Raw genomic sequence first — 51436 nt, forward strand, 5'->3', positions numbered from 1 at the left:
GGCTGAAGTCGTACAGGTTCATGGACGAGATGATGGCGTAACGCTCGGTGACGTAGCACTTGGCGTGAAGATGCTGGCAGAAGCTGGTGCGGACGAAGTTGAGGGACCGCAGCCAGTTGATCTCGCTCGGCGACAGCTCGCTCTTGCCGTAGACGATGCGCACGTCGATCTTCATGCGGTCCTTGTCTTCCAGCAGTTCGCGGATGCGGTCGTTGAACTTGAGGAAGGGGCTGATGATGATCAGCCTTTCGCGCGCGGCCTTGATGAGCTCTTCGAGGTAGTAGTTGGTCGCGCTGGTGTTCAGGAACTTCGCCATCGGTGCTTTTCCGCGTTGATCGGTCAGGTAACGACTGGGTACCTTTTGATTCCGCAGCGTAGCCAAGCCGTGGCCCCGGGGCAAGCACAGAACGCAGTCGGGACGGCGGCACGGACGAGGCCGGGCGCGCCGCTGTGCGTCGCGCGGAGCCCGGGTGCATCGGCCCACGGCGGGATCAGCTGCCGGGACTCAAATTCCGGGGACAGTGTTTTCATCCCGCAAGAAACCGGGAGTAGCTCCGGGCAGACATCGCGGTGCGGCGGCGCGGGTGCCGTTGGGGATGCCGAGAGCTTGCTCTCAGCAATGCATGGTGAAGCGGCCAGGCGTACACGACTGGATGACAGCGGCTATACTCAAGCGTCGCAGCCGAGAGCCGAGCCGGAGGCCGAGATGACAGACGAGGAAACAGCCACCAACCCACCCAGCGATCACGACAGCCCCTGGAAGGAAGCCCTGGAGGGCTGGTTTCCGGAGTTCCTGGCGCTGCTGTTCCCCGCCGTCCATACCGGCATCGACTGGTCCCGCGGGCATCGCTTCCTGGACAAGGAGCTCCAGCAGATCGTGCGCGATGCGGAGACCGGCCGCCGCTATGCCGACAAGCTGGTGGGTGTGCACCGCCTGGACGGTCAGCCCGCCTAGGTCAGCCCATTGGCGTGCTGGTGCACGTGGAGGTGCAGGGGGAGGCGGCGGCGGGCTTCCCGGCGCGCATGTTCGTCTACAACCACCGCATCCGCGATGCCCATGCCGTGCCGGTGGCGAGCCTCGCCGTGCTCGCCGACGCCGATGCCGGCTTCCGCCCCGGGCGCTTCAGCGATGCGCTGTGGGGTTGTGTCATCGACTTCCGCTTCCCCGTCGCCAAGCTGCTGGACTGGAGCACGCCGGAGCGCTGGGCGGCGCTGGAGGCGAGCGACAATGTCTTCGCGCTGGTCGTCATGGCGCAGATCCGGGCCAAGGCGAGCAAGGATGCCGAGACACTCAGGGCCTGGAAGTTCCGCCTGATCCGTCTGATGTACGATAGAGGCTATGCGCGCAAGACCATCCTGGAGCTGTTCCGAATCATCGACTGGATGATCCGGCTGCCGGCGGCGGCGGAAGCGGCCTTTCGCGAGGACCTCTACACCTTCGAGGAGAGCAAGCAGATGCCATACATGACGAGTGTCGAACGGGCCGGAATCGAGAAGGGTCTGGAGCAGGGCAAGCAGATCGGCTATCGCGACGGGGAAGCCGACCTGCTGCTGTGGCTCATCGAGAAGAAGTTCGGCGCCGACGCGGTGGAGCGCGTGCGACAGCGCATCGACGCGGCCGACAGCGACACCTTGCGCCGCTGGTCCGAGCGCATCCTGAGCGCTGACAGCCTGGAGGCGCTCTTCGGCTGAAGGGTAGGGACGCCGGCCGGACTGCCCCTGCAAGCTGGCGTTTCAGGGAGTTCGGTCGACAGTGTACTCATCGACGGGCTCCGGTCTGTTTTCTCGAAATCCCGGCGTCCCCGTCCACGCTGGAAACAACCAAGGCCCAAACACCCGGAACCGATAGCCACCGCAGACGGCTCCTGGTCTTCCCCAGCATACGCCGCGGGACGCGCGCGGGTGTTGTGCCTGAGAAGCGGCACTGCCCCGCGCCAGGAACTGGAGTAGTTTTTCGCTGTGACCGCCCCCTGGGCCTCGAGCTCCAAGAGCTTGCCGAGCTCGTCGAGCTCGATCAGTAGGCCGCCTCCGCCGGTGTTTGCCCAGGCGCTCCGGCTTTGGCTGATGAGGGCGATGACGCGGTCCATGCGGGTGCCGGGCCGTGCCGCGGCCTGGATGCGCTTGACCAAGGTTTGCGGCAGCGCCGCCTGCTCCGCGGCGCGGGCCAGCGCGAGCATCAGTTGGCGGATCAGCGAGTCCGGTGTGCCGTTGACCTGCACACGCAATAGGCCCCGGGTGCCGCGGTTTGCGCGGTCCAGGCGCTTTGCCAGGCCCGGCGCGGCATCGCGGAGCTTCGCGTCGGCGCTGGCTTTGCCGGCGGCATCAGGCGCGCCGAACAGCGCGGCGGCAAACAATGCGAAGGTTGATGCTCTCCGTGGCGCTGCCGGTGAAGATGATCTCGGCGGCGGCGCAGTGCAGTTCTGCGGCGACATCGGCACGGGCGCGCTCGACGGTGTCTGCAGCCCGCAGCCCGGGCTCGTGCTGGCCGGAACATGGGTTGGCGAAGCCCGCGGTCCCGTCGAGTTGCGCCAGCATCGCGGCGCAGACCTCCGGGGCAACGCGGGTGGTCGCCGCGCTGTCGAGGTAGATCGGGCTGTCGGTTCTTGGCATTGCTGCGTCGTGCACGTTCAGCATACTCCGCCTCTGGTTGCAGACTGTACCAACATCACAGGCTCATCGGGTGAGCCTGTCCCGCGGACACGAGACCTGCAAGCCCTCGCGTTCTGTCCCGCTTGTCGAGCTCGGCTTCCTGCAGTCGCTGAGCGGTGGCGCCTGGCCGTCTTCGGCGATGCGGTCCCAAAGCTCTTCGACCAGGCGCAGCTTGTCTTCCAGCCGGCTGAAGCCGGCGCACCTGGGGGTCAGCGGCCGGCGAAGAAGCCGCGGACGGCCTGCTCGGCGGCGTCGGCGAGCAGGGCCCCGGCGTTGCGCTGGGCTTCGTCCAAGGTCATCGGGCCGCGGCAGAGGCTGAAGACAACGTCGATCCCGCTGACGTGGAGCGCGCCGATACCCTCGCTGATGCCGCCGGCGATGGCGAGGTAGGGGATGCCGTGGGCCTTGGCACGGGCGGCGGTGGAATGTGTGGTCAACGCCGAACAGCGGCGCTGACGGGCTTTCGGGGCGGCGCCGGCGCGGGCGCTGTGGGTGCGGAGCCTCGCCTCTGCTGTACAGCGTGCCACCGGGATACGAGTGGAGCTTCACCGTCTCCCGAGAGAGAGACGGCGGCTACCACGCAATGCGCTTCAGCCAGCCACGACTCAGGCCGAGGATCACATCGTGTCTTCAAGCGCCCCGGTGAGCGCGCCCAGCTCAACTTCCAAGATCGCAACGGCTACATGCCGCCCTACCAAGGGCGACAGCTCGTCGCTATGATTCTGCGCTAAACAATGCACTCATCGGGCCGACGACGGCACGATACCTCGCCACGTCCAACTCATCGGAGACACACATCATGTCCCAGATCAGCATTTCCCTACCGGACGACCTTGAGGAATTCGTCCGCGAGCAGGTCGCCGCGTCCAGCTATACCAGTACCAGCGAATATCTACGCCAGCTGATCCGCGAACACCGCGAGGTTGTCCGGTTCCGCAATCTCATCGACGAGGGTGCCAGCTCGACGATCGAAGGCACTTTCGACAAGCCCTATTTCGACGACCTCCGTGCGCGCGCAAGGTCGAGAACGCCACGGAAGTGACGGGCAAGGCTATCATCCGACGCAAGCTGGCACGCAGAGATCTGGAAGACGCTAGCGACTACTACTACGGCGAAGGCGGCGAGGCACTGGAGCTGAGGTTCATCGATGCCATGGAGCAAACGCTCGGCCTGATTGCCGAAATGCCCGGAATCGGATCGCCCCGCTACCCCGAGATACTCCAGCGCAGCGGTCTGCGTTGCTTCGGAGTAAAACGCTTTCCCTACCTGGTCTTCTATATCGAGCATCCGGATCGAATCGACGTGCTCCGCATCCTGCACCGACGCCGGGACATTCCCGCGATCTTCCAAGACGATAACGGCGAGGATGGCTGACACGTCGGTCGCTTGCCCAAAACTACAGCGCAAGCTGGCTGAGCAACGGGCGCTGGTGCATTCGAACGCGGCGTAGCGACGCGAACTGCCGCAGCCCAGTGGACAGTCCACCCGAGTCGGAGCAGTCTGGCTCTGGGAAGTCGCAGCATCGGGCGACAGCGGTCAGATTCCGAGTGGTGGTCTAATAGATCCCGGATCGGACGATACCGCGCTGGATTCGCCCGCAACTCCGTCGTCAAGATAAATACACTGTCCACGGAACGTCGGTCATTTCGTCGCCTATGCGATGCGCGACCCTGAATCACCCTGAGTCTAAGGCAAGTGGTGCGATGCCGGTAACCGATTCGAGTTCCGGTGACAGTGTACTCATCTCGCAAGACCATGCGGGTGCCGGGCCGTCCCGCGGCCTGGATGCGCTTGACCAGTGGTTGCGGCAGCGCCGCCTGCTCCGCGGCGCGGGCCAGCGCGAGCATCAGTTGGCGGATCAGCGAGTCCGATATGCCGTTGACCTGCACGCGCAATCGGCCCCCGGTGCCGTGATTTGCGCGGCTCGGGCGCTTTGCCAAGCCCGGCGCGGCATCGCGGAGCTTGGCGTCGGCGCTGGCTTTGCCGGCGGCATCAGGCGCACCGAACAGCGCGCCGGCAAACAATGCGAAGGTTGATGCTCTCCGTGGCGCCGCCGGTGAAGATGATCTCGGCGGTGGCGCAGCGCAGTGCTGCGGCGACATCGGCGTGGGCGCGCTCGACCGCGTCTGCGGCCTGCAGCCCGGGCTCGTGCGGGCCGGAAGATGGGTTGGCGAAGCCCGCGGTCCCGTCGAGATGCGCCAGCATCGCGGCGCAGACCTCAGGGGCAACGCGGGTGGTCGCCGCGCTGTCGAGGTAGATCGGGCTCGCAGTCGGACTCGGGCTGTTGGGGGAGGTCCCAGTCCGGCATCGGCTCGGGCGCATGGTCCCAGACCGACCGAAACCCTCGAGCCATACTGGCACGTGTTGAGCCATGCTGGTAGGTTCGGGGTGTCCGCGTGTTCCGCAGCGATCAGGCGTGACTTTGAGCCGTCCTCCCTCGCTTGCACGCGAGCCGAAGTCCCCGCGCACGGCCGCCAGCGTGACTGCGGCGGTGACACAACAGCAGTGGTGACGCGATGAGCCAAGAAGCCCAAGCCCCTGCATCGGCGGTGATGGACACACGGGCCGCGATCCGCGCACGCTATGGCGTCGACGAAGCCGAGGTGGTGCAGGAGCTGGCCGCCGGGCTGGGACTGGCGCCGGAGCGGCGCGAGGCGATCACGGCGGAGGCGGCGACGCTGATCCGGCGTGTGCGCGGCGACACCAATCCCACCATGATGGAGGCCTTCCTGGATGAGTACGGCCTCTCCACGGAAGAGGGCGTCGGCCTCATGTGCCTGGCCGAGGCCCTGCTGCGCGTGCCCGATGCCGAGACCATCGACGACCTGATCGAGGACAAGATCGCGCCCTCGGACTGGAGCGCGCACCTCGGGCAGTCCTTCTCGCCGCTGGTCAATGCATCCACCTGGGCCCTGATGCTGACCGGGCGCATCCTCGACGATGACCCCTCCAAGCCGGCCTCCGGGGCGCGCCGGCTCATGAAGCGCCTCGGCGAGCCGGTGGTGCGCACCGCGGTCGCCCGGGCCATGCGCATCATGGGTCAGCAGTTCGTGCTCGGCCAGACCATCGAGGAGGGCATCAAGCGCGGCGCGGCGCTCCGCAAACAGGGCTACACCTACTCCTACGACATGCTCGGCGAGGGGGCCCGCACCGAGGCCGATGCACAGGCCTTCTTCGACAGCTACGCCCACGCCATCGCGGAGATCGCCAAGGTCGCCGACAGCGATATCCGCGACAACCCGGGCATCTCGGTCAAGCTCTCGGCCCTGTCGCCCCGCTATCTGACCACGCAGCGCAAGGCGGTGGAGGGGCAGGTGATCCCGCGCTGTCTGGAGCTGGCGCGCATGGCGGCCAAGGCCGGGGTCGGCTTCAACATCGACGCCGAGGAGCAGGACCGGCTGGATGTCTCCCTCGACGTCATCGACGCCGTGCTGTCGGATGAGGGCCTCGCGGGCTGGGACGGCTTCGGCGTCGTCGTGCAGGCCTATGGCAAGCGGGCGCCCGAGGTGCTGCGGCATCTCTACGCCCTGGCCGAGCGGCTCGACCGCCGGATCATGGTGCGCCTGGTCAAGGGCGCCTACTGGGATACCGAGATCAAGCTGGCGCAGGAGCTCGGCGCGGCCGCCTTCCCGGTGTTTACGCGCAAGGTGAACACCGACCTGTGCTACATGGCCTGCGCGCGCATGCTGCTCGACATGCGTGATCGCATCTATGCCCAGTTCGCCACCCACAACGCCCACACCTGCGCGGCGGTGCTGGAGATGGCGGGCGGCGCGCGCGACACCTTCGAGCTCCAGCGCCTGCACGGCATGGGCGAGTCCCTGCACGAGATCGTCCGCTCCCGGGCCGGCACGCGCTGCCGCATCTACGCCCCCTGCGGCCCGCACAAGGACCTGTTGGCCTACCTGGTGCGGCGTCTGTTGGAGAACGGCGCCAACTCGAGCTTCGTCAATCAGATCGTCAACGAGGACATCCCGCCGGAGGTCATCGCCGCGGACCCGGTGGAGCGGGCGCTGGCCAACGCGCCCATCCAGAACCCGGACATTCGCCTGCCGCGCGACCTGTTCCAGCCGGGGCGCCGGAACTCCAAGGGCTATCGCCTGGAAGAGCCGGCCAGCGCGGCTCCGCTCATCGAGGCACGCAACCGCTTCGCCGAGACGCTCTGGACCGCGCGGCCGGTGCTGGCCGACGACGCGGCCCCCGAGGGACCGGCCCGGGAGGTCCGCTCGCCGGCCGACGGTCGTCCGGTCGGGCAGGTGCACGAGGCCACCCATGCCGAGGTTGCACGCGCCCTCGACGCCGCGCAGGACGGGGTCGCGCGATGGTCCGCCACGCCGGTGGCGGAGCGCGCGGCGGTGCTGCGCCGCATCAGCGACCTCTACGAGGCGCACGCGGCCGAGCTCTGCGCCATCGCCGCGCGTGAGGCCGGCAAGATCCTACTCGATGGCGTGGCCGAGGTGCGCGAGGCCGTGGATTTCCTGCGCTTCTATGCCGATGAGGCCGAGCGCCTGGAGGCGGAGGCGCCCGGCGAGGCGCGGGGCGTCTTCGTCTGCATCAGCCCCTGGAACTTTCCGCTGGCCATCTACACCGGCCAGATCGCCGCCGCGCTGGCCGCCGGCAATGCGGTGCTGGCGAAGCCGGCGGAACAGACCCCGATCATCGCCGCGCGCGCAGCGGAACTCTTCCGCGAGGCCGGCGTGCCCAAGGCGGCCTTCCAACTGCTGCCCGGGGACGGCCCGACCGTGGGCGGGCCGCTGACCTCGGACCCGCGCATCGCCGGTGTCTGCTTCACCGGGTCCACCGAGACGGCACAGCGCATCCACAGGGCGCTGGCCGCGAACGCCCCCGCCGACGCGGTGCTGATCGCCGAGACGGGCGGGCTGAACGCCATGATCGTCGACTCCACCGCGCTGCCGGAGCAGGCGGTGGACGACATCGTCGCCTCGTCCTTCCAGTCGGCGGGCCAGCGCTGCTCGGCCCTGCGCATGCTCTATGTGCAGGCGGAGGCCAAGGACCGGATGATCGAGATGCTCAAAGGCGCCATGGATGCCCTGGTGACCGGCGATCCCTGGTCGCTGGACACCGACGTCGCGCCGGTCATCGATGCCGAGGCCCAGGCCGACATCTGCGCCTATGTCGACGCCCGGGCCGAGCAAGGGCGCCTGCTCAAGCGCTTGGGCGCGCCGGGGGAGGGCACCTTCGTCGGCGCCGCGCTGGTGGAGGTGGACGGCATCGAGGACCTGGAGCGCGAGGTCTTCGGACCGGTGCTGCATGTGGCCAGCTTCAAGGCGCAGGACATCGACAAGACCATCGACGCCATTAACGCCCGCGGCTTCGGCCTCACCTTCGCGCTGCACACCCGCATCGACGACCGCGTGCAGCAGGTCGTGGACCGCCTCCACGTCGGCAACATCTACGTCAACCGCAACCAGATCGGCGCCATCGTCGGCAGCCAGCCCTTCGGCGGCGAGGGGCTGTCCGGCACCGGGCCCAAGGCGGGCGGGCCGAACTACGTCGACCGCTTCCGCCGGACCGAGCCGCCGACGGAACACCCGGTGCAACAGGGGGCGGACGATGCGCCTCAAGGTGGCGAAGTCGTCCCGGCGGAGCGCGTTGGTGCCGCGCTGGCCGCCATCGATGCGACCGCCTGGGCGGCCCGCCATGATCGGGTCCAGGTCCTGCGGCGGGCGCTCGGCGGCGCGGGGGCCCTGGTGCGGCGCGCGGTCAATGCCGCGGCCGCCTTCGACAACGGTCAGTTCGAGCTGCCCGGGCCGACCGGCGAGTCGAACCGCCTGTCCATGCCGCCCAAGGGGCCGATCCTGTGCCTCGGGCCGGAGCTCGACACGGCCTTGGCGCAGGCGGCCCAGGCGCTCGCGGCGGGTTGTCCGGCGCTCATCGTCGCGAGCGGCGCCGAGGCGGCATCGGCGCCGCTCGCGCGTGCCGGCGCGCCGGTGGCGGCGATCGACGGCCGCCTGGCGCCCGAGGCGCTGGCCGAGGTCCCCGGGCTTGTCGCGGTCGCGGCCGCCGGGGGCTCCGATTGGACCCGAGCGCTCCGGCGCGCCCTCGCGGGCCGCGACGGGCGCATCGTCCTGCTCGAGACCGAGGTGATCTGTCCGGCGCGCTTCTACGCGGAGCGGCATATCTGCATCGACACCACTGCGGCCGGCGGCAACGCCAGCCTGCTGGCCGCGGCCGCCTGATTCGCCACCCCAACCCCCACCTCAACTCAAGATAAGGAGACGCGCGATGCAGACGGGCATCTGGATCAGCCTGATCATCTATTTCGCCGCCATGCTCGGCATCGGCTTCTATGCCTGGCGGAAGGCGACCGCCAATTCCGAGCAGTACATGCTCGGCGGGCGCGACCTGCCGCCGGCCGTCGCCGCCCTGTCGGCCGGCGCATCGGACATGTCGGGCTGGCTGCTGCTCGGCCTGCCCGGCGCCCTCTACGCGGCCGGACTGGTGGAGGCCTGGATCGGGGTCGGCCTGTTCATCGGCGCCCTGATCAACTGGATCGTCGTCGCACCCCGGCTGCGTGAGCAGACCGAGCGCTACGACAACGCGCTGACTATTCCGGAATTCCTCGGCAACCGCTTTCCGAGCCAGGCGACGTCGCTGCGCATGGTCTCCGCGATCATCATCGTGCTCTTCTTCGCCGTCTACACCGCCTCCGGCCTGGTGGCGGGCGGCAAGCTCTTCTCGTCGGCCTTCGCCGGTGACTACCAGGTCGGTGTCTGGCTGACCCTGGGCATCGTGCTCGCCTACACCGTGGTCGGCGGCTTCCTCGCCGTCTGCCTGACGGACTTCGTGCAGGGCTTCATCATGATGCTGGCGCTGATCATCATGCCGGCCGTCGTGCTCTTTGCCGGCGATGGCGGCGGCTTCGTGCAGGCGGGGCAGACGCTGTCGAACGTCGAGGGCTTCACGCTCTCCTGGTGGACGCCCGACATGACCTTCATCGGCTGGCTGTCGCTGATGGCCTGGGGCCTGGGCTATTTCGGCCAGCCGCACATCATCGTGCGCTTCATGGCCGTCAGAAGCGTCAAAGAGGTGCCGACCGCGCGCAACATCGCCATGGCCTGGATGGGCATTTCGCTCATCGGGGCCATCGGCGTCGGCATCCTCGGCCGTGCCTATGTCGAGCGCAGCGGCATCGTGCTGGAGGACGCGGAGACCATCTTCATCCTGCTCGCCGAGACCCTGTTCCCGGCCATCATCACCGGCTTCCTGTTCGCCGCGCTGCTGGCGGCTATCATGTCCACCGTCTCGAGCCAGTTATTGGTGTCCTCGTCGTCCCTGGCCGAAGACTTCTACCGGCTGCTGGTCAACAAAAAGGCCAGCGACAAGGCCATCGTCACCGTCGGGCGCATCGCCGTCGTGGCCGTGGGCGCCGTGGCCGCGTTCATCGCGGGCGACCCCGACAGCCAGGTGCTCGGCCTCGTCGCCAACGCCTGGGCCGGGTTCGGCGCCGCCTTCGGGCCGCTGATGATCCTGTCCCTGACCTGGAGCCGGATGACCGGCGCCGGCGCGGTCGCTGGGCTGGTGGTCGGCGCCGCGACCGTAATCGCCTGGATCAGCCTCGGCTGGAACGCCAGTTTCCTCGGCGGCCCGGGCATCTACGAGATCATCCCCGGCTTCCTCTTCGCCATGGCCGCCATCGTCATGGTCAGCCTGGTCACCGAGGCCAAGGGCGAGTTCCGCGCGCTCGTTGCCGACTGAAATCCCGCGGCTTGGTCGTCAGCGGGACCAGTAGGGTGGACGAGCGACAGCGAAGTCCACCCCGGGGCCACCCGTAAGCCGGTGGACTGCGCTTCGCTTGTCCACCCTACGCCCTGCGACTGCCCGCGTGGTTGGAGTTGTGATCGAGGGGCAGGATGCGCAGATCCGCTTCGCCTTCCTCAACATCGCAGAACGGCACTGGCTTGGTGCGTTTCATACGGCCACGCGCACTTCCTCGAAATCTCCCTGCACCTCACGTAATGCTGCCTCCCGCCGGAGAGCGATGATGTCGCGGGCAGCTTCCTGAAGGCTTACCAACTCAAGCCGCCAGCTTCCGCAGCACGTAATGCAGAATTCCGCCGTGCTGGTAGTACTCCACCTCGTTGGGGGTGTCGATGCGCACGCGGGCGTCGAACTGTTTGGTGCCGCCGTCCGTGGCCGTTGCGGTGACCTTGACCTCTTTGGCGCGGCCATCGTCGAGCCCTTCGATGGTGAACGACTCATAGCCCGTGAGGCCCAGGGACTCGGCGCTGTCGCCGGGCTGGAACTGGAGCGGCAGCACGCCCATGCACACCAGGTTGGTGCGGTGGATGCGCTCGTAGCTCTCGGCAATCACCGCCCGCACACCCAGGAGCCGCGGGCCCTTGGCGGCCCAGTCGCGGGACGAGCCGGAGCCGTATTCCTTGCCGGCGATGACGATGGCCGGCACGCCGTCGGCCTGGTAGCGCATGGCGGCATCGAAGATGGACAGCTGCTCGCCGTCGGGCTGGTGCAGGGTCACGCCGCCCTCGGTGCCCGGCGCCATCTTGTTGCGCAGGCGAATGTTGGCGAAGGTGCCGCGCATCATGACCTCGTGGTTGCCGCGGCGGGAGCCGTAGGAGTTGAAGTCGCCGGGCGCCACGCCGTGCTCGATGAGATAGCGCCCGGCGGGGCTGTCCGCCTTGATGTTGCCGGCGGGTGAGATGTGGTCCGTGGTGACGGAGTCGCCGAGCAGCGCCAGGCAGCGGGCACCCTCGATGGCCGCCACGGGCTCGGGCGCCATGGTGATGCCCTGGAAGTAGGGCGGCTCCTGCACATAGGTGCTGCCGGCATCCCAGGCGAAGGTCTTGCCGGCGGGTGCCGACAGGCCCTGCCAGCGGGCATCGCCCTTGAAGACCTCGGCGTAGCTCTGGGTGAAGTCGTCGGCGCCGACGAAGCTTGCCACGGCGTCCGCTACCTCGCCCTGGGTGGGCCAGATGTCGCGCATGTACACCGGGTTGCCGTCTTTGTCGGTCGCCAGCGGGTCCTTGTAGGGGGCGAAGCCCATGCGCCCGGCGATGGCGTAGACCACCACCAGCGGCGGCGAGGCGAGGTAGTTCATCCGCACCTCGGCGTGCACCCGGCCCTCGAAGTTGCGGTTGCCGGAGAGCACCGAGGCCACCGTGAGATCGCCGTCGGCGATGGCCTGGGAGACCTCCGGGCGCAGCGGGCCGGAGTTGCCGATGCAGGTGGTGCAGCCATAGCCCACCACGTGGAAGCCGAGCGCTTTGAGCGGCTCCATCAGACCCGCTTCTTCCAGGTACTTGGTGACCACCATGGAGCCCGGGCCCAGCGAGGTCTTGACCCAGGGCGGTACGCTCAGGCCGCGCTCCACGGCCTTCTTCGCCACCAGGCCGGCGCCGAGCATGACGCTCGGGTTGGAGGTGTTGGTGCAGGAGGTGATGGCGGCGATCACCACTGCGCCGTCGCCCACCTCCACGTCTTGGCCGTCCATGCTGGTCTTGACCGGCGGTTTGGTCGCGACGCCGCGCTCGGCGTTGACCTTCTTCAGCGCCGCTTCGAAGCCCGCCTTCACGTCCGTGAGTGCCACCCGGTCCTGCGGGCGCTTGGGTCCGGCGAGGCTCGGGACGACGGTGCTGATATCCAGCTCCAGGGTTTCGCTGTAGTCCGCCTCCAGGCTGCCGTCGGCGTCGAACATGCCCTGGGCCTTGGCGTAGGCCTCCACCAGCGCGACCTGCTCGTCGCTGCGGCCGGTCAGGCGCAGGAAGTCCAGCGTCTCCTCGTCGATGGGGAAGAGCCCGCAGGTGGCGCCGTACTCCGGGCCCATGTTGGCGATGGTGGTGCGATCGCCCATGGGCAGGGTCTTCACCGCCGGGCCGTAGAACTCGACGAACTTGCCGACGACGCCGTGCTTGCGCAGCATCTCGACGATGGTCAGCACCAGGTCCGTGGCCGTGGCGCCCTCCGGCAGCTTGCCCGTCAGCTTCACGCCGACCACCTTCGGGATCAGCATAGACACCGGCTGGCCCAGCATGGACGCCTCGGCCTCGATGCCGCCCACGCCCCAGCCCAGCACCCCGACGCCGTTGATCATGGTGGTGTGGCTGTCGGTGCCCACCAGGGTGTCCGGATAGGCCTGGAGCACGCCGTCGACCTCGCGGCCGAAGACCACGCGGGCGAGGTACTCGACATTCACCTGGTGCACGATGCCCGTATCCGGCGGCACGACGGCGAAGTTGTCAAACGCCTGCTGGCCCCACTTCAGGAACTGGTAGCGCTCCTTGTTGCGGGAGAACTCCAGCTCCGCGTTCAGACCAAGCGCCGCGTCGGAGCCGTATTTGTCCACCTGCACTGAATGGTCGATGACCAGCTCCGCCGGCTGCAGCGGGTTGATCTTGTCCGGGTCGCCGCCGAGCGCGCTCATGGCATCGCGCATGGCGGCCAGGTCCACCACCGCCGGCACGCCGGTGAAGTCCTGCATCAGCACGCGGGCGGGGCGGTACTGGATCTCGGTGCTCGGCTCCGCCTGCGGGTTCCAGTTGGCCACGGCCTCGATGTCCGCGCGCTTCACGGTGACGCCGTCCTCGTGGCGCAGCAGGTTCTCCAGCAGGATCTTCATGCTGAAGGGCAGCCGGGCGCTGTTGGCGACGGCATCCAAGCGGAAGATCTCGTAGCGCTTGCCGGCGACGTCGAGGTGGGCCTTGGCCTTGAAGCTGTCGTGCATCTGGGGGCTCCGGTCTGGGCGTGTTGCGGTGCGGAATTCGCCCGATTCTAGCGATGCGCGGCCCGCGGCGCACCATGCCCGCCGCAATTGTTGCCATTGCATGGCTGGTGCATGTCTGGGCGCGCGTGCGCGGAGCCGGGCCGCGGCGGGACGGCCCGCAAGTGGCCGGTTGCCGTGCATGCCGGTCCGCTTTCACGGCGAGCTCTTCGCCGGCGACCTCATCGCTGCCCACACTTGCGGCCTCCGGTCAGCCCGGCTACTGTTGTTGAAGTCATCAACAACATAACGGGAGAGACCGATGGCCACAGTCAACTTCAGCGTGCCCGACGAGGTTAAAGCAGAATTCAACGCCCTGTTTGCGGGGGAGAACAAGAGCGCTTTGCTGACCGCCCTGATGCGGCAGGCGATCAAAGATAGACGGCGCCAGCAGCGCCGTGCAGCCGCGATCGATGCCCTGCTGGAGCTGCGCGCGGAACAACAACCGAAGTCGGATCAGCAAATCCGCAGTGCGCGGGAGGACGGGCGCCCGTGAGGGCGGTGATCGATGCCAGTGTGGCAGTAAAGTGGGTCTTTCCGGACCCGCTGGTCGAGCCGCATGCCGACCGGGCCGTCGAGGTACTGGAGGCGATCCGCCAAGGCCGCCTCGACGTGATCCAGCCAGTGCATTGGCTGCTGGAGACCACCGCTGTCGTGGTGCGCTTGCGCCCGGATATCTTGGAGCGGGCGACCGGGCTACTCGATGCGCTGGAGCTTCCGGTCTGCGATGAGCATGCAGTGCTGCTGCGCGCAGCGCGGCTCGCTGCGGACCTCGACCATCACCTGTTCGATACCCTCTATCACGCCGTCGCGCTTGAACGCGAGGCCACGCTGATTACCGCCGACGAGCGCTATGTACGCAAGGCCAATGCCCGGGGCGGGCTCGCATGCCTCGGGGACTTCGTCCTGCAGCCCCGAAGCGCTTGACCTTCTTCAGCGCCAGGCCTGTGCCCGAGTTGGTTCCGAACGGTACCGAGGCAGACAACTTGCAGGCCATCTGCCATCGCGCCTGCCGCGTTGTCGCTGCGAAGTTAGGCCCAAGGCGCCTGGTCCGCACCTTTCGGCTGCTCGGGTGCGGGCGCATCCAACCGGTCGGCACGCCGGCTCATGGCGCGAGCGGGCGGTGTGGCGACCCTGCGGTCAGACGCTCTCGGTATCGCGCAGATAGGCCCGCGCCGCGTCGAGCATCTTGCGCCGGCCCAGCAGCACCTGCCAGCGGCTGCCGCCGCACTGGCGCCAGAGCAGAGCGGCGCGGATGCCGGCGAGCAGCAGTGCGCGGATGCGGTCCTGGTTGTCGGGGTTCTGAAGATACAGCGGATTGCCGCGCACGATGATGCGCGGGGTGAGCTTGCTGATGGTGTCCTGGTAGATGCCCGCGAGTCCCGCCAGCACCTCGCGGTCCAGCAGCGGCAGGTCGCCGCGGGCGTCGGCGGCGCCCTGGATGCGCCGGGCAATCTCCTGCGCCATCTTGCGCCGCCCGGCGAGGTTGCGCTCATGGCGCATCAGGGCGACGACGTAGCGGGTGAGCTCCATCTCCCGCTGGGGCTCGCCGGTGAGCTGGGCCACCACCTGGCGCGCGCCGGTGGCGACGGCGCCCGGCTCGCCGTAGACGGACGCGACGTCCTCGGCGTCGATTTGGAACAGGCTGTAGATGCAGGGCTCCATCTGCGCCGAGTCCACGCTGCCGCGGTTGGCGATGCGCTGCACGCAGTAGGCCGCTTGATGTAAGCCGGCGAGCGCAATGAGGCGGTCTTGGTCTGAGTGTTCCATTGTGCGTGGCGAGTTGCGAGTTACGAGGAGCGAGTGTGGGGCCGCGTCTGTGGATGATGCGCCACCCCAGTCTGATATGGGGGCAGGGCGGGGGCAATCCGCAACGGCGGCCCTCGATGTCGACTCGAGCGCTCGGCGTAGGCGGCGCCTAAGCGGCAGCGGCGATCACCGCGCCGCCGAGGCATTCGTCCCGCAGGTAGAAGACCACCGACTGCCCCGGCGTGACGGCACGCTGCGGCTCGGCGAAGCGGACCCGGCAAACCTCGTTATCGTACGCGACCAGGGTGCAGGGCTGCAGCGGCTGACGATGGCGCAGCCGACACAGGCACGCGAACGGCAGCCGATCTGCCGTCACCGGCGGCCGGCCCGCGATCCAGTGCAGCTGCTCGGCCCGCAGCCCGGCGGCGTAGAGCAGCGGATGCTCGGCGCCCTGGACCACCACCAGCGTGTTGCGCGCGGCATCCTTGGCGGCGACGAACCAGGGCGCCTCGCCGGCGTCGCGCACGCCGCCTATTCGCAAGCCCGAGCGCTGGCCGATGGTGTACCAAGCGAGCCCGCGGTGCTCGCCGACCACCTGGCCCGCCGGCGTCTCGATGGGCCCGGGGTCCGCGGGCAGCCAGCGCGCCAGGAAGTCCGCGAAGCGCCGCTCGCCGATGAAGCAGATGCCGGTGCTGTCCTTCTTGTCGGCATTCGCGAGCCCGAGCCGCCGGGCGATCCCACGAACATTCGCCTTGCTCAGGTCTGCCAGCGGAAACAGCGCGCGGCCGAGCTGGGGCTGCGTCAGCCGATGTAGGAAATAGGTCTGGTCTTTGCCCGCATCCCGGGCGAGCTGGAGTCGGCTGCCTGCACCGCCGTGCGACACCCGCGCATAGTGGCCGGTGGCGATCCAGTTGGCGCCCAAGTCCAGGGCATGGTCCAGGAAGGCGCGGAACTTGATCTCGCTGTTGCAGAGCACGTCCGGGTTCGGTGTACGCAGCGCGCGGTACTCGGCGAGGAAGGCCTCGAACACCCGATCCCAATATTCCGTCGCGAAATTGACGGCTCTGAGCGGGATACCGAGCCGATCCGCGGCCGCCTGCGCATCGGCCAGGTCCTCGGCGGCCGAGCAATAGCCGGGGGCATCGTCCTCCTCCCAGTTCTTCATGAACAGGCCTTCCACGGCATAGCCCTGCTGCATCAGCAGGTGCGCCGCGACGGCGGAGTCGACGCCGCCGGAGAGGCCGACGATGACGCGGGGGGCAGAGATAACGGACAAGGGGGCCTTTGGGATTCGGGTACCGTCGTTGGGCGCGGGTAAGAGCTGAGCGATGGGCGGTGTACAACCCGGCAATATCGGCGCGGCCGTCACGGCGTTGTCGGGCCCTAGATCCGGTATTTGAACCACGAAGAGCACGAAGAACACGAAGCAGCCCAGCAGGATAAGCACGCTCGCGCGGCCACCTGCCGGGTGAGCGACATCGCGGCGATGTCGACCTTAAAGCGCCTGTCTCTTTTCGCGTTCTCCTTCGTGCTCTTCGTGTGCTTCGTGGTGAACAGCTCCTCTTAGGGGCAAAGCTCCCGTCCACGGCAGCCGAAGTTTAGCCGATCGGTCAGGGGCTGCCGAGCAGGTCTTGGGGCTGTGGGCGCAGGCTTGACCGAGCGACAGGCCGGCGCCGGGCCCGGCGCGCCCTGTCGCTCGGCAACGGCGTTGCTCAATGCCGCTGTGCGGTGCCCACTCGCGCCGAGACGCTTGCCTAGGATGCAGACAGCACCCGCGCAGCGCGCATGCGCAGCCGCCCGTAGGTGAGCAGGGCACCGATCAGCAGCGCCGCCTCGCCGGCGAAGGCCGCGCCATAGGCCAACAGCGGGGCATCAACGGTGACCAGGTTCATCAAGTCCACGATGCCTGCGCCGATCACGCTGGCCAGCGCGCGCCCGAGCTGGAAGCCGAGCCCCCAGACCCCCAGCAGCAGCCCGGCACTGGGGGCGCTGGTGAGCTCCACCGCCTGCGCCAGCAGGCTCGCCGCCGCAAGCCCGCTGCTCAGCCCCAGCCCCAGCAGCCCGGCACCGACCACCAGCCCGAGGATCTTCACCACCTCGTAGAGATTGGCCGCCCGCGCCCGCGGCACGCCGGCGGCGAAGCGGTCGGTCAGCAAGGCCTGGACGGTGTTGCCGGTGAGATTGCGGCCGACCCCGTAGAGCAGGAGCCCGAGCACAATCAGCGCGCCACCGGCGCTCGCCGGCGCCGGCGTCTGCACCACCAGCACCACGGCCAGCGCGGCACCGCCGCCGGAGAGCAGGGCGCCGAGGACCAGGTAGGGCTCCCGCCGCCGTCCCCATAGCGGGTAGGCGTCCGACAGATGCCCGAGCCAAATGCGCACCGGCGAGATCAGCAACGGAACGGCGATGAACAGCCCCGCCAGGATCACCGGCAGGCCCACCTCCACCACCATGACCCGGTTGATGACACTGCCCGCCAGGATCGACAGCAGCGTCAGGCTGAGCGGCAGGTCGGCGAGGCGGATCAGCGAGGCAGGGCGGTTTTGCATGGTAGGGCTGCTTCGCCACGAGGTCGGTGCAGGGCGCAAAGGCGCCGTCTCGTCTGGGTCCTTCAGCGTCAGTACGAGCAGCGGGGGTAGACAAGCCAGACAAGGTCCGCCGAGCGGCGCTCGGCGTCCCCGGGGGTTGGGGAGGCAGCGGGAGTGCGCACCCCTTGTGCTTGCCGACTTGCAGCCGGGCCGTTGTGCAGCCCGGGTCCTGCCGGCGGGGCCGGCGGCGTTGCGCCGCCGGCCCGGGCTCGGCCCTCAGCTCACCTTGATCTCGATGGACTCGCCGGTCTCCGGGTCGGCCACGTGCACCGCGCAGGCGATGCAGGGGTCGAAGGAGTGGATGGTCCGCAGGATTTCGATGGGCTGCTTGGGGTCGTGCAGCTGGGTGTTGTCCTGGAGCGCGGCCTCGTAGGCGCCGGGGACGCCCTGGGGGTCACGGGGGCCGGCGTTCCAGGTGGAGGGGACCACCGCCTGGTAGTTGGCGATCTTCTCGTTCTCGATGACGATCCAATGCCCGAGTGCGCCGCGCGGGGCCTCCATGAAGCCGGCGCCCTGGGCCTTTTTGGGCCAGCTGGAGGGCTGCCACAGGGCCTCGGCGAAGGTCTTGGTGTCCCCGCCTTTGACGTTGGCGATGAGCTGGTCGTACCAGCCCTGCATGGCGTCGGCGACGATCTGGGACTCCAGCGTGCGTGCGGCGGTGCGCCCGAGGGTGGAGAACAGGGCGTCCACCGGCAGGCCGAGCTGCGCGAGGGTGGAGTCCACCAGCTCCTTGGCCTGTGGATGGGCCTGGGCGCTGGTGTCCGCATAGAGCAGCAGCATGCGCGCCAGCGGGCCGACCTCCACGGATTCGCTGTTCCAGCGCGGCGACTTGAGCCAGGAGTAGCCGTCCTGCACGTCCAGTTGTTTGTAGGGCGGCTTCACGCCGCCGCGCTTGTCGTACTCCAGGTTGGTCTCGCCGGCGTAGGGGTGCAGGCCGGCCTCGTTGCCGGCGTCGTACTCGTACCAGGAGTGGGAGATGAACTCCTGGATCTCGCTGTCGGCGTGCAGGTCCACCGGCTGGATGTTGCCGAGGTCCCGATTCAGGATGGCCCCGCGCGGGAACAGGAAGTCGTCCGTATTGCTCAAGCTGCCGCCGGACATGGGCAGGTCGCCGTAGCAGAGGAAATTGCCGAGACCCTCGCCGCGCTCGGCCCAGTCCTTGTAGAAGCCGGCGATGGCGACGGTGTCCGGCACATAGACCTGCGCCACGAACTGCTGCATCTGCTTGATCAGGTCCTGCACCTGAGACAGCTTCTTGGAGTTGATGGCGGAGTCCGAATTCAGGTCGATGGGGGAGGTGAGTCCGCCGACCACGAAGTTCGGATGCGGGTTCTTGCCGCCGAAGATGGCATGCAGCTTGGCCACTTCCCGCTGCCAGCCGAGCGCCTCCAGATAATGCGCCACGGCCATCAGGTTGGCCTCCGGCGGCAGCTTGTAGGCCGGGTGGCCCCAGTAGCCGTTGGCGAAGATGCCGAGCTGGCCGGTTTCCACGAACTGCTTGATGCGCTTTTGCACGTCCGCGAAATACCCCGGCGAGGACTTGGGCCAGCCGCTCAGGCTTTGCGCCAGCTGGGACGTTGCCTTGGGGTCCGCGCTCAAGCTGGAGACTACATCCACCCAGTCCAGCGCATGCAGGTGATAGAAGTGCATCACGTGGTCATGGATGAACTGGGCGCCCACCATCATGTTGCGGATGAGCTGGGCGTTCGGCGGTACATCCACGTTGAGGGCATCCTCCACCGAGCGGACCGAGGCCATGCCGTGCACCAGGGTGCAGACGCCGCAGATGCGCTGGGCATAGGCCCAGGCATCCCGCGGGTCGCGGCCCTTCAGGATGGTCTCGATGCCGCGCACCATGGTGCCGGAGGAATAGGCTTGGGCGATGTTCTGCCCGTCCATTTCCGCCTCGATGCGCAGGTGGCCTTCGATGCGGGTGATGGGGTCGACGACGACACGTTCGTTCATTATTGAGTACCGAGGTTCGAGGAGTGACTTTCGAGTTTCGAGGGGCGAGTTTCGACGGGCGAGCTACAAGCTTCGAGCAACGAGCTTCGAGTGCGGAGGGCTGAGCAGAGCCTGCAGGGGGCACTTCAACAAGCGCCTGCGCCCTTGGTCTGCCGCCCCTCGCTGCTCGCTACTCGTAACTCGTCACTCCCTACTCCTTACTCGTCACTCGCTCGTCGTCACTCTCAACCAAGTGGTCCGCGATGAGCTCCGTCAGCCCCACCACCGGAATGTCCATGGTGTACTCCTCCAGCCCTTCCTCCAGCTGGGTGCGGCAGGTGGCGCACATGGTCACCATGCGATCGGGCTCCACCTCTTCGATCTGCGCCTTCTTCTTCTTGAAGGCGGCGAGCTTCAGCTCCTCGGCGCGCTCGTTGGAGGACACGCCGCCGCCGGCACCGCAGCACCACTGCATCTTGCCGTGCTCCTTCAGGTCCACGAACTCGTCCGCCACCAGGTCCATCAGGTTGCGCTGCTGCTGGATGACGCCGCTCTTGCGCGCCAGGTTGCAGGGGTCGTGCATGGAGAGCCGGTCGTCCTCCTTGCCCTCGGTCTTGATGCGGCCCTCGGCGCGCAGCTGCTCCAGCACCTCGATGATGTGGAAGACCTTGAACGGGTAGGCCCGCTTGATGGCGTTGGGGCCCTCCCAGCGGATGGCCGTGTAGGCATGGCCGCATTCGGGGCTGATGACGTTCTTCACGCCCAGCGCCTCGGCGGCGTCCACCACCCGCTGTACCAGGGTCGCGGCGATGTCTTTGGAGCCGATCTGAATACCCGCGTTGGTGGCCTCGAAGCACTGCTGGCTCAGCGTCCAGGAGACGCCGGCGTGGGCGAAGATCTTGGTCAGGGCTTCCAGGTATTCCGGGAAGTTGATGATCTCCATGGAAGACAGCAGCACCAGATAGTCGGCGCCCTGCTTGTCGATGGGCACTTCCAAGCCGGTGGATTGCTCCACGTGCTTGATCTGCACATCCAGTGTCTTCCACTTGAGCCCCATCGGACTGCCGGTGTTGACGGCGCGCACCGAGGCGGCGATGAGCCCCTCCGGCGAATGGCCGCTGGCCACCTGACCCTCACGGGCCTTGCGGATCATGTAGTGGATGTCGTTGCCGACGGGGCAGACCATGGAGCAGCGCCCGCACATGGTGCAGGAGTCGTACAGCAGCGGCTCCCATTCGGCGAGCATCGCGTCGGTGACCTGCTTGCCGCCGACGAGCTTGTCCAATCCGAGCTTGTCCAGGCCCCACTTCTCCAGCGGCAGCTTCTCGCGGAGCGTGCTCTTGAGCTTGCCCCAGAAGGTGAACTCCTGCTCCCAGAGGATGCGCATGGGCTCCAGCTTGTGGATGGGGGTGTACTTCGGATCCCCGGTTTCCACATAGAACGGGCAGGCGGTGGCGCAGAGCCCGCAGTGGACGCAGCTGGAGAAGAAGGACGCCACCGGGGCGTCCATTTCCTCGCGTAGGGCATTCAGGCCGCGCGCCAGCGAAAAGCTGCCGGCGGATTGCTCGGTGCCGCGCTCGGGGAGGTCGGCGCCGGGTGTGAGAACGGCTTCGGTCATGACTGCACCCCCTTACGGCCGAAGATGGCGCCGTTGTAGTAGCGCGCGACGAAGGCCGTGAAGATGTGTGAAAGCTTGGTGAACGGCAGGACGACCAGGAAGATCTCCGCCGCCAGGATGTGAATGCCGAGCGCCAGCGGATAGGGATTGATCATCCGATGGTAGGCGAGCCAGCCCGTCAGCATTACCAGGAAGGTGACGCCCCAGATCAAATAGTCTTCGGGCGTGGACAGGAAGCGCTTCACCGGCTGCGCCAGCCGGTGCACCAGCGCCGCGATCAGGCCGAGCAGGGTGATGGCGGTGACGGCATCCACCACCGGGTTCGGCAACGCCGGCCAGGCGATGCCGAAGGTGGACTTGATCAGCTCCACATGCGGGATGAACAGGAGCAGGGCGATGATGAAGCCAATGTGCCATACCATCCCGACGACAACATCGAACGGCGCGGCCTTGAAGGTGCCGGGATTCGGCTCGAAGCGCTTGTACATGGTGCGCAGACCGCCGGCGACGGCGCTGCCGCGGGGCGCGGCATAGTTGTGCGCGCGGCCGAGGGCGAAGATCTCCACCAGCCGCACCAGCACACCGAGCGCGAACACGGCCAGGGCCGCCTGGAACAGCGGACCCTTGGTCAGCATGAGGAATTCCATCGCGGTCATAGCTTCTCCTCCAGCTGCTCGGCGGTGACGGTTTCGTGTTGCTTCTCGGCAGTCCTGGCCTTGCTGCGCGCCAGCAGCCCGGCGCCGGTGCCCACGGCCACGCCGGCGGCACCGGCGGCGAGCAGCATGTCGCCGGATCTGCCCGGCGGCACCGACAGCGCATCGTAGAAGCCGCCGGCGTCCCAGAAGTCCGGCTCGGAGCAGCCCAGGCAGGGCGCCCCGGACTCCACCGGCCAGCTGACGCCGCCGTTCCATTTCATGGTGGCGCAGGCGTTGTAGGTCATGGGGCCCTTGCAGCCGAGGCGATACAGGCACCAGCCCTTTTTCGCGCCCTCGTCGTCGAAGGTCTCGGCGAACAGGCCCTTGTCATAGAACGGGCGCCGATAGCAGCGATCGTGGATGGACTGGCCGAAGAAGGCGAGCGGGCGGTTGTACTGGTCCAGCTCCGGGAGCTTGCCAAAGGTGAGGTACTGCGCCAGCACGCCGGTGATGACCATGGGCACCGGCGGACAGCCGGAGACGTTGATGACGGGCTTGTCCTTGATCAGGTCCTGCACCGATACGGCGCCGGAGGGATTCGGGTCCGCCTTGGGCAGGCCGCCGAAGGCCGCACAGCTGCCCACGGCAATGACCGCGGCGGCGTCGGCGACGGTCTCCATCAGCATGTCGTAGTTGCTGATGCCGGCGATGGTGCTGTAGCCGGGGTTGGCCTTGGGGCCGGGCAGGGAGCCGTCCACCACCACCAGGTACTCACCGGCGTTGGCGTGCATGGCCTCCTCGCGGGCGTGCTCGGCGGCGTCGCCGGCGGCGGCCTGGAGCGTGTGGTGGTAGTCCAGGCTGATGGTGTCCAGGATCAGGTTCTCCACCGTCGGCGAGAAGCTGCGGGTCAGGGACTCGGTGCAGCCGGTGCACTCCTGGAAGGAGAGCCAGATCACCGACGGGCGCCGGGCGCTCTCCAGCGCCGCGGCAATGGCCGGGGCCATGCTCGGCGGCAGCGCCATCAGGCTGGCCGTGGCGGCACAGAATTGCATGAAGCCTCGGCGGGAGACGCCGTTGCGGCGCAGGCTCTCGCCGAGTGTGGGCTGGGGGGTTGGCGCGGGCCGCCCATCGGTGCGTTGCGGGCTTGCTGTGGCCATCGTTCCTCCTGTTGTTTGAGGTACAGGCAATCCGTTGCCGGATGTCGGAAAGCTTGCGGGCGAAATGCCGTGAGCGCCCTGTATCCAGCGTTGGACGCCCAGTGGATACGCAGGCGGCTGCTTCAGCGGCCGCCGCGCTCAGGTCGCATCCGGGGCGCCCGCGAGCTGCGTATTGAGGGCGGCCAGCGCGGCGCCGAGGTCCTCCGGCTGGCTGCGCAGCAATTGCGGCACATGGTCGACCTCCAGGTGTAGGGCGACGCGTTGGCCGTCGGTGTTGAGGTACTCCACGATCCAGACGCCGCTGAAGGCGGTCTCCTGAATATGCGTAAGCCCCAGCGCGTCGACGGTGGCCGTGACCTCACCGGTGCCGAGCAGGGCCATCAGCCGCTCCTCGTCACCCGGCCCGAAGGGCATGGCGCCGAGGTCGATCTGCGTGGGCTCGCCACCCTGGACCAGCTGCGCCAGCGCGTGGCGGACCTGGCTCAGCACCGGCAGTGCATTGCCGTACTCCGCCGGCGGCGCCGGCTCGCCTTCGATCTTGATCGGGATGTCACCGATGGGCGCCATCTCTCGCTCCCGTATCGCTACTTGATAATTTTAGTTGGATCTAATGAACTGGGGTTTGACCCAAGGCAGGTTTCGCAGAGGCGGTGCGAATTCGCAGCCCGCTCGCCGATACCTTTGTCGTCACAGGGAAAACAACGTTCGCCGGCGGAGCCGGAAGATGCGGCTTCCCGGCTCCGTTATGTTCAGCAATTTGCGTCACTGAGCATGGCGGGCATTCTGCTCCGCAGGGAAAACGCCAATCAATGGGCGCCTCCCTGGCGGCTCAATCACCGCCGCGCCAGCGCGCGAGCAAGCCTGCGACCTCGGCCACCGCCATCGGCACAGCGGCGGCCACGGCCGGGCTCAGCTCGCTGCCCCAGTCCACCGCGGCCGGCTCGACGCCGACAAGGGCGCGCCGGGCGGGCAGGCTATCGGTCAGCCGGGCGATGTCGAAGAGATCCGACAGACTCACCTCGTGCACATTGTTGGCGTGCTGGGAGAGCTGCGCGTCCATGGCGTCGCCCTCCAGCACCCGCACGGTGCCCGGCGCCTGCCCCATGCGCGCGGCGTCCACGACAATGAGCCAGGCCGCCTCGCCGATGGGCCCGGCGAGGGTGAAGCTGAGCGTGCCGCCGTCCATCAGCTCGATGCTCGGATCGGCGTCGGCGACTGGCTTCAGCGCCGCCAGCACGGCAGCGCCGACGGCCTCGTCCGTCATCAGGACATTGCCGAGGCCGAGGATCAGGGTCGCGGCCGCGGCGTCGGATGTCGGAGGGGTTTGCTCGGTCATGGGCATGGCGTGGGTCGGTGCGGCCGCTGGCCGGTCGCCGGTGGACAGGGGTGGGGAGCGCGCTCGGGTAGACGAAATGATGCCGAATCCGCAGCCCGAGCGGATTGATCGGGCACAGGAAGAGGGCGGTTGCCGCTTGCCGGACCGCCCGGGCGGCCTTAGGCTCCTCGGCAATACTCACCGATACGGGCCGCCACCATGTGCATGGGCATCCCGATGCAGATCCAAGCCATCGACGGCCTCGTGGCCCGCTGCGAGGCCAAGGGCGTCGAGCGCGAGGCGACGCTGCTGATGCTGGGGCCGGACGAGGTCGCGGTTGGCGACTACGTGGTCGTGCATCTCGGTCATGTCATCGAGCGCATCGACGCCGAGCGTGCCGCCGAAGCCTGGGCCATCTACGACGAAATACTGGCGGCACAGGAGCTTGATGTCCGAGCCGCAGACGGCGGGCAGGGCGGCTGAGCGAGGACCCGGGCGGGGACGGCGCGCCGGGGCGGGTGCCGATCGCCACCGCTGCGCGACGCCCGGCACGAGGGCTCACTCCCGGCGGCCGCCATTCGCTCAGCCCACGGCGTTCAGGAATTCGTCGCCGATGGCGTACTGGCGCTGCACCGCGTCGCCGGGGATCTCGTCGTCGCCCTCCACCAGCTCGCAGTTGTTGGCCATGCGGGCCTGCATCGCCGCCTTCCAGGCGCGGTTGGTCTTCTCGGGCACGAGGTTGTCCGGCGTCAGCGCAGCGGCCGCAGCGGCGGCGACGAAGTGATCCGCCTGCGCCAGCCAATCGGTATCCTTGCCGCAGTCGGTGTAGGTCTTGGTGGCATACGCCTTGGCGGCGCGGTAGGCGTCCTCCAGCTCGCCGGCGGTGGCGTCGGTGCGCAGCGCCGTGTCGATGGCACGGTTGACGCGCTCGTCCCGGCTCAGGTGCTTGACACTGTCGGCGAAGCGGGCGCCGATGATGCGCTGCTGGTCCGCCGGCAGCTTGTTGAGCAGGCTGCGCAGGTCTTGGTCGGTGCTGATGGTGGGCATGGCTCGGGCCTCTGTCGCGGTGTCGGTCTCTGCGGCGCAATGGCTGCGGCGCTGTTTCACCATCCGCTAATATGCTCCCGAGGCGCCCCACCCGCATTGATATGAGTCAGAGCCCATGAAGCGCACTGCCTACTTTGTCTCCGAGAGCACCGGCATCACCGCCGAGACCATGGGCCACAGCCTGTTGTCCCAGTTCGACACCGTGGACTTCGAGCAGGTCTACATGCCCTACATCAACACGGAGGCGCGGGCGCGTGCGCTGTGCCAGCGCATGGACGAGGCCCATGCCCGCGACGGCGTGCGGCCGGTGGTCTTCGCCACCATGCTGGACCAGGAAATCGCCGGCATCCTCAAGGCGGGCGATTGCTTCTACCTGGAGCTTTTCGAGCACTTCGTGGAGCCCCTGAGCGTGGAGCTGGGCGTGGCGCCGAGCCGCAAGTCCGGCCAAAGCCACGCCATCACCAAGCCGAGCCACTACACCAAGCGCATCGAGGCCATCAACTTCGCCATGGCCAACGACGACGGCATGCGCCCGGACAACTACCGCCACGCGGACGTGGTGCTGGTGGGGGTCTCGCGCAGCGGCAAGACGCCCACCTGCCTGTATCTGGCCATGCACTACGGCTTGCGCGCCGCCAATCATCCGATCACCGAAGAGGACTTCGAGCACGGTGACTTCCCGAAAGAAATAATCGACGCCCGCCAGCACGTCTACGGCCTGACCATCGACGCTCAACGCCTGCAGGCCATCCGCGAGGAGCGCCGCCCCGGCAGCACTTACGCCTCCGCCGAGCGCTGCCGCCGCGACATCCGCGAGGCGCAGACCATGTTCAAGCGCCACAGCATCCCCGTGCTCAACACCACCAACCAATCTATCGAGGAGATCGCCGCACAGATCCTGCGGGCGGTGAAGTCGCCGAACGGTGCGAGCGCTTAGGGAAACCCGAATCGTTGCCGCGTCCTACTTGCTCCCGCCGTCCAGCGGGGACGACGCCTTGATCTGGCGATGGCGCAGCTCGACCTCGCGGCGCAGCTCGCGCCTGAGCTCGGCGCTTTGCCAGCGGCGGCGCTCGATGGGCGTCTCGATGTGCAGCGGCGGCACCGGCACCGGCCGGCCCTCCTCGTCCACCGCCACCATGGTGAAGTAGCAGGTCATCACGTGCCGGCTGGTGTTCTCGATGATGTTCTCGGCGAGCACCCGAATGCCCACCTCCATGGAGGTGTTGCCCGTATAGTTCACCGCCGCGAGAAAGCTCAGCAGCTCGCCGACATGGATAGGCTCGCGGAAGAAGACCTGGTCCACGGACAGGGTCACCACGTACCGGCTCGCGTAACGCGCCGCGCAGGCATAGGCGGCCTGGTCCAGCAGCTTGAGCAGCGTGCCGCCGTGCACATGGCCGGAGAAATTGGCCATGTCGGGCGTCGCCAGATGGGTAATGCACAAGGTTTTGTGCTGCTGTTCCATGGTCGTGCCCTGGTTATGCCGGGGAAGGTGAGTCCGGTGCCGAGGCTCGGGGCGCCCGGCTCGCGTTTCCAGCCCTGCGCAGAGGGCTTGCCCTCTACCGTCATGGCAACAGCTACGCAGCCACATCATGCCAGACTTTCCAGAATGGCCGGTCGTCACCGTGACGACGAGCGCCGACGCTCGGCCTGCGCCTGGGCATGTTCTATGCGCAAGTCGCCCATGCCAGCGGCTGTTGTCTGCGACTTGCGTCTTTTCAGCGACTTGGATCGCTCAAAATGCCGGAGCATCCGCCCGCCATGGGGGACGCCAATGAATCGGCGTTTCCCCAGCGGGTTTGCATGGGTGCGCCGGCCCGCTTAGGATCGCGGGCAAACTGCCCTCAGGAGCCGAATCCATGCCCGAAAGCCATGAACTGCCCGTTACCCTCGGCAACCCGGGCCCCGATGCCGTTGCACCCGCCGACGACTCTATCCGCAACCGTGTCCGCACGGCGTATGCCCAGGTGGCGCAGGCCAGCGACGCCGGGGACTGTTGCGGCGAGGCGAGCAGCTGCTGCGGCGTGTCCGAGGACGAGCAGATCAACCGGCTGCTGTCGCAGCGCCTCGGCTACACCAGCGCCGATCTCGCCGCGGTGCCCGAGGGCGCGGACATGGGCCTTGGCTGCGGCAACCCACGGGCGATTGCTTCGCTGAAGCCCGGCGAGACGGTGCTGGATCTGGGTGCCGGCGGCGGCTTCGACTGTTTTCTGGCGGCGGCGGAAGTGGGGCCCGAGGGGCATGTGATCGGCGTCGACATGACGCCGGACATGCTCAGCAAGGCGCGGGGGAACGCCGCCCGCGGCGGCTTTGGCAATGTCGAGCTCCGGCTCGGCGAGATCGAGCACCTGCCGGTGGCGGATGGGACCGTGGACGTGATCATCTCCAACTGCGTGATCAATCTGTCGCCGAACAAGCCGCAGGTGTTCCGCGAAGCCTTCCGGGTGCTGAAGCCGGGCGGGCGGCTAGCCATTGCCGACGTCGTGGCGAGCGCGGAGCTGCCGGCGGAGATGCGCGATGATCCTTATCTGCACTCGGCCTGTGTCGCCGGCGCCTCGCTGATCGACGAGCTGGACGCGATGCTGACGGCGGCGGGGTTCGTCGATGTGGTCATCGCACCGAAGGATGCTTCCAAGGACTTCATCCGGGACTGGGCACCCGGGCGCGGCGTGGAAGACTATGTCGTGTCCGCGACCATCGAGGGCCGGAAGCCGAGCGGTCTGTAGGCCGGACCGGGCGGCAGCGAGCCCGCGGGCCGGGGAGCTCAAGCATGCGCGTTGTCCTGGTCCACGGCATTTTCGACACCGGCAGCAAGTTCAAGACGCTCAAGCCCTACCTCGAAGACCGCGGCCACGTCTGCCTGGCGCCGTCGCTGACGCCCAACGACGGCCGCGACGGGCTGCCGGCGCTCGCTGAGCAGCTGGGGCAGCGCATCGACGCCGCCTTCGGAGCCGAGGCGCCCTTCGCGCTGGTGGGCTTTAGCATGGGCGGGCTGATTTCGCGCTGGTATCTGCAGGAGCTGGGCGGCCATGCGCGGGTGGACAGGTTCGCGGCCATTGCGGCACCCATGCAAGGCACGCTCTGGGCCTATGGCTATCCCGGCAAGGGGGCGAAGCAGATGCGCCCGGGCAGTGATTTTCTGGCGCGGCTCGGGGAGTCGGTGCAGACGCTGGACCGGACGGAGCTCTTCGCCTACTGGACGCTCTTCGATGCGGTGATCTTGCCCCAGGACAGCGCAGACTGGCAGCTTGCCGACAGCACGCGCATCCCGGCGCTGTGTCATCCCTGCATGCTGTGGCATCCCACATTGATGTCGCACCTGGCGGCGCAGCTGGCCGAGGATTGACCCCGGCGCAGCCGGGCCAGCGCCGCGCCGCGGCCGGGCCTTCCTTGAGATCGCCGGGTGCAGGGCCGATAATGCGCCGCCGCGCGCGATGGCCGCGCCGATGATTTGGCTTGGCTTGACCAAAATCGGCGCGGCGCTCGAAACCGGAGTTACTGAGCGCCTTCATTTACAGCGGCTTGCGAGCCGCTGAAAATGGCGGGCCGGCCTGGCCCGCACGGCCAACGCCAATAAATTGGCATTAGCCGCTTGCGTAGGCCGACAACAGACCATTAAAAAGACCAGCATCCGCACCACCAGAGCCCGGACACCACGCCATGAAGCTCGGAATCCCGAAAGAGTCCCTCGCCGGCGAGACCCGTGTCGCCACCACGCCGGAGGTTGCCCAGAAGCTCGTCAAGCAGGGCTTCGAGGTACTGCTGGAGGCCGGCGCCGGCGCCGGCGCCCACTACACCGATGCCGCCTTCGAGGCGGCCGGCGTGCAGATCTCGGAGCGCAGTGCCTGCTTCGAGGCCGACATCGTGCTGAAGGTGCGCCGCCCCAGCGACGACGAGGCCGCCGCCGTGCGCTCCGGCGCCGTCTACATCGGCCTGCTCGAGAGCTGTGGCGACGACCCGACCATCGGCCGGATGGTAGAGAACGGGGTCACGGTGCTCGGCATGGAGCGCATGCCGCGCATCTCCCGCGCCCAATCCATGGATGCCCTGTCCTCGCAGAGCAACATCGCCGGCTACCGCGCCGTCATCGAGGCCGCCGCTCGTTACGGGCGCTTCTTCCCGATGATGATGACCTCCGCCGGCTCCGCCAAGCCGGCGCGGTTGGTGGTGCTCGGCGCCGGGGTCGCCGGGCTCCAGGCCATCGCCACGGCGCGGCGCCTCGGCGCCGACGTGCACGCCTACGACGTGCGCCCGGAGACCAAGGAGCAGATCGAGTCCCTGGGCGCCAAGGCCATCGAGCTGGATCTCGGCGAGAGCGGCGCGGGGGAGGGCGGCTATGCGAAGGAGCTCTCGGACGAGGCCAAGGCGAAGCAGCAGCAGCTGCTGGCCGACGAGCTGGCCAAGGCCCACGTCATCATCACCACGGCCCTCATCCCCTGCCGACCCGCCCCGGAGCTGATCACCGAGGACGTGGTGCAGCGCATGCGCGAAGGCTCCGTCATCGTCGACCTCGCGGCGGCCAATGGCGGCAACTGCAAGCTCACTGAAGCCGACGAAATCGTCTCGCGCCACGGCGTGACCATGGTCGGCCACACCAACTACCCGGCCATGGTGCCGGCGGACGCGAGTGCCTTCTATGCCAAGAACCTCGCCAATCTGCTGGAGATCATGGTGGACAAGACCGACTCGGGCCCGGTGCTCAAGGACCTCACCGAGGACGAGGTCACCAAGGCCATGATCGTGGAGGCTTGAGCCGAAATGGCGAGCGCCGCCTGTCGCTGACATCCCAGCCCCGAATCCTCAGCCCCGGAGGTTCCATGTCCGAATCCCTGACCGCGCTATACGTCTTCGTCCTCGCCTGCTTCATCGGCTACTACGTCGTCTGGGGCGTGACGCCGTCCCTGCATACGCCGCTGGTGGCGCTGACCAACGCCATTTCCGGCATCGTGCTCGTGGGCGCGCTGCTGGTCACCGGGCTGGACGAGGCCGGCTGGCTCGCCTCCGGCATGGGCTTTCTCGCGGTGCTGCTGGCCAGCATCAATGTCTTCGGCGGCTTTCTGGTGACACACCGGATGCTGTCGATGTTCAAGAAGAAGAAATAAGGGGACGCAGGGATGGAGCTGACCATGAATCAACTGGCCGTGGCCTATCTGGTCTCGGCCGTGCTCTTCATCTTCGCGCTGAAGGGGCTCACCCACCCGGCGACGGCCCGGCGGGGCAACCTCTTCGGCATGCTCGGCATGGCCATCGCGCTGATCGCGACCCTGCTCGGCGCCGAGGTGCAGGACTACCTGCTCATTATCATCGCCGGCGTCATCGGTGCCGTCATCGGCATTAGGGTCGCGCTGCGCATCCAGATGACGGCCATGCCCCAGCTGGTGGCGGCTCTACACAGCTTTGTCGGCATGGCGGCGGTGCTGGTGGCCATCGGCACCTTCATCAACCGCGCCCAGGCGGGCACGTTGAACACCGTGCTCATGGGCGAGCTGTCCGCCGGCGTGGTCATCGGCGCCATCACCTTCACGGGCTCCGTCATCGCCTTCACCAAGCTCCAGGGCATCATGTCCGGGGCGCCCATCAAGTTCATGGGCCAGCACCTGCTCAATGCCGCCATCGCCATCGCGACCGTGCTGCTGGCGGTGAACTTCGCAATGACGGGCAACGTATTCTCGCTGCTGCTGATGACGCTGCTCGCCTTCGTGCTCGGCGGCACGCTCATCATCCCCATCGGCGGCGCCGACATGCCGGTGATCATCTCCATGCTGAACAGCTACTCCGGCTGGGCGGCGGCGGCGACGGGCTTCACGCTGCACAACAACCTGCTCATCATCGTCGGCGCCTTGGTGGGATTCTCGGGCGCGATCTTGAGCTACATCATGTGCCGTGCCATGAACCGCAGCATCATCAACGTGGTGTTCGGCGGCTTCGGCACGGATTCCAGCGGCGACAGCGCCGGGGCCGTGGCGGCGGAGAAGGGCGTCAAGTCTGCATCGGTGGAGGACGCGGTCTATTGGATGGAAGACGCCAACAAGGTCATCATCGTGCCCGGCTACGGCATGGCCGTGGCGCAGGCGCAGCATGCGCTCAAAGAGATGATGGAGCTGCTGGAGGCGCGCGATGTCGAGGTCAAGTTCGCCATCCACCCGGTGGCCGGGCGCATGCCGGGGCACATGAACGTGCTGCTGGCCGAGGCCGACATACCCTATGACCATGTGCTGGAGATGGACGAGATCAACCCGGAGTTCCAGGGCGCCGCCGTGGCCCTGGTGGTGGGCGCCAACGACGTGGTGAACCCCGCCGCCAAGGAAGACCCCACCAGCCCCATCTACGGCATGCCCATCCTCGAGGCGGGCCGCGCCAATCAGTGCTATTTCCTCAAGCGCTCCATGCGCCCCGGCTACTCGGGCGTGGACAACCTGCTCTTCTACCAGGACAACACGTCGCTCATCTTCGGCGACGCCAAGGACACCATCGAAGGGATCGTCTCCTCGCTGAAGGGCGGCGGTCACTGAGGCAACGCTCGGCGTGGCGTCGGCGCCGCGCTCGGGCGAGGTTGCGACATGACGGCGTCTGCCCCCCGCCGGCGCCTCCAATAATTCAGTATACCGTCCCCATTTCGCGTCAGTGGTCTGTGGGCGGCAGCCCGAGTGCGCGGCGGATGCAGGCGAGGTAGTTGCGGGGATCGTCCTCGCGGCCCTCGCGCTGCATACGCCACATGGACTCCGCCAGGCAGTCCAAAAGCTGGTGCTCCACGGCGTGGGCATCGCCGCTGTGGATGCGCAGCCCGCTCTCGTAGAGGGCGCGGATGCCTGGGGGATGATCGGCGCCGATCTGCTCCAGCAGCGCCAGGTGCAGGGCCATGTGCAGGAAGGGGTTGGTCTCGCCGCCTTCCGGCAGCCAGTCCTTGTCGAGCGCCTGGTCTGCGGCCGCGAGCATCCGGTGATATTCCGGGTGCTTGGCCACCACCTCGGCGATGCGCTGCTCCAAGGGGTCCAGCGGTTCGCCGGACTGCGCCTTCTGCCAAGCCTCGATGAAGCGGCGGCGGTAGGGGTCGCGCTGGGCGCCGAACATGGACCTTGCTCCTGAGCGTTCGCGGGCTTCAGGAGGTGGCGTCGAGCGGCGGCTTTTCACCACCCGTGGGAGCGGCGTCCCCGCCGCGATCCGCGTTCACCGCCTCCGCATCACCCCGCACAATCGCAGCCGTCTTGTGCTTGTACTCGCACAAGTCCGCGATGCTGCATTCGGGGCAGCGCGGCTTGCGCGCGGTGCAGACATAGCGCCCGTGCAGGATCAGCCAGTGATGGGCGTCCTGCAGGAACTCCTTCGGCACCAGCCGCAGCAGACGCTGCTCCACCGCCAGCGGCGTCTTGCCCTCGGCGAGGCGGGTGCGGTTGGCCACGCGAAAGATGTGGGTGTCCACGGCCATGGCCGGCTCGCCGAAGGCGGTGTTCAGGATCACGTTGGCCGTTTTCCGACCCACACCGGGCAGGGCCTCCAGCGCCTTGCGCTCCCGCGGCACCTCACCGCCGTGCGCGTCCACCAGGATGCGGCAGGCGGCCATGATGTTCTTGGCCTTGCTGTTGAAGAGGCCGATGGTGCGGATGCGCTCCTTGAGCCCCTCTTCGCCGAGCTCCAGGATCGCCTGCGGCGTGCTCGCCACCGGAAACAGCCGTGCAGTCGCCTTGTTCACGCCCTTGTCCGTGGCCTGCGCGGACAGGATCACGGCCACCAGCAGCTCGAAGGTGCTGGCGTAGTGGAGCTCGGTGGTGGGGCTCGGGTTGGACTCCCGCAGACGGCGGAAGATCTCGGTGCGTTTGGCGCGGTTCATGGCGGCGGCAAGGATAGCGGCGGCGAACGCCCTTGTCGCGCCCACGAAAAACGGTGACGGTATACTGATTGCGCTTCAGAAACGGGGACGGTATATGGATCTCTGCCGCTGATCCGCTTTGCCGGGCGAACAGAAACTGTCTAAAATGACAGTATCCAGTCCCGGCAAGGAGCGCACCCATGTCCGCGCAGCTCACCGCCCGCCAACGCCAGATCCTGGAGCTGATCCGCCGCCACGTGCGCGAGACGGGTTATCCGCCGACGCGCGCCGAGATCGCGCAGGCCTTCGGCTTCAGGTCCGTCACCGCCGCCGTGGACCACCTCAAGGCCCTGGCCCGCCACGGCGTCATCGAGATGCAGCAGGGCGCCTCCCGCGGCATCCGGCTGCTGGTGCCGGCGGAGGACGAGCTGCAATTGCCGGTGGTGGGGCGGGTGGCCGCCGGCAGCCCCATCCTCGCCGCCGAGCACATCGAAGAGCACCACCACCTGGACCCGGCGCTGTTCCACCCGCGGGCGGATTATCTCCTGCGGGTACGCGGCGTCAGCATGCGCGACGCCGGCATTCTGGACGGCGACCTGCTGGCGGTGCATCGCACACCGGCGGCCGAGAACGGCCAGATCGTCGTCGTCCGGCTGGATGATGAGGTCACCGTCAAGCGCTTCCGCCGGCAGGCGAACTGGCGCCACCGCGTGCAATTGCTGCCGGAGAACCCGGACTTCGCAGCCATCAACGTGGATCTGCGCGAGCAGACCCTCGTCATCGAAGGGCTCGGTGTCGGTGTGCTGCGCCGCGGGCTGATGGCCGGTGGCGGCGGCGCCCGCCGGTTGTAGGCCGGCGGGGTCGCCGCGCCAAGACTGGCTGCCAGGGCGCCCCAGGCCGGGTGATCCGGCCAAGGCGACTCGGCCAAGGCGACCCGACTAAGGCGACACAGCCAAGAAGCCGGGACGCCTGTGCTCAGAAAACCCCATTCCAGGGCCTGCCAACCCGTAGGCCCTGATGATCACCGGAGCCCAGCGCCATGCAGCTCGACCAACTCCTCGCCGACCGTGCGGACCTCTGGCGCGGCCATGCCACACCGCAGGCGGCACCCGCCGGCTTGTCCACCGGCTTTCGCGCGTTGGACGCAGCGCTGTCCGGCCATGGCTGGCCGGCGGCCGGGCTCAGCGAGGTGCTGAGCGCCCACCAGGGCGCCGGCCTCGCGCTGCTGCTGCCGCTGCTGGCGGCCCTCAGCAACGGCGGTCAGCACCGTGACGACCGCCCGGTCCAGCCCCGGGTCCAACCCCGGACCCATCCCCGCTGGCTGTTGTGGGTGGACCCGCCGCATATCCCCTTTGCACCGGCGCTGGCGGCTCGCGGGCTGGACCTGCGGCGCATTCTGGTGGTCCATGCCGGCGCCGATGCCGCCTGGGCGGCGGAGCAGGGGCTGCGCTCGGGCACCTGTGCCGCGGTGCTGGCCTGGACGGGTACGGGGTCGGGTACGGGGTCGGCCCGGGCGGAGCGCGCCTGTCGGCGGCCGCCGGCGGCTGGACACCGGCGGCGCTGCGCCGGCTCCAGCTCGCCGCCGCGGAGACCGACACCCCGGTGCTGCTGCTGCGCCCCCTCGCCGCCGCCGGCGAGACCTCGCCGGCGGTGCTGCGGCTCAGGGTGAGCGCCTGTGCCGAGGGGCTGGACCTGACCCTGCTGAAGCAGCGCGGCGGCCTCCGACAGGCCGGGCACGATGCCGAGGCGGGCGGCCCTCGGCCGGCTCGCGGCCTGGGCCTATGGCTTCAGCGACCAGGTGAGCCTGGTGCCGCCGGCGGCCCTGGTGCTGGAGGCGGGCCGCAGCCTCAAGCTCTTCGGCGGTGCCGCGGCGCTGCGCCGGCGGGTGCTGGAGGGCGTCACCGGCCTCGGCTGGCGGGCGCGCTGTGTGCTGGCGCCGACGCCGGCGGCGGCGCTGGTGCTCGCCGGCGCCGGGGCCGAGACCGGCATCGTCGCCGACCACGCCGCCCTGCGCCGCAGCCTCGCCGCGCTGCCGGTGGCGGCGCTGGATTTCACGGCGGCGGAGCTGGACGACCTGCAGCGCATGGGCATTGTCTGCGTGGCCGAGCTGCTGCGCCTGCCGCGGGCCGGCCTCGCCGAGCGCCTCGGCATCGCCCGGCTGCAACAGCTGGAGCGCCTGCTCGGCGAGCGCCCGGACCCGCGCCGGGCCTATGTGCCGCCGGCGCGCTTTCGCGCCGCCCTGGAGCTGCCGGCGGAGGTGCCGGACGCCCCGGCGCTCGCCTTCGCCTGCCGGCGGCTCATCGACGAGCTGGTCGGGATGCTCTACGCCCGCCAGGCGGGCGTGCAGCGTCTGGACTGGCGCTTCCACCATGCCGACGGGCCGCCGACGCGGCTCACCCTCGGCTCGGCGGCGCCGGCGCGGGACCCGCAGCACTGGCTGGCCCTACTGCGCGAGCGCCTGGACCGGCTGCGGCTGGCGGCGCCGGTGCAGGCCATTGCCGTCAGCAGCGAGCAGCTGCGCCCGCTGGCGCCCGCCGACACCGAGCTCTTCCCGCGGGACACTGGCGCCTCGGTGCCGGACCCGGCGCTGCTGGACCGTCTGCGGGCGCGGCTCGGGCCGGCGGCGGTGCAGGGGTTCGCGGCGGTGGCGGACCATCGCCCGGAGCGCGCCTGGCGTGCGTGCGAGCCGCAGCTGACGGCGGCCCCGCCGGGCCGGGCGCCGCCAGCAGGGGCCGGACGGGGCAGGGCAGCCCGCAAGGGCTCGGACAACCCGGCACCGCCCGGCACCGCCACCGGCGAGCGCCGTGACCGGCCCCTGTGGCTGCTGGCGGCGCCGGCGGCACTCGAGCTGCGAGGCGGCCGCCCCTGGCTGGACGGTCCGCTGGACCTGGGCGCCGGCTGCGAGCGCATCGACACCGGCTGGTGGGACGGCTTTCAAGTGGCCCGGGATTACTATGTCGCCCGCACCGCCGACGGTGAGCGGCTGTGGATCTATCGCGAGCTGCGCGGCGCCGGCGGCTGGTTCCTGCACGGCATCTTCGGCGATGATCCGGCGGATGCCGGCGGCGGCTCGTAGACCCGCGCCGAGCTCCCACGACACGCGGCGACGTTCCCCCTCGATGTCGGGATCGATGTCAATCGCGCCGATCGAGCTCACGCGTTGACGGGCACCTTGGTTTTTGTGTTACTACCGCTTTGACACTCAACACACTGGACATGGCATGAGCATTCCCGAACGCCAATCCAGCGACGGCTCGCTGCGCATGACCACCTATGAGCAGGACGTTATCGCCTGGGCCGACCAGCAGGCTGAGCTGCTGCGGGCAGGGCGGTTCGATCGATGAAACCGGACTCGCGGCCTTTCCGGATGCATGTCCTTGGACCCTGGAAGCCATCATGGACCCCAGCTGGCTGCCGGATTGATGCCCTGGGGGCAGCCGCTGCCGGGACGGCGCTCGTCACGACGGCGCCGGGGCGACGCCTCACCGCACCAAACCCTCACGCAGCTGCTGAAACCGCGCGAGCCGCTGCGGGTGGATGCTGCCCGCCGCCACCGCTGCGCGCACGGCGCAGTCGGGCTCGTCCAAGTGGCGGCAATCGCGGAAGCGGCACTCGCCGCGCACTGTGCCGAGCTCCGGGAAGCCGTCCTCCAGCTGCGCCTGGGAGAGACCCGCCAGGCGGAAGCTGCGCACGCCGGGAGAGTCGATGAGCCGCCCGCCGGCGGCGTCCCCAGGCGGCAGCCGATAGCAGGTGGCGGTGGAAGTGGTGTGACGGCCGAGGCCGGTGGCCGCGGACAGCCGCCCCACCTGAATGTCCTGATCCGGCAGTAGCAGCTGGACCAACGACGACTTGCCGACACCGGACTGCCCCAGCAGGATGGCGGTCTGCGCCGTGAGATGCGGGAGCAGCGCGGTGATCCCTGGGCTGCCTTTGGTGCTGACGGGGCAGACCGGGTAGCCGAGCTCGGGATAGGGCGCCAGGGCGTCGATGAAGGCGCGGCGGGCCGGCGTATCCAGCAGATCCATTTTCGCAGCCACCACCAGGGCGCGCACGCCCATCAATTCCGCTGCCACCAGGTATTGGTCCAGCAGAAACCCGCTCGGCGGCGGCTCGGGGGCCACCACGACGGCCAGCAGGGTCAGATTGGCCGCCAGCGGCTTGTCGCGGCCCGCGTAGTCAGGGCGGCTGAGGACATTCTCCCGTTCCGCCAGCGCCGTCACCACGCCGCGGCTGGGCTCGGTTGGTACCCAGATCACGCGGTCTCCGCACACCGGCTGACCGATGTTACGGCGGGCGACGCAGTGATGCAGCGAGCCGTCGGCGGCTTCGATGGCGAGGTGCGCGCCGTGGCGGGTGATCACCGAGCCTTGTTGCGACTGTCGCTCGCCGACGGCCGGCTCGGCGCCGTCACCGGGCCCCGTGGTCGCCGCGCCTGTATCCCGCTCGGCGTCGAGGTCATCGAGGACGGCGCTGGTGCGGCTCTCCAACCGCTGCCGGCGGCGCTCCTGGATCGCCTGGATGCGCCGGCGCTGGCGCTCCGACAAGCGGCGCTTCGGCATCAGGCCGCCATCCTGCTGCCCGGCGCGGCGCGCCAGCGCGCCGGCGCAGGCCTTGGCCTGCTGCCGCGCGCAGGCTGCCCGCGTTGGCTCACCGGTCGAACTTGTAGTACTCGTTGTTCAGGCGCTGGGCCACGGCTTCGACTTCTTCGGGGAACATGCCGGTGTCCAGGTTGGTGTTGCAGGCCTCCACCTGGGTCTCCAGCGCGCTGTAGGAGTCGATCTTGCGGTCTTCCCGCGTATACATCTCGCTGCCGTGGCAGCTGGTGCAGTTTTTCTCGATCAGAGCGTGGGCATCGACGCCTTCGCTGGCCGGGGCCGCGAGGCTGGTCAGCAGCACGGCGCCGGCGGCGAGCAGTGTGGCGGCAGCAGACAGACGAACGGCGGGAAGCTCGACAGACATGGCTATTCTCCGGAAATCGCTGAGGTTGGATTCTAGCAACGCTCGGCGCCGCAGCGGGCGCGATCGCGCTACCATCCGGCAAATCGTGGTGATGACGGGAGAAGCCAATGGAGCAAGCGGGGAATCTGGCCTGGATCGACCTGGAAATGACGGGGCTCGACCCCTTCAATGACTGCATCCTCGAGATCGCGAGCATCGTCACGGACCCGGAGCTGACCATCCTGGCGGAGGGCCCCGTGCTGGCCATCCAACAGCCGGAGGCCGTGCTCGCGAGCATGGACGGCTGGAACACCCGCCACCACGGCGAGTCCGGCCTGCTGGAGCGGGTGCGCAGCAGTGAGATCACCGAGGCCGAGGCCGAGGCGCGGACGCTGGCCTTTCTTCAAAATTGGTGCCAGCCGAAGCAGGCGCCGCTGTGCGGCAACAGCATCTGCCAAGATCGCCGCTTCCTGGCGCGCTGCATGCCGCGGCTAGAGGCCTTCTTCCACTACCGCAATCTCGACGTCAGCAGCCTCAAGATCTGCGCCCGGCTGTGGGCGCCGGATATCGCCGAGGCCTTCAAAAAGCAGAACAAGCACCTGGCGCTGGACGACATCCGCGAATCCATCGCCGAGCTCAAGCACTATCGCGCGGAACTGCTGCAGGTATGAGCTCGCGCGCTGTGCTTGGGTGCTCGGCCTTGATGCTTGCCGGGCGGCTCATGCCGCGGCGCCCGCGCCCTGGGCGCTCAAGGCCCAGCGCGCGTGCTCGCGCACCAGCAGGCTCGGATGATCTGCGCGGGCAGTGAGCGCCTCGCGTACCGCGGCCGAGGGCTCGGCATTGCCGAGGGCGACGGCGATGTTCCTGAGCCAGCGCTCGTGGCCGATGCGGCGGATGGCGCTGCCCGCGGTGCGCGCGAGGAACTCGTCTTCGTCCCAGGCGAAGAGCGCCAGCAGTGTCGGCGTGTCCAGGCCCTCTCGGGGCAGGAAGTCGGCCTCTTCGGTGAGGTGCGCGAAGCGGTTCCACGGGCAGGCCAGCTGGCAGTCGTCGCAGCCGTAGATATGGTTGCCCATACGCCCGCGCAGCGGCTCCGGAATGGGCCCCGGGTGCTCGATGGTCAGATAAGAAATGCAAAGCCGCGCATCCAGCACATAGGGCGCGACGATGGCGTCCGTCGGGCAGATGTCGATGCAGGCCTTGCAGCGCCCGCAATGGTCCTCGGCGGGCGGGTCCACGGGCAGCGGCAGGTCGCAGTAGATCTCGCCCAGGAAGAACCAAGATCCGGCCTGGGGATTGATGACATTGGTGTGCTTGCCGATCCAGCCGAGCCCGGCCTTCTGCGCCAGGGGCTTCTCCATGACCGGGGCGGAGTCGACGAACACCCGGTAGCCGAAGGCGCCGACGCGGGCCTCGATGCGCTGGGCCAGGCGCTTCAGGCGTTGGCGCAGCACCTTGTGGTAGTCCCGGCCCAGGGCATAGCGGGACACGAAGGCCTGGGCCGGATCGCCGAGGACGCGCTCGATATTGACTTGGTATTCGGGCAGATAATCCATGCGTGCGGAGATGACCCGCAGCGTGCCCGGCACCAGCTCGGCGGGGCGCGTGCGCTTGCTGCCGTGGCGCGCGAGCCAGTGCATATCGCCGTGCATGTCCTGTCCCAGCCAGGCGCCCAGGCGCGCCTCGGCGAGGCTCAGATCGCAGTCGGCGATGCCCACCTGTTGGAAGCCCAGCTCTGCCCCCCAACCCTTGATGGCGGCCGCCAGGCGGGCGCCATCGGCGCACGAGAGAGGCGTGCGGGGTGAGTCGGCTGGCGCCGGTGCGTCGGCGTTGGCGTCTGTCACGATGCTCCGTCGGTGGTGATGGGCCGGTGGTGCACGGGTGCGGTTGTGGCGTCTGATCGACGCTGTTGTACGGCTCTGCTCGCCACAGCCCGCCCGTCGGTCCTGTATGCATTGCGTCGGCCGAAACTGCGGGGTTGCAAAGTCGGCGCGGGTGGATAGGGTAGCGGGCTGCGGGGCTCGCGGGCGCGGCAGGGCGGCTGTCGCCGCGCGTCGCTGCAACTTGTTGACTAGTGTGGTGCGCGCTGTGCCGGAAAAACAACCCATCCCCTATGCGCTTTATCGTGCCGAGCAGGTCCGCGCGTTGGACCGTTGCGCCATCGAGCGCCACGACATCCCCGCCGCCGAGCTGATGCAGCGGGCGGGTCGCGCCGCCTTCGAGGTGCTGCAGGCGCGTTGGCCGGCGGCCCGCCGCGTCCTGGTGCTCGCCGGCGCCGGCAACAACGGCGGCGACGGCTATGTGCTCGCCGCCGAGGCCCTCGCCGCCGGCCTCGACGTGCGGCTGCTGACGCTGGGTGATCATACCAAGCGCTCCGCGGCGAGCGCGGCCGCCGCCGCCCGTTTCGCCGAGCGCGGCGGCGCTGCCGAGCCGTACCAGCGCCTGCCGGGGGATGTGGACATCATCGTCGACGCCCTGCTCGGCACGGGCCTCACCCGCGCCGTGGCCGGTCACTGGGCTGAAGCCATCGACGCCGTCAATGCGAGCCGCGCCCCGGTGCTGGCATTGGACATCCCCTCCGGACTCGCGGCCGACACGGGTCAGGTCCTCGGTAGCGCGGTGCGGGCGGCGGCCACCATCAGCTTCATCGGCCTCAAGCAAGGCTGCTTCACTGCGCGCGGCCCCGCCTGCTGCGGCGCGCTGCACTTCGACGGGCTCGCCGTGCCGCCGGCCATCTACGCCAGCGAAGTGCTCTCCGCGCGCCGGGTGGATTGGCGCAAGGAGCGCGAGCTGCTGCCGCCGCGTGCCGCGGACGCCCACAAAGGCACCGCCGGCCATGTGCTGGTGGTGGGCGGGGCGCCCGGAACCTCGGGTGCGGTCAGGCTCGCCGGCGAGGCGGCCCTGCGCGCCGGCGCCGGCCTGGTGACTGTCGCCACGCACCCGGAGCACGCGGCGCTCCTGAACCTGACCCGCCCGGAGCTGATGGTGCAGGGCGTGAGCAGCGCCGACGGGCTGCTCCAGGCGGCCGCTCGAGCCGATGTCATCGCCGTGGGTCCCGGTCTGGGGCGCGAGGCCTGGGGCGAGGCGCTGTTGGAGGCCGTGCTCGGCTTGGAGCGACGGCTAGTGGTGGACGCCGACGCGCTGAACCTGCTCGCCCGGGCGCCGCGCCGGCGCGAGCACTGGGTCCTGACCCCGCATCCCGGCGAGGCGGCACGCCTGCTGGAGCAGCGCGTGGCCGACATCGAGCAGGACCGCTTTGCAGCGGCGGCGGCACTCCAGGCACGCTACGGCGGTGCCGTGGTGCTCAAAGGCGCCGGCACCATCGTCCACGGCCCCGGGCAGCGACCGCCGGCGGTTTGCAGCGACGGCAATCCGGCCATGGCGAGCGCCGGCATGGGCGATGCGCTGACAGGCATCATCGCCGCGCTCTGGGCTCAGGCTCCGGCCCTGGACCCGCAGCAGGCGGCGAGCGCCGCCGTCTGTCTACACGCCGCGGCCGGCGACCGCGCCGCCGCCGGCGCCGACCGCGGGCTGCTGGCCGGGGACCTTATCGATACCCTGCCGCAGCTTTTCATCGGCAGAGTGCAGCCATGACAAGCGCCGCGACCCTCGAGCGCGTCGCCGCCGACGAAGCGGCCCAGCTTGCCTGGGGTGCGACCCTGGGGACACTGCTCTGCGGGCAGCCGGGAGGGCCGCCTGGTCTCGCCCGCGCCGGCGGCCTAGTATTCCTCACCGGCGACCTCGGCGCCGGCAAGACGACCCTGGTGCGGGGTCTGCTGCGGGGGCTCGGCCATCAAGGGCCGGTGCGCAGTCCCACCTATACCCTGGTGGAGAGCTTCGAGCTGCCGCACGCCCTGGTTCACCACCTGGACCTCTACCGCATCGCCGATGCCGATGAGCTGGAGTACTTGGGCATCCGCGACCTCCTGGACGGTGCCAGCCTGGTGCTGGTGGAATGGCCGGAGCGGGGCGCTGGCGTGCTGCCGGCACCGGACCTCAGCGTGCGCATCGAGCAGTACGATGGCGGCCGCAAGCTGTGCTTCACCCCGGCTGCGGCATGGCGGGCGGCGCTGAGCGCGCGGCTGCCGCAGGCGCCGGCGGCCGCCGCGGACCCTTGAAGACATTGCTGCGAGCGCTGCGGCCCGCTGCCGCGGTTGTCTGGGCACAGCTGTCGCAGGTCTGCCACAAATGTCATTGTGGAGCCTGAAGAACCCGTCGCAACGGCCCGTATACACTTGGAATAGTGGCGGCCTGGGTGCTATCCTGAGCGCAACGCTTCCCGCTCACCGAAGACTCTGCGCAGGGGCTTCGACATGGCAACCCCACTGACAACCCGCCGACTCAAGACCGCGCTGGCACTCCTGCTGATGCTGCTGCTCGCCGCCTTAGCACCGGCTGCGACGGCGGCGCAGGTGCCGGTCGAGGGCGCACGCATCTGGAATGCGCCCGATCACACACGCATCGTTCTCGACACCGCGGCGCCCATCCGCCATCGCGTCTTCTCCCTGGATAATCCCCCCCGGCTGGTGGTGGACATCACCGACGCCCGCCTCACCGGCGACCTGCCGCCGGCCGACGCCGACGACGTGCTGGTGGCGGGGCTGCGCAGCGGTGTGCGGGAGGGCGACGATCTGCGGGTGGTGCTGGACCTAAAGCAGCCGGTCAAGGCCAAGAGCTTTCAGCTGAAGCCCAACGGGACCTACGGCCACCGGCTGGTCATCGACGTGTCTGCGCGCACACAGCCTGCTCGGGCGCGGGTGGTCAGCCGCACGTCGCCCGCGGCGACGCCGCGACACTTGTCCGTGCAGCCCAAAGGCGCGCGGGACCGCGACGTCATCGTCGCCGTCGATGCCGGCCACGGCGGCGAGGACCCCGGGGCCATCGGCCCGGGGGGCACCCATGAGAAGGACGTGACCCTGGCCATCTCCCGCAAGCTCGCCGCTCGCATCGATCGCCAGCGGGGTATGCGCGCGGTGCTGATCCGCGACGGCGACTACTACATTGCGCTGCGCCAGCGCATCGCCAAGGCACGCAAGCATCAGGCGGATTTGTTCGTGTCCATCCATGCGGACGCCTTCCGGGACCGCCGCGTGCGCGGCTCATCCGTTTACACCCTATCCAACGGCGGCGCTACCAGCGAGGCCGCCAAATGGCTTGCGGAGCGGGAGAACCGCGCGGACCTCATCGGCGGCGTCAGCCTGGCCGAGCAGAACGACGTGCTCGCCGGCGTGCTGCTGGACATGACCCAAAACGCCACCCTGGAGCACAGCAGCATCGCCGCCTCGCGCGTGCTGTCCAAGCTCCGCGCGCTCGGGGACGTGCACCAGACGCGCATCCAGAAGGCGGGCTTTGCGGTGCTGAAGTCGCCTGACATCCCGTCCATGCTGGTGGAGACGGCCTTCATTTCCAATCCGGACGAAGAGAAGCGCCTGCGCAGTGGTCGTTACCAGAACAAGCTCGCGGACTACCTGGTGCAGGGCATTGTCGACTACTTCAAGGAGTATCCGCCCCCCGGCACGCGCTTCGCGCGCGACGACGCACCGGGTCGGGACGGGCTCGGTGCACTGCCGGCCGCGGGAGCCGTGACCTTTGCCGACGTTGCTTGGCACTATGATCTGGATCTCACCGGCGTGCGCCTCGCGCAGGCACCGGCGCTCCCCGGCATCGCCCGCCACCCCCATTTCCAGCCGAGCGACCATCATCCCGGCGGCGGCTCGCCCCCTCGCCAGCCCCCCTCGCAAGCTCCCTGGCCAAGCCCCGGGACTGATCGCGCCGCGGCCAGCGTCCATTGAAGCGCCCATTGATCGGCACTCGGGTTGCGGGCGCTTCATGCTTCTGGTTCCATCCGCTCGATGGCGACCATCCGCTCCCTGCCTGCCCAGCTCATCAATCAGATCGCCGCCGGCGAGGTGATCGAGCGCCCGGCCTCCGTGATCAAGGAGCTGGTGGAGAACAGCCTGGACGCCGGCGCCCACAGCCTCCGGGTCGACCTGGAGCAGGGCGGCATCAAGCTGATGCGGGTCACCGACGACGGCGGTGGCCTCGGGCGCGATGATCTGGCGCTGGCCGTGGCGCGTCACGCCACCAGCAAGATCGCCAGCCTCGCTGACCTGGAAGGCGTAGCCACGCTCGGCTTTCGCGGTGAGGCCCTGCCGAGCATCGCCTCGGTATCCCGCTTTGCACTCACCTCCCGCCGCGACGGCGATGCGCACGCCTGGCGCCTCGCCTGTGACGGCAGCGACGGCACCGAGCCGCCGCAGCCCGCGGCCCATGGGGTTGGGACCAGTGTCGAGGTGCGGGATCTCTTCTACAACGTGCCCGCTCGGCGGAAGTTTCTGCGCACCGAGCGCACCGAGCTCGGCCACATCGATCAGCTGCTGACGCGCTTCGCCTTGGCGCGCGGTGACCTGTCGCTGCGGCTCACCCACAACGGCCGGGTCTCCCTGGAGTTGCCCGCCGCCGACGCCGCCCTGGACCCGACGCGCCTGCGCCGACTGCTGGGCGAGGAATTCCTCGCCCATGCCCTGACGCTGGATGACTCGGCGGTGGGCCTGCGGCTGCACGGCCTGGTGGCAAGCCCGGCCTTCGCCCGCAGCCAGGGCGACATGCAGTTCTTCTATGTCAACGGCCGCCTGGTGCGCGACAAACTGGTGACCCATGCCGTGCGCCAGGCCTTCCGCGACGTGCTGCACCACAGCCGCCATCCGGCCTTTCTGCTGTTCCTGGAGCTGCCGCCGCGGCAGGTGGACGTCAACGTCCATCCCGCCAAGCACGAGGTCCGCTTCCGCGAGTCCCGGCAGGTACACGATTTCATCTTCCAGGTCTTGCATCGGCGTTTGGCGGCGGGGCAGCGCGGCGCGGATGGGCCCGCCGCCGAGCCGGCTGCGTCCGCGCCCGCCGCGGGCGCAGCCGCAGAGCGCCAAGGGCCGGCCAGCGTGCCGCGGGCGCTGCCGCTCGGCATCGCAGACGCGCGCGGCAGCTATGGCTCCGAGCGGCTCAGCCACACCCCGCCCAGCCGAGCCGCGGCTGCGGCGGCACTCGCCTTCCAGGGGCCGGCGCCGGCGCTCGCAGAGGCGCCCGCAGCGGCACCGGATGCGCACACCGAGCTGCCGCCGCTCGGCTTCGCCATCGGCCAGCTGAACGGCATCTACGTCCTCGCCGAGACCGCGGACGGACTCGTCATCGTGGACATGCACGCGGCGCACGAGCGCATCGGCTACGAGCGCCTGAAGCAGGCGGTGCACGGCGAGCAGCTGGTGCGCCAGCCGCTGTTGATGCCCGTGTCCGTGCACGTGAGCCAGGTCGAAGCGGATCTCGCCGACGCCCATGTGGACCTGCTCACGCGGCTCGGCCTGGTGATCGGGCGCCTCGGCGAGACGCAGCTGGTGGTGCGCGAGCTACCGGCGCTGCTGGCGCAGGCGGATGCCGAGCAATTGCTGCGGGACGTGCTCGCGGACCTCGGCACCCACGGCCGCAGCGAGCGCATCGAGGCCGCGGTGGACGGCCTGCTCGCCACCATGGCCTGCCATGGCGCCGTGCGCGCCAACCGCCGCCTGACGCTCGCCGAGATGAACGCCCTGCTGCGGGACATGGAGCGCACCGAGCGCGCCGATCAATGCAACCACGGACGCCCCACCTGGACGCGGCTGACCCAGCGCGAGCTGGACGCGCTCTTTCTGCGCGGGCGCTGAGTGTCCACCGCGGACCAGCGCAGGGCAGGGCCGGCGGCGACGGACGCCGCCGGTGGAGAGCTGCCCGTTGTGCTGATCATGGGCCCCACGGCTTCCGGCAAGACGGATCTCGCAGTCGCAGTGGTGGATGCCCTGGCCCCGATGCTGCCCTGCGAGATCGTGAGTGTAGACTCCGCGCTGGTCTACCGCGGCCTGGACATCGGCACCGCCAAGCCGTCGCCGGCGCTGCGGGCCCGCTATCCGCACCGACTGGTGGATATCTGCGACCCGGCGGAGGCCTACTCCGCGGCCCGCTTTCGCGCGGACGCCTTGGCCGCCATTGCGCAGATCCGCGCCCGCGGTGCGCTGCCCCTGCTGGTGGGCGGCACCATGCTCTACTTTCGGGCGTTGCTGCGCGGCCTCTCGCCGCTGCCGGAGGCGGACCCGGCGCTGCGCGAGCGGCTCGCACGCGAGGCGGCGGCGCGCGGGCCCGTAGGCATGCATGGCTGGCTGGCGGATGTGGACCCGGCCGCCGCCGCCCGCATCCATCCGAACGACCCGCAGCGGGTGCAGCGGGCGCTGGAGGTCTACTTGGCCAGCGGTCGGCCCATGAGCAGCCTTTGGCAGGCCGGCGACGGCGCCCTGGACCTGCCGACAGTCAAGCTGGTGCGCTCGCCGCGGGAGCGCGCGGTGCTGCATCGGCGCATTGAGACGCGCTTCGACGCCATGCTCGCGGCGGGCTTTCTGGACGAGGTCCGGGGGCTGATGCGCCGCGGCGACCTCGCGCCGGAGCTGCCCGCCATGCGCGCGGTGGGCTATCGCCAGGCCTGGGCCCACCTCGCCGGCGCCTTCGATGCCGCGACCATGCGCGCGCGCGCACTCGCCGCCACCCGCCAGCTCGCCAAGCGGCAATACACCTGGCTGCGCAGCGAGCCCGACTGCACCTGGCTCTGGGATGAGGCGGCGCCGCTCGCGCAGGCGCTGGCGATCCTCCGGCGCCGTGTGGGCCTCGGTGCTTGAGCGCGCCGGTGCCCCCGGCAGAGCCCTGCGGCGGGCGATGGCAAATCGACGCCAGTCGGCTGCGTTTTTCCCGCGCCGACGCCGCGGCGGATATGCTATTTTCAGATCTTTGATGCGCCTGACACTCAAGCAAAACCGGCTGCGGAACAACCGACCGGTGCGAGACAATATGGAGTCATAACAATGTCCAAAGGCCAGAGTCTGCAAGATCCGTTTCTCAATGCCTTGCGCAAAGAGCGGGTCCCGGTCTCGATCTTCCTGGTGAACGGCATCAAGCTCCAGGGTCAAATCGAGTCTTTCGACCAGTTCGTCGTGCTGTTGAAGAACAATGTCAGCCAAATGATCTACAAGCACGCTATCTCCACGGTGGTGCCTGCGCGCAACGTGAAGCTGCCCGCAGCCCCGGACGCGGAAGCCGAGGAGGGCAACAGCTGATCCGCCATGCCTCGACCCCATCCAGAGCCGCCGGCGCCCCGGCGCTGGCGCGAGCGCGCCCGGCAGCGCCAGCGCTGCCTCGCCGCCGAGCTGATCGCTGCCAAGTTGGTCGTTATCAGCCTGATCGCCGGGTTGGCACCGGCGGCTCGGTTTCCAGCCGCCTCGAAGCGACCGCCCGCGGCGGCGACGTAAGCAATAGTGTTTGAGCGACCCACCTCCGGCGAGCGCGCCGTGCTGGTGCAGCTGGCCGTCGGCGGCGAGCTGCCAGGCGATGCGCGCGAAGAATTGCAGCAGCTGGCCGAGGCCGCCGGCGCCACCATGGTCGGCTTCGTCGGCGGCACCCGGGCGACGCCGGACCCCAAGTACTTCGTCGGCAGCGGCAAGGCCGAGGAGCTAAAGGCCATGGTGGCCGCGGTCGAGGCGGAGCTGGTCATTGTCGACCACGGCCTGAGTCCGGCGCAGGAGCGCAATCTCGAGCGCTTGCTCCAGTGTCGGGTGGTGGACCGCAGCGGCCTGATCCTGGACATCTTCGCCCAGCGTGCGCGCTCCTTCGAGGGCAAGCTGCAAGTGGAGCTGGCACAGCTGCGCCACCTCTCCACCAGGCTGGTACGGGGCTGGACCCATCTGGAGCGGCAAAAGGGCGGCATCGGCCTGCGCGGGCCGGGTGAGACCCAGCTGGAGACGGACCGCCGGCTGCTCGGCAAGCGCATCGCCCTGCTGAAGGAGCGCCTGGCGCGCATCGAGGTCCAGCGCGATCAAGGCCGCCGCGCCCGCGAGCGCCGCGAGGTGCCGACGGTGGCCCTGGTGGGCTACACCAATGTCGGCAAATCCACGCTGTTCAACCGGCTCACCGCGGCCGGCGTACTCCAGGCCGACCAACTGTTTGCGACCTTGGACCCGACCCTGCGGCGGCTGCCCTTGCCCGGCGCGCAGGACGCGGTGCTGGCGGACACCGTCGGCTTCATCAGCCAGCTGCCGCACGAGCTGGTGGCGGCCTTTCGTGCCACGCTGGAAGAGACGCGCTCGGCGGATTTGCTGCTGCACGTCGTCGACGCAGACCCGCTGGAGCGCGCCCGCCATATCCAGGACGTCGAGACGGTCCTGGCCGAGATCGGCGCCGAAGAGGTCCCGCGCATCATGGTCTACAACAAGGTCGATGCCCTGGACGGCACCGGCGTGGACCCGACCCCGCGCGTGGACCGAGACGCCGACGGCCGGGTTGAACGGGTCTGGCTGTCGGCTGTCACAGGAGAAGGCATCGAGCCGTTGCTCGTGGCCATCGGCGAGCGGCTCGCGACCGCGACGGTGCATCAGCGCTTGCTGTTGGGTCCCGAAGACGGCGCGCTGCGAGCCTGGCTGTTCCGGCACGCCGGGATCGAGCAGGACAGCCCCACGGACCTCGGCGGCTGGGACATGCGAATCAGCATGCCCCAGGCACGCTGGGAGCGCGTCGCGCAAGGCAAGGATGCGCTCAGCCAGCGCATCTGCGCCCTCGCTGCGCCTTGTCCGCCACCTGCGTCTCGGCCTGATCGAGCGCTCGCGCGCGCAGATTGAGTGCGCCACCGGCGGCCACTGCGGCGGCCGAGCCGAGGGGCTGCGGTCGGGGGACGGGGCACCACCGTCCGCCGCGCGGGGCCGCGCAGCCCCGATCCGACCCGACGTCTTGATATCATCTCCGGCGGCCGGCACTTCGCGCCGTTCGCGCAGCGCGCCGGCAGCGGCGCTGGCGGCCGGTATCAGCAACACCCACACTGACGATCTGCGGAGACACTATGGCTTGGAACGAGCCCGGAGGCGGCGGCAAAGACCCCTGGGGCGGTGGCCCCAACAATTCCGGACCGCCCGATCTCGATGAAATCGTGCGCAAGCTGCAGGAGCGCGTCAGTGGCTTCCTGGGTGGCGGCAAAGGCGGCGGCGGCGGCGGTGGTAGTGGTCCGGATATCAGCAAGCGCACCATCGGCATCATCGCCGCGGTACTGCTGATCATTTGGCTCTTCACCGGTATCTATATCGTCGACCCCGCCGAGCGCGGCGTCGTCATGCGCTTCGGCGCCTACGCCAAGACCACCGAGCCGGGGCCGCACTGGCACATCCCTTACCCCGTGGAGACGGTTCAGCTGGTGAACGTTGACGAGATCTCGTCCTTCACCCACAAGGCGGCGATGCTCACGAAGGACGAGAACATCGTCGATGTCGAGCTCACCGTGCAGTCGCGCATCCAGGACGCCGGGAATTACCTGTTCCAAGACCAGGCCCCCGAGAAGACCCTGCGCGACGCCACCGAGACCGTGGTGCGCAAGACCATCGGCGGCAGCAAGCTCGACTTCATCCTCACCGAGGGCCGCAGCGCCATCGCGACCATGATCAAGGAGCGCGTGCAGAGCTTGATGGACGAGTATAAAACCGGCCTGCTGGTGACCTCGGTCAACATGCAGCCGGCGAAGCCGCCGGAGCCGGTGAAAGCCGCCTTCGACGACGCCATCAAGGCACGCGAGGACAAGGAGCGCCTGGAGAACCAGGCGGAAGCCTACGCCAACGAGATCCTGCCGCAGGCCCGCGGAGAGGCCGCCCGTGCCGTCGCCGATGCCAAGGCCTACCGCGACCGCGTCATCGCCGAAGCGGAAGGTCAGACCTCGCGCTTCACGGCCGTCCTCAACGAGTACAGCAAGGCGCCTCAGGTCACCCGCGAGCGTCTCTATCTGGAGACCATCGAGAACGTGCTCGGCGCCAATAACACCGTGCTGCTGGATGTGCCGGGCGGGGACAGCCTGATGTACCTGCCGCTGGATCAGCTCATGAAGAAGTCCAAGCAAAGCCAGGCCAGCACGAGCGATTCGCGCCGCGGCCTGTCGCAACCGACCACGGCGAGCACGGGCACGCCCGACCCGCGCAGCCGTTCAACTTCGCGTGAACGGAGCACCCGCTGATGGATGACATCAAGAAGGTAATGCTGCCCGCAGCCATCGTGCTGTTGGCGCTGTTGATCTACGCCTCGACCTTCGTCGTCAAAGAGTACGAGACGGCCATCAAGCTGCGGCTCGGTGAGATCGTTGGCAGCGACTATGATCCGGGCCTGCATCTGAAGGTGCCGCTGCTGAACAACATCCTCACCTTCGACGCGCGCATCCAAACACTGGACTCCCGCCCGGAGCGCTTCCTCACCATCGAGAAGAAGGACGTCATCGTCGACTCCTTCACCAAGTGGCGCATCAGCAACGCGGCGCAGTTCTTCCGTTCCACCGGCGGCGACTCAGCGCGCACGGCGCGGCTGCTCTCGGAGCGGATCAACACCAGTCTGCGCGACGAGTTCGGTAAGCGCACCATCCAGGAAGTGGTCTCGGAGGAGCGCCTGGCGCTGATGAAGGAGCTCACCAAGCAGATCGACGCACAGGCAACGGAGCTCGGCGTGGATGTGGTGGATGTCCGCGTCAAGAAGATCGACCTACCGCCGGAGGTCAGCGAGTCCGTCTACAACCGCATGCGCGCCGAGCGCGAGCGCGTCGCCCGCGACCTCCGCGCCAAGGGCTCGGAGGCAGCCGAGCGCATCCGCGCCGACGCCGACCGTCAGCGCACGGTCATCATTGCCGATGCCTACAAAGAGGCGGAAGAGACCCGTGGACAGGGCGATGCGAAAGCCGCTGAGGTCTACGCCAACGCGTACACGGCCGATCCGGAGTTTTTCGCGTTCTACCGGAGTCTGAACGCCTACCAAACGTCCCTAGGTGCCGGGGACAGTACGCTGGTGCTCGCGCCCGACTCGGACTTCTTCAAGTTCTTCGGCGACATGCACGGCGCCTCCAGCGAGATGGCGGCGCCCGCGGAGCCGCCGCAGGCATCTGCACCGATGCCCATGCCCGGCTACAGCTCACGCATGCGCTGAGCCGAGCACGCCCCGCCGCGATCGGCCCGCAGCGCCGGCCCTGTCGGCGCCGCGGGCCTTGGCTCGAAGGCCCCGCACCTTGATGCCCGCCGCCCGCACGGCAAAACCGTTCTAGCCTCCCTCCGCGGCTGCGCGGCAGGCGCGGGGCTTGGTGTTGTCGGTCATGAGGAAATAGTCGAACACCCGGCGCACGCGTCGGGCGAGCTTGGCGGTGGTCGCGGCGACGGAATCATCGCTGTTGGCCTTGAT

At 68.8% G+C, this 51436-nt stretch carries 51 protein-coding genes (1 of these 51 cut by a window edge); 30 read left to right on the forward strand and 21 right to left on the reverse strand.

Annotated elements, in window-relative coordinates; all coding sequences use genetic code 11:
• Positions 1-316, reverse strand: the start of a protein-coding gene (locus CKO31_RS06065) for a phospholipase D family protein (protein WP_200234991.1). It extends 401 nt beyond the left edge of the window; only the first 316 of its 717 coding nucleotides appear in the window; it begins with the start codon at positions 314-316; the stop codon falls past the left edge of the window.
• 390 nt (positions 317-706) lie between these two features.
• On the opposite strand from CKO31_RS06065, the gene CKO31_RS26710 reads away from it, so the two are divergent.
• Together CKO31_RS26710 and CKO31_RS06075 are read left to right on the forward strand one after the other, a co-directional pair.
• Entirely contained in the window at positions 707-955 is a 249-nt protein-coding gene (locus CKO31_RS26710; RefSeq protein WP_200234993.1) for a hypothetical protein, read from the forward strand.
• A gap of 14 nt (positions 956-969) precedes the next feature.
• Positions 970-1692: an RpnC/YadD family protein gene (locus CKO31_RS06075; protein ID WP_322789102.1), complete on the forward strand. Its 723-nt coding sequence runs from the start codon at positions 970-972 to the stop codon at positions 1690-1692.
• Between the two features lie 630 nt (positions 1693-2322).
• Here the strand turns inward: CKO31_RS06075 and CKO31_RS06080 are convergent.
• Positions 2323-2610 carry an aminotransferase class V-fold PLP-dependent enzyme gene (locus tag CKO31_RS06080; RefSeq protein WP_200234995.1) on the reverse strand — a complete coding sequence of 96 codons (288 nt, stop codon included), beginning with the start codon at positions 2608-2610 and terminating at the stop codon, positions 2323-2325.
• 248 nt (positions 2611-2858) lie between these two features.
• Complete coding sequence (locus tag CKO31_RS06085; protein WP_200234997.1) at positions 2859-3086, reverse strand: glycerate kinase; 228 nt, start codon at positions 3084-3086, stop codon at positions 2859-2861.
• A 362-nt stretch (positions 3087-3448) separates the two neighbouring features.
• Between CKO31_RS06085 and CKO31_RS06090 the strand changes: the two genes are divergently transcribed.
• Together CKO31_RS06090 and CKO31_RS06095 are read left to right on the forward strand one after the other, a co-directional pair.
• A complete protein-coding gene (locus CKO31_RS06090; RefSeq protein WP_200234999.1) occupies positions 3449-3691 on the forward strand; it encodes a ribbon-helix-helix domain-containing protein in 243 nt (80 codons plus the stop codon).
• The gene (locus CKO31_RS06095; RefSeq protein WP_200235001.1) at positions 3688-4023 is read left to right on the forward strand and encodes a type II toxin-antitoxin system RelE/ParE family toxin; all 336 of its coding nucleotides are present in this window, start codon (positions 3688-3690) and stop codon (positions 4021-4023) included. Before CKO31_RS06090 ends, CKO31_RS06095 begins: the two co-directional genes overlap by 4 nt.
• A 618-nt stretch (positions 4024-4641) precedes the next feature.
• Here the strand turns inward: CKO31_RS06095 and CKO31_RS27370 are convergent.
• Positions 4642-5193, reverse strand: coding sequence for an aminotransferase class V-fold PLP-dependent enzyme (locus CKO31_RS27370; protein WP_306341711.1), 552 nt, complete (start codon positions 5191-5193; stop codon positions 4642-4644).
• Here CKO31_RS27370 and putA point away from each other — a divergent pair.
• Together putA and putP are read left to right on the forward strand one after the other, a co-directional pair.
• On the forward strand, positions 5166-8849 hold the full coding sequence (putA, locus tag CKO31_RS06105; RefSeq protein WP_200235005.1) for a bifunctional proline dehydrogenase/L-glutamate gamma-semialdehyde dehydrogenase PutA: 3684 nt from the start codon (positions 5166-5168) through the stop codon (positions 8847-8849). The genes CKO31_RS27370 and putA overlap by 28 nt on opposite strands.
• 46 nt (positions 8850-8895) lie before the next feature.
• Entirely contained in the window at positions 8896-10368 is a 1473-nt protein-coding gene (putP, locus tag CKO31_RS06110; protein WP_200235007.1) for a sodium/proline symporter PutP, read from the forward strand.
• 319 nt (positions 10369-10687) lie between these two features.
• Here putP and acnA read toward each other — a convergent pair whose 3' ends face one another.
• Complete coding sequence (gene acnA / locus CKO31_RS06115; protein ID WP_200235009.1) at positions 10688-13351, reverse strand: aconitate hydratase AcnA; 2664 nt, start codon at positions 13349-13351, stop codon at positions 10688-10690.
• A gap of 298 nt (positions 13352-13649) precedes the next feature.
• Here acnA and CKO31_RS06120 point away from each other — a divergent pair, with 298 nt between their 5' ends.
• Both CKO31_RS06120 and CKO31_RS06125 read left to right on the forward strand, forming a co-directional pair.
• On the forward strand, positions 13650-13883 hold the full coding sequence (locus CKO31_RS06120) for a hypothetical protein (RefSeq protein ID WP_200235011.1): 234 nt from the start codon (positions 13650-13652) through the stop codon (positions 13881-13883).
• The gene (locus tag CKO31_RS06125; RefSeq protein WP_200235013.1) at positions 13880-14314 is read left to right on the forward strand and encodes a type II toxin-antitoxin system VapC family toxin; all 435 of its coding nucleotides are present in this window, start codon (positions 13880-13882) and stop codon (positions 14312-14314) included. Before CKO31_RS06120 ends, CKO31_RS06125 begins: the two co-directional genes overlap by 4 nt.
• Before the next feature lie 213 nt (positions 14315-14527).
• Here CKO31_RS06125 and hflD read toward each other — a convergent pair whose 3' ends face one another.
• Together hflD and mnmA are read right to left on the reverse strand one after the other, a co-directional pair.
• Positions 14528-15157, reverse strand: a complete 630-nt coding sequence (hflD, locus tag CKO31_RS06130) for a high frequency lysogenization protein HflD (RefSeq protein WP_200235015.1) — start codon at positions 15155-15157, stop codon at positions 14528-14530.
• 148 nt (positions 15158-15305) lie between these two features.
• Positions 15306-16403 (reverse strand): tRNA 2-thiouridine(34) synthase MnmA, encoded by a 1098-nt coding sequence (mnmA, locus tag CKO31_RS06135; RefSeq protein WP_200235091.1) that lies wholly within the window; start codon positions 16401-16403, stop codon positions 15306-15308.
• Between the two features lie 129 nt (positions 16404-16532).
• On the opposite strand from mnmA, the gene CKO31_RS06140 reads away from it, so the two are divergent.
• Positions 16533-16703 (forward strand): hypothetical protein, encoded by a 171-nt coding sequence (locus tag CKO31_RS06140; RefSeq protein ID WP_200235016.1) that lies wholly within the window; start codon positions 16533-16535, stop codon positions 16701-16703.
• A 187-nt stretch (positions 16704-16890) separates the two neighbouring features.
• Here the strand turns inward: CKO31_RS06140 and CKO31_RS06145 are convergent, their stop codons facing one another.
• The 7 genes from CKO31_RS06145 to CKO31_RS06175 form a co-directional block, all read right to left on the reverse strand.
• Positions 16891-17685: a PucC family protein gene (locus CKO31_RS06145; RefSeq protein WP_200235018.1), complete on the reverse strand. Its 795-nt coding sequence runs from the start codon at positions 17683-17685 to the stop codon at positions 16891-16893.
• A 255-nt stretch (positions 17686-17940) separates the two neighbouring features.
• Positions 17941-19689 (reverse strand): nickel-dependent hydrogenase large subunit, encoded by a 1749-nt coding sequence (locus CKO31_RS06150; protein WP_200235020.1) that lies wholly within the window; start codon positions 19687-19689, stop codon positions 17941-17943.
• Between the two features lie 190 nt (positions 19690-19879).
• Positions 19880-21178 (reverse strand): (Fe-S)-binding protein, encoded by a 1299-nt coding sequence (locus CKO31_RS06155; RefSeq protein ID WP_242475193.1) that lies wholly within the window; start codon positions 21176-21178, stop codon positions 19880-19882.
• 104 nt (positions 21179-21282) lie between these two features.
• Entirely contained in the window at positions 21283-21942 is a 660-nt protein-coding gene (locus CKO31_RS06160) for a hypothetical protein (RefSeq protein ID WP_200235023.1), read from the reverse strand.
• Positions 21939-23078, reverse strand: a complete 1140-nt coding sequence (locus CKO31_RS06165) for a hydrogenase small subunit (protein ID WP_200235025.1) — start codon at positions 23076-23078, stop codon at positions 21939-21941. Before CKO31_RS06165 ends, CKO31_RS06160 begins: the two co-directional genes overlap by 4 nt.
• 138 nt (positions 23079-23216) lie before the next feature.
• Positions 23217-23645: a hydrogenase expression/formation C-terminal domain-containing protein gene (locus CKO31_RS06170; RefSeq protein ID WP_200235027.1), complete on the reverse strand. Its 429-nt coding sequence runs from the start codon at positions 23643-23645 to the stop codon at positions 23217-23219.
• A gap of 262 nt (positions 23646-23907) precedes the next feature.
• A complete protein-coding gene (locus tag CKO31_RS06175) occupies positions 23908-24414 on the reverse strand; it encodes a hydrogenase maturation protease (protein WP_200235029.1) in 507 nt (168 codons plus the stop codon).
• Positions 24415-24618: 204 nt separating this feature from the next.
• Here CKO31_RS06175 and CKO31_RS06180 point away from each other — a divergent pair, with 204 nt between their 5' ends.
• Complete coding sequence (locus CKO31_RS06180; protein ID WP_306341714.1) at positions 24619-24876, forward strand: HypC/HybG/HupF family hydrogenase formation chaperone; 258 nt, start codon at positions 24619-24621, stop codon at positions 24874-24876.
• Positions 24877-24975: 99 nt separating this feature from the next.
• On the opposite strand, the gene CKO31_RS06185 is transcribed toward CKO31_RS06180, so the two are convergent.
• Positions 24976-25440 carry a hypothetical protein gene (locus tag CKO31_RS06185; protein WP_200235033.1) on the reverse strand — a complete coding sequence of 155 codons (465 nt, stop codon included), beginning with the start codon at positions 25438-25440 and terminating at the stop codon, positions 24976-24978.
• Between the two features lie 115 nt (positions 25441-25555).
• On the opposite strand from CKO31_RS06185, the gene ppsR reads away from it, so the two are divergent.
• On the forward strand, positions 25556-26377 hold the full coding sequence (ppsR, locus tag CKO31_RS06190; RefSeq protein ID WP_200235035.1) for a posphoenolpyruvate synthetase regulatory kinase/phosphorylase PpsR: 822 nt from the start codon (positions 25556-25558) through the stop codon (positions 26375-26377).
• Positions 26378-26401: 24 nt separating this feature from the next.
• Here the strand turns inward: ppsR and CKO31_RS06195 are convergent, their stop codons facing one another.
• Positions 26402-26905: an acyl-CoA thioesterase gene (locus CKO31_RS06195; protein ID WP_200235036.1), complete on the reverse strand. Its 504-nt coding sequence runs from the start codon at positions 26903-26905 to the stop codon at positions 26402-26404.
• 394 nt (positions 26906-27299) lie between these two features.
• Between CKO31_RS06195 and CKO31_RS06200 the strand changes: the two genes are divergently transcribed.
• From CKO31_RS06200 to CKO31_RS06220, 5 genes are all read left to right on the forward strand, one after another.
• Positions 27300-28166: an arsenite methyltransferase gene (locus CKO31_RS06200; RefSeq protein ID WP_200235038.1), complete on the forward strand. Its 867-nt coding sequence runs from the start codon at positions 27300-27302 to the stop codon at positions 28164-28166.
• A 44-nt stretch (positions 28167-28210) separates the two neighbouring features.
• Entirely contained in the window at positions 28211-28786 is a 576-nt protein-coding gene (locus CKO31_RS06205) for an esterase/lipase family protein (RefSeq protein ID WP_200235040.1), read from the forward strand.
• A gap of 314 nt (positions 28787-29100) precedes the next feature.
• Complete coding sequence (locus CKO31_RS06210) at positions 29101-30192, forward strand: Re/Si-specific NAD(P)(+) transhydrogenase subunit alpha (RefSeq protein WP_200235042.1); 1092 nt, start codon at positions 29101-29103, stop codon at positions 30190-30192.
• 65 nt (positions 30193-30257) lie between these two features.
• Positions 30258-30542, forward strand: a complete 285-nt coding sequence (locus CKO31_RS06215) for a proton-translocating transhydrogenase family protein (RefSeq protein WP_200235044.1) — start codon at positions 30258-30260, stop codon at positions 30540-30542.
• 12 nt (positions 30543-30554) lie between these two features.
• Positions 30555-31952: an NAD(P)(+) transhydrogenase (Re/Si-specific) subunit beta gene (locus tag CKO31_RS06220; protein WP_242475186.1), complete on the forward strand. Its 1398-nt coding sequence runs from the start codon at positions 30555-30557 to the stop codon at positions 31950-31952.
• Positions 31953-32061: 109 nt separating this feature from the next.
• Here CKO31_RS06220 and CKO31_RS06225 read toward each other — a convergent pair whose 3' ends face one another.
• Together CKO31_RS06225 and nth are read right to left on the reverse strand one after the other, a co-directional pair.
• Positions 32062-32511 (reverse strand): DUF1841 family protein, encoded by a 450-nt coding sequence (locus CKO31_RS06225; RefSeq protein WP_200235046.1) that lies wholly within the window; start codon positions 32509-32511, stop codon positions 32062-32064.
• 28 nt (positions 32512-32539) lie between these two features.
• Positions 32540-33268, reverse strand: coding sequence for an endonuclease III (nth, locus tag CKO31_RS06230; RefSeq protein ID WP_200235048.1), 729 nt, complete (start codon positions 33266-33268; stop codon positions 32540-32542).
• Between the two features lie 179 nt (positions 33269-33447).
• On the opposite strand from nth, the gene lexA reads away from it, so the two are divergent.
• From lexA to CKO31_RS06250, 4 genes are all read left to right on the forward strand, one after another.
• The gene (gene lexA, locus CKO31_RS06235; protein WP_200235050.1) at positions 33448-34098 is read left to right on the forward strand and encodes a transcriptional repressor LexA; all 651 of its coding nucleotides are present in this window, start codon (positions 33448-33450) and stop codon (positions 34096-34098) included.
• A gap of 188 nt (positions 34099-34286) precedes the next feature.
• Positions 34287-34916: a hypothetical protein gene (locus CKO31_RS06240; protein ID WP_200235053.1), complete on the forward strand. Its 630-nt coding sequence runs from the start codon at positions 34287-34289 to the stop codon at positions 34914-34916.
• 69 nt (positions 34917-34985) lie between these two features.
• The gene (locus CKO31_RS06245) at positions 34986-36323 is read left to right on the forward strand and encodes a Y-family DNA polymerase (RefSeq protein ID WP_200235055.1); all 1338 of its coding nucleotides are present in this window, start codon (positions 34986-34988) and stop codon (positions 36321-36323) included.
• Between the two features lie 145 nt (positions 36324-36468).
• Positions 36469-36591 (forward strand): DUF29 family protein, encoded by a 123-nt coding sequence (locus CKO31_RS06250; RefSeq protein WP_200235057.1) that lies wholly within the window; start codon positions 36469-36471, stop codon positions 36589-36591.
• A 138-nt stretch (positions 36592-36729) separates the two neighbouring features.
• On the opposite strand, the gene rsgA is transcribed toward CKO31_RS06250, so the two are convergent.
• Together rsgA and CKO31_RS06260 are read right to left on the reverse strand one after the other, a co-directional pair.
• Positions 36730-37806 carry a ribosome small subunit-dependent GTPase A gene (rsgA, locus tag CKO31_RS06255; RefSeq protein ID WP_200235060.1) on the reverse strand — a complete coding sequence of 359 codons (1077 nt, stop codon included), beginning with the start codon at positions 37804-37806 and terminating at the stop codon, positions 36730-36732.
• Between the two features lie 88 nt (positions 37807-37894).
• Positions 37895-38206: a cytochrome c gene (locus CKO31_RS06260; RefSeq protein ID WP_200235062.1), complete on the reverse strand. Its 312-nt coding sequence runs from the start codon at positions 38204-38206 to the stop codon at positions 37895-37897.
• A 107-nt stretch (positions 38207-38313) separates the two neighbouring features.
• Here CKO31_RS06260 and orn point away from each other — a divergent pair, with 107 nt between their 5' ends.
• The gene (orn, locus tag CKO31_RS06265; protein ID WP_200235064.1) at positions 38314-38856 is read left to right on the forward strand and encodes an oligoribonuclease; all 543 of its coding nucleotides are present in this window, start codon (positions 38314-38316) and stop codon (positions 38854-38856) included.
• Positions 38857-38904: 48 nt separating this feature from the next.
• On the opposite strand, the gene queG is transcribed toward orn, so the two are convergent.
• On the reverse strand, positions 38905-39948 hold the full coding sequence (gene queG, locus CKO31_RS06270) for a tRNA epoxyqueuosine(34) reductase QueG (RefSeq protein ID WP_242475194.1): 1044 nt from the start codon (positions 39946-39948) through the stop codon (positions 38905-38907).
• Positions 39949-40270: 322 nt separating this feature from the next.
• On the opposite strand from queG, the gene CKO31_RS06275 reads away from it, so the two are divergent.
• The 9 genes from CKO31_RS06275 to hflC all read left to right on the forward strand — a co-directional run bounded on the left by CKO31_RS06275 (position 40271) and on the right by hflC (position 51187).
• Positions 40271-41776, forward strand: coding sequence for an NAD(P)H-hydrate dehydratase (locus CKO31_RS06275; RefSeq protein ID WP_200235098.1), 1506 nt, complete (start codon positions 40271-40273; stop codon positions 41774-41776).
• Positions 41773-42300 (forward strand): tRNA (adenosine(37)-N6)-threonylcarbamoyltransferase complex ATPase subunit type 1 TsaE, encoded by a 528-nt coding sequence (gene tsaE, locus CKO31_RS06280; RefSeq protein ID WP_200235067.1) that lies wholly within the window; start codon positions 41773-41775, stop codon positions 42298-42300. The genes CKO31_RS06275 and tsaE overlap by 4 nt, the downstream gene beginning before the upstream one ends.
• A 195-nt stretch (positions 42301-42495) precedes the next feature.
• Entirely contained in the window at positions 42496-43974 is a 1479-nt protein-coding gene (locus CKO31_RS06285) for an N-acetylmuramoyl-L-alanine amidase (protein ID WP_242475187.1), read from the forward strand.
• 60 nt (positions 43975-44034) lie between these two features.
• Complete coding sequence (gene mutL, locus CKO31_RS06290) at positions 44035-45873, forward strand: DNA mismatch repair endonuclease MutL (RefSeq protein ID WP_200235069.1); 1839 nt, start codon at positions 44035-44037, stop codon at positions 45871-45873.
• Between the two features lie 78 nt (positions 45874-45951).
• Positions 45952-46872 carry a tRNA (adenosine(37)-N6)-dimethylallyltransferase MiaA gene (miaA, locus tag CKO31_RS06295; protein WP_200235097.1) on the forward strand — a complete coding sequence of 307 codons (921 nt, stop codon included), beginning with the start codon at positions 45952-45954 and terminating at the stop codon, positions 46870-46872.
• Positions 46873-47055: 183 nt separating this feature from the next.
• Complete coding sequence (gene hfq / locus CKO31_RS06300) at positions 47056-47307, forward strand: RNA chaperone Hfq (RefSeq protein WP_200235071.1); 252 nt, start codon at positions 47056-47058, stop codon at positions 47305-47307.
• Positions 47308-47505: 198 nt separating this feature from the next.
• Complete coding sequence (gene hflX / locus CKO31_RS06305) at positions 47506-48861, forward strand: ribosome rescue GTPase HflX (RefSeq protein WP_200235073.1); 1356 nt, start codon at positions 47506-47508, stop codon at positions 48859-48861.
• Positions 48862-49079: 218 nt separating this feature from the next.
• A complete protein-coding gene (hflK, locus tag CKO31_RS06310) occupies positions 49080-50234 on the forward strand; it encodes an FtsH protease activity modulator HflK (RefSeq protein ID WP_200235075.1) in 1155 nt (384 codons plus the stop codon).
• Positions 50234-51187, forward strand: coding sequence for a protease modulator HflC (gene hflC / locus CKO31_RS06315; protein WP_200235077.1), 954 nt, complete (start codon positions 50234-50236; stop codon positions 51185-51187). Before hflK ends, hflC begins: the two co-directional genes overlap by 1 nt.
• Positions 51188-51436 lie beyond the last annotated feature (249 nt).

The sequence above is a fragment of the Thiohalocapsa halophila genome (assembly GCF_016583825.1).
Lineage (GTDB): Bacteria > Pseudomonadota > Gammaproteobacteria > Chromatiales > Chromatiaceae > Thiohalocapsa > Thiohalocapsa halophila.

What these genes read in the sequence shown, in the direction of transcription:
- CKO31_RS26710 (WP_200234993.1), top strand. Translation starts at nt 707, where the DNA reads ATGACAGACGAGGAAACAGCCACCAACCCACCCAGCGATCACGACAGC.
- CKO31_RS06080 (WP_200234995.1), bottom strand. Translation starts at nt 2,610, where the DNA reads ATGCCAAGAACCGACAGCCCGATCTACCTCGACAGCGCGGCGACCACC.
- CKO31_RS06090 (WP_200234999.1), top strand. Translation starts at nt 3,449, where the DNA reads ATGTCCCAGATCAGCATTTCCCTACCGGACGACCTTGAGGAATTCGTC.
- putA (WP_200235005.1), top strand. Translation starts at nt 5,166, where the DNA reads ATGAGCCAAGAAGCCCAAGCCCCTGCATCGGCGGTGATGGACACACGG.
- CKO31_RS27370 (WP_306341711.1), bottom strand. Translation starts at nt 5,193, where the DNA reads ATGCAGGGGCTTGGGCTTCTTGGCTCATCGCGTCACCACTGCTGTTGT.
- putP (WP_200235007.1), top strand. Translation starts at nt 8,896, where the DNA reads ATGCAGACGGGCATCTGGATCAGCCTGATCATCTATTTCGCCGCCATG.
- acnA (WP_200235009.1), bottom strand. Translation starts at nt 13,351, where the DNA reads ATGCACGACAGCTTCAAGGCCAAGGCCCACCTCGACGTCGCCGGCAAG.
- CKO31_RS06120 (WP_200235011.1), top strand. Translation starts at nt 13,650, where the DNA reads ATGGCCACAGTCAACTTCAGCGTGCCCGACGAGGTTAAAGCAGAATTC.
- hflD (WP_200235015.1), bottom strand. Translation starts at nt 15,157, where the DNA reads ATGGAACACTCAGACCAAGACCGCCTCATTGCGCTCGCCGGCTTACAT.
- CKO31_RS06145 (WP_200235018.1), bottom strand. Translation starts at nt 17,685, where the DNA reads ATGCAAAACCGCCCTGCCTCGCTGATCCGCCTCGCCGACCTGCCGCTC.
- CKO31_RS06150 (WP_200235020.1), bottom strand. Translation starts at nt 19,689, where the DNA reads ATGAACGAACGTGTCGTCGTCGACCCCATCACCCGCATCGAAGGCCAC.
- CKO31_RS06155 (WP_242475193.1), bottom strand. Translation starts at nt 21,178, where the DNA reads ATGGACGCCCCGGTGGCGTCCTTCTTCTCCAGCTGCGTCCACTGCGGG.
- CKO31_RS06160 (WP_200235023.1), bottom strand. Translation starts at nt 21,942, where the DNA reads ATGACCGCGATGGAATTCCTCATGCTGACCAAGGGTCCGCTGTTCCAG.
- CKO31_RS06165 (WP_200235025.1), bottom strand. Translation starts at nt 23,078, where the DNA reads ATGGCCACAGCAAGCCCGCAACGCACCGATGGGCGGCCCGCGCCAACC.
- CKO31_RS06170 (WP_200235027.1), bottom strand. Translation starts at nt 23,645, where the DNA reads ATGGCGCCCATCGGTGACATCCCGATCAAGATCGAAGGCGAGCCGGCG.
- CKO31_RS06175 (WP_200235029.1), bottom strand. Translation starts at nt 24,414, where the DNA reads ATGACCGAGCAAACCCCTCCGACATCCGACGCCGCGGCCGCGACCCTG.
- CKO31_RS06180 (WP_306341714.1), top strand. Translation starts at nt 24,619, where the DNA reads ATGGGCATCCCGATGCAGATCCAAGCCATCGACGGCCTCGTGGCCCGC.
- CKO31_RS06185 (WP_200235033.1), bottom strand. Translation starts at nt 25,440, where the DNA reads ATGCCCACCATCAGCACCGACCAAGACCTGCGCAGCCTGCTCAACAAG.
- ppsR (WP_200235035.1), top strand. Translation starts at nt 25,556, where the DNA reads ATGAAGCGCACTGCCTACTTTGTCTCCGAGAGCACCGGCATCACCGCC.
- CKO31_RS06195 (WP_200235036.1), bottom strand. Translation starts at nt 26,905, where the DNA reads ATGGAACAGCAGCACAAAACCTTGTGCATTACCCATCTGGCGACGCCC.
- CKO31_RS06200 (WP_200235038.1), top strand. Translation starts at nt 27,300, where the DNA reads ATGCCCGAAAGCCATGAACTGCCCGTTACCCTCGGCAACCCGGGCCCC.
- CKO31_RS06205 (WP_200235040.1), top strand. Translation starts at nt 28,211, where the DNA reads ATGCGCGTTGTCCTGGTCCACGGCATTTTCGACACCGGCAGCAAGTTC.
- CKO31_RS06210 (WP_200235042.1), top strand. Translation starts at nt 29,101, where the DNA reads ATGAAGCTCGGAATCCCGAAAGAGTCCCTCGCCGGCGAGACCCGTGTC.
- CKO31_RS06215 (WP_200235044.1), top strand. Translation starts at nt 30,258, where the DNA reads ATGTCCGAATCCCTGACCGCGCTATACGTCTTCGTCCTCGCCTGCTTC.
- CKO31_RS06220 (WP_242475186.1), top strand. Translation starts at nt 30,555, where the DNA reads ATGGAGCTGACCATGAATCAACTGGCCGTGGCCTATCTGGTCTCGGCC.
- CKO31_RS06225 (WP_200235046.1), bottom strand. Translation starts at nt 32,511, where the DNA reads ATGTTCGGCGCCCAGCGCGACCCCTACCGCCGCCGCTTCATCGAGGCT.
- nth (WP_200235048.1), bottom strand. Translation starts at nt 33,268, where the DNA reads ATGAACCGCGCCAAACGCACCGAGATCTTCCGCCGTCTGCGGGAGTCC.
- lexA (WP_200235050.1), top strand. Translation starts at nt 33,448, where the DNA reads ATGTCCGCGCAGCTCACCGCCCGCCAACGCCAGATCCTGGAGCTGATC.
- CKO31_RS06240 (WP_200235053.1), top strand. Translation starts at nt 34,287, where the DNA reads ATGCAGCTCGACCAACTCCTCGCCGACCGTGCGGACCTCTGGCGCGGC.
- CKO31_RS06245 (WP_200235055.1), top strand. Translation starts at nt 34,986, where the DNA reads ATGCCGAGGCGGGCGGCCCTCGGCCGGCTCGCGGCCTGGGCCTATGGC.
- CKO31_RS06250 (WP_200235057.1), top strand. Translation starts at nt 36,469, where the DNA reads ATGAGCATTCCCGAACGCCAATCCAGCGACGGCTCGCTGCGCATGACC.
- rsgA (WP_200235060.1), bottom strand. Translation starts at nt 37,806, where the DNA reads ATGCCGAAGCGCCGCTTGTCGGAGCGCCAGCGCCGGCGCATCCAGGCG.
- CKO31_RS06260 (WP_200235062.1), bottom strand. Translation starts at nt 38,206, where the DNA reads ATGTCTGTCGAGCTTCCCGCCGTTCGTCTGTCTGCTGCCGCCACACTG.
- orn (WP_200235064.1), top strand. Translation starts at nt 38,314, where the DNA reads ATGGAGCAAGCGGGGAATCTGGCCTGGATCGACCTGGAAATGACGGGG.
- tsaE (WP_200235067.1), top strand. Translation starts at nt 41,773, where the DNA reads ATGACAAGCGCCGCGACCCTCGAGCGCGTCGCCGCCGACGAAGCGGCC.
- CKO31_RS06285 (WP_242475187.1), top strand. Translation starts at nt 42,496, where the DNA reads ATGGCAACCCCACTGACAACCCGCCGACTCAAGACCGCGCTGGCACTC.
- mutL (WP_200235069.1), top strand. Translation starts at nt 44,035, where the DNA reads ATGGCGACCATCCGCTCCCTGCCTGCCCAGCTCATCAATCAGATCGCC.
- miaA (WP_200235097.1), top strand. Translation starts at nt 45,952, where the DNA reads ATGGGCCCCACGGCTTCCGGCAAGACGGATCTCGCAGTCGCAGTGGTG.
- hfq (WP_200235071.1), top strand. Translation starts at nt 47,056, where the DNA reads ATGTCCAAAGGCCAGAGTCTGCAAGATCCGTTTCTCAATGCCTTGCGC.
- hflK (WP_200235075.1), top strand. Translation starts at nt 49,080, where the DNA reads ATGGCTTGGAACGAGCCCGGAGGCGGCGGCAAAGACCCCTGGGGCGGT.
- hflC (WP_200235077.1), top strand. Translation starts at nt 50,234, where the DNA reads ATGGATGACATCAAGAAGGTAATGCTGCCCGCAGCCATCGTGCTGTTG.